We start from the raw sequence: 57533 nt of genomic DNA on the forward strand, positions 1-57533 counted from the left end.
CAATAAACTCAAGCAGTTTCGCGCTATCGCAACCCGCTACGATAAACTGAAATCGACCTTCCTCGCAGCCGTGCAGTTCGCCTCAATCATCATCCCGCTTAACTGACGACACGCCGTAATACATTTGCAACTTTCGGACCGAACATTGAGGGCGGATCCGTCGTCGCAACATGTCCTGCCGAAGTAAAGACAACACTCGCATTTTTCGATAGGAATAGATATCGTCTACTCGATTGCTGAAGAACAACGGACGGATTGATTACTGTATACAGCATGTTTTGTGGAGTAACTCCCCGGATGATAACATGATCTATGGTATGACCTGAGAAACTTGTTATATTGAGTTCAGGGTTTTCGACCACTATACCTAGCTTTCCAAAATTTTTCCTTTGAAGACTAGAACCAGTGACTCTGCCCCCGACGTGCTCTCAGTTTGAAGTTAGGGTCTGTGGGTTGTTGTATGCCTTGGTGGCGTGTTGAGCGAAAGCCTCCGGCGTCATGCCATTGAGGCTGGTGTGGGGTCTGACAGCGTTGTAGTCGGCCTCAGGTGTCGATGACTGTCCGAGCGTGGGCAAGGTTGCGGAACAGGTGCTCGTTGAGGCATTCTGACCTTGCCCCCTGAAATGCCCACGGATTTAAGTTAGGTCTGTCCACTGGAGACAGACGATGAAGAAAGCGCGATTTACGCAGGACCAGATTATCGGGGTCCTGAAAGAGCATCAGGCGGGCGTTACGGCTGCGGATCTGTGCCGCAAGCACGGGATCAGTGACGCGACCTTCTACACATGGCGGTCGAAATACGGCGGGATGGAGGTGTCGGAAGCGCGGCGCCTCAAGGCTCTTGAAGAAGAGAACGCGAAGCTGAAGCGACTTCTGGCGGAGAGCGTGTTGGACGTCTCGACGCTGAAAGAGCTCCTGGCAAAAAACTCGTGACGCCCGGTTTGCGGCGGGAAGCCGTGACCTGGGCGATCCGGGAGAAAGAGTATTCGCAGCGACGGGCCTGCCGGCTGATCGGCATGGACCCGAAGACCTGGCGCTATGCGTCACGCCGCCCGGATGATGCCGCAGGGCGCGGGCGGCTGCGCGAACTGGCTCAGGAGCGACGGCGATTTGGCTACCGGCGACTGCATATCCTGCTCGGCCGGGAAGGAATGGCGATGAACCACAAGAAGCTGTTCCGGCTGTATCGCGAAGAGGGGCTGTCGGTCCGCAAGCGTGGCGGCCGGAAACGGGCGATGGGCACATGCTCGCCGATGATGCTGCCCGACGGGCCGAACCAGCGCTGGAGCCTGGATTTCGTCTCGGATGCATTGAACAACGGGCGGCGGTTCCGGGTGCTGACGGTGGTCGACGACTACACGCGCGAATGTCTGGCGCTGGTGGCGGACACCTCGTTGTCAGGCGAACGCCTCGGTCGTGAACTCGACCGGATCGGGGAGCATCGCGGCTGGCCGCTGATGATCGTTAGCGACAATGGCACCGAGATGACGTCGAACGCGATCCTGGCCTGGCAGCAGAAGCGATCGGTGCTGTGGCACTATATCGCACTGGGCAAGCCGCAGCAGAACGGGTTCGTCGAGAGCTTCAACGGCCGGTTCCGCGACGAATGCCTCAATGAGCATCTGTTCCGCAATCTCGCTCACGCCCGTTCCGTCATCGAGAACTGGCGGGTCGACTATAACGCCGTCAGGTCACACACCAGCCTCAATGGCATGACGCCAGCGGCTTTCGCTCAACACGCCAAAAAGGCATACAACAACCCACAGACCCTAACTCAAAACTGAGGGCACGTTCGGGGCAGGGTCACAGCCAATACAGGTCACTCATCTTCAGTCTTCTCAAGGAGTCTGAATCACATCCTGACAATCATATCAATGGGTCCTGAGCCTAACATGGCGTGGCAGGCGACTTTTGTGATTCTGCGTCTTTTTTTTGAAAATGAATTACCAGTTTTGTGGTCAGATGAGTCAATCCTTTGTTCTGGCGCAGGATTTGTTGTTTTTAATTTGTTATAGGCGCTGTGATTACGGTTTCATCTTTATCAGTAAGCTTGTGCATCACAGCGCATAACTCTGGAAAATGCTACCTGAAAATATTAATTTTAAAACAGCAAATTGTAGATTTTTTCTCCCTGTAACGTTAATGCTGTAAAATCTTCATCACTGAGTGATATATTGCCAGAAGCAGCATTTTGTTCAAGGTGAAGCACTTGGGATGTGCCTGGAATTGGTAGTAGAATAGGACTACGCTTTAATATCCATGCTAATGCTATTTGGCTTAATGTCGCATTGTATTTGAGTGCAATATTCTCCAATGCTTCATCGGGACGAGTCAAAATGCCGCCAGATAATGGATACCATGGTATGAATCCTATATTATGAAATTCACAATAATTTAGAATTCCTTCATTAGTCCGGTCAATAAGGTTATACCTGTTTTGAACAGTACTAATCTTAAAGTATTTTGATGCCTTCTGAATTTCTGGTATCGAAACCTCGCTTAATCCTGCATATCGAATAAGCTGCTTATCAATTAAGAATTTTATCGTATCAAATTGTTCGTCAGCAGGGACTTTGGGGTCAATTCTATGTAACTGCCATAGATCAATTTGCTCTACATTGAGATTACGTAGACTTTTATAGACCTGTTGAATGAGATATTCTGGCCTACCAACAGGGCGCCATAAATCAGGCCCCTGTCGGGTTAGGCCTCCCTTTGTGGCAATAACAAGATTGTCAGCATAAGGATATAACGCTTCTTTTATTAAGACTTCGGATACGTCCGGTCCGTAGGAATCTGCCGTATCAATAAAATTAATACCCAGTTCGGGAATGCGCTTTAAAGTGCGAATGGCTTCATCATAATTATTTGGTAAACCCCATATGCCATGGCCAGTAACACGCATGGCGCCATAACCAAGACGGTAAATTCGTGTATTGGCGCTGATATCAAAAAAATTGCTTTGTGACGTATCAGATAAAAATGTAGTCATATTAATACCTTTCAAAAAAGGAAATAATGGATTTGAGTTATTGTTATTATAATAATTTCTTGGTTCTAATGTTCAGCATATAACTTGCAACATATATGCACGACACAAGGCCAATAGAAAGCACTGCATCAAACCGGGAATTTTTTGATGCCAGCATAAGAAGAAAAATTATCAGGACAGATAGAACAATAAAATAAGAAAGTGCTGTAAATTTTTTTTTCTGAGCGATCATGGAGTAAGAATGATTTTGTTTCGAAAAAATAAAAGATAATGCAATCATGAGGTAATTAATAATGATAATACCACCAGAGCTTCCGAGTAATATTGTGTAGACATGAGATGGAGACCACATGGCGGAAAAAAATATGAGAAACTCGACACATGATATCAAAACTACAGACCGAACAGGTATGGTGTTCTGCGTATCACTCATCAAAAAATGAGGAGTACATTCCAATGCGCTCATTTCCCGAATGATACGGGAAACCACGTATTTGGCAGAATTTAAGCAAGATAAAATTGCAATAAGAGTTACTAAAATAGCGATATCCTGAGCGACTGGTATTTTTAAATATTGCAAAATCTCTAAAAATGGAGACTGACCAGATGTAAGCTGTGTCCATGGGAAAATTGAAATTATGACGAAAACAGAGCCAAAATAGAATAATAAAATCATTAACGGAATACGGTTAACGGATTTTTTTATGTTATACAAAGAGTTATTGCTTTCTGATGCAGCAATAACGGCAATCTCGCATCCTGCAAAAGTTTGTACAATCATTGGGATAACAGTAAAGAGTGCACTCACACCCAATGGGAAGAAACTAGGTTCTTGGAAAATATTTTTCTTTATCATCAGGAGTGAACACGGCGTAGAAAAAAACCATTTAAAACCTAAAAGAATAAATAAACTAAGGAATATGATTTTTAAAATAGACAAGGCGGACTCTGCCCTTCCATAACTGCGAACCGGCATAAGATTTAAAATAAGTGAACACGCTATAAAAAGAGATGCGCCAATCCACAAAGGTAGACCGAACAAGTTGTGCATGAGCATTCCGCCCGCAACAACTTGGGCTCCAGCAGTGATAACCCAAAGAAATGCATAGCTCCACCCTGTCACAAAAGCAGAGCGCACCCCCAGTATTCGTGCAATATGTGAAACAAACGATCCCTTACCATTAGATTGTTGAGAAAGTTGTCCAATAATAATCATAACTGACCATACATATGCACCAGATATTAAATAAGAAATTAGAACAGATGGTCCCGCTGAGGAAATGGTGGCAGATGTGCCTACAAATAAACCTGCACCTATAATGCCTCCAACAGAAATCATCGTAACATGAGTTGTGCTGAGTAAATTTTTGTGGGGTAATTGGGTATCAAACACGATAGAACACTCAATTTAAAAAACAGAACTACAAATACCTCTATTAATTGCGTGGGCCTACTGGCTTATCCCCCATGATTGTCACACGCTGCATAATGCGTCTATGTGGTCTATAGTCATCCACGGCATAATGTTGAGTAGACCGGTTATCCCAAAAAGCGATATCGCCTGATTGCCAGGTCCAACGAATGGAAAATTCTGGCTTTTTAATGTGTTGGAAAATGAACTGAAGCAGAGCATTACTTTCTTCTGGTTCCAAGCCACAGATTTCGGTTGTAAACCCTTCATTTACAAATATAGAGCGCTCACCAGTGTCGGGATGAATTCTAATAACAGGATGTTCGACCGGAGGGTTTTCACTTCTAACATTCAACCACTTTTGTTTTTCTTTGTTGTCACGCCCAAAACGGGAGAGTGGAAATGAGCGTGTAAAGTCATGTAAAGCCGTTAGATTTTCAAGATGTGCTTTCATTTCGGGAGATAACGCATTATATGCGGCGGCTGTGCTGGTCCAAAGAGTATCTCCACCAGATGGAGGCAAATGTCTGGCTGCAAGCACAGCGCCCAGTGGTGGTGTTTCGGAGAATGTGACATCTGCATGCCATAAAGCATTATCTTTTAAGTCATTATGCAGCGTATCCAGCACAATGACTTCAGGAACGTTTTCAACTGTTGGGAAAACGGGGTGAATATGTAATTCCCCAAATTTCTGAGCAAAATTACGCTGCTCGATAGGACTGATATTTTGGTTCCTAAAGAAAATAACTTTGTCGCGGCAAAGAATATCTTTTAATTCTACTATTGTTTTATCAGGCAGAGATTGAGATAAATCAATATCATGCACAATAGCCCCTAAAGCAGGCGATAGGCGCGTTATCTCAAGCGACTCTTTTTCATGCAGCAAAGGTTGTGAGAGTAACGGTATTGCTGAGGATTGTCGGCTGTTAAGCTGCGGTTGGGCGTGCGTCATAATCGGAAAACCTTTTGAGACAAAACTTGCCGTATTGCGGCATCATATGCAGGCATATTCAACGATATTTAATAGTTGGTCAAATTATTTTTCATAAATTTTGAGTGTGATATAAGTGTATGTTTTTAAACGATAATATAGAAAAACATGATGCGTAGCGATGAATTATGAAAACAAAGTGAGGTGGTTTTTTTCAAATGAGTCCTATCAAAAAATATCACACGGTATAATATGACATATAGCATATTAACTATATATATTGGTGATTTATGTCACAGGTCATGTTGAAGCATTTGAAAGTGGTGAGTTTTTTTGCGCTCACTCTTCCAACAACAATCAGTTTTGCTGCTCCTGTTGCCCAGAAGTATGAAACCAAACATCGCATTAACTCCAAGCGGACGGCAAATGCCGCTGTGTTGGCGCAGGATGAAGAGATTTCCATTGCTGGTTTGCACCGTGCTCATGGATCGACGGTTGTCTTGTCATCCAAAATTCTGGAGCAGCAGGTTCCCGGCACTAATCCCCTTAAGGTTCTGGCGCAGTTGCCTGGCGTGCAGTTCCAATCAGATGATCCACAAGGAATAGATACATATTCGGTCCAGCTGTACATGCATGGGTTTGTGCAAAATGAAATAGGCATGACATTGGATGGGATCCCTTTGGGAGAACCGACATTCCGAAATTATAATGGCCTGAATCCCTTACAGGCTATTTCATCTGAAAATGTCGAAAGGTTGGATGTTACTCAAAGTGCGGGTGCAGAATCTTCCGCAAGTACGAATAATCTAGGCGGAACCATAAATTATGTGTCTTCTGCTCCCAAAGACAAAATGGGCGGGAAGGTTGTTCAGACTTTTGGTAGTAATGCTCTCTACCATTCATTTTTCCGATTTGATTCAGGCAAACTCAACAGTAGCGGTACCAAATTCTATGTTTCGTATATGCGTAATGATACGGAAAAATGGAAAGGTGGCGGCAGCCAGTTCATGCAACAGGTCAACACAAAATTTGTACAGCCTGTTGGAGAGCAGAGTAATGTAAGCGCATTTTTCAACTGGGACTCTTTGCAAATGGTCAATTATCAGGACTATAGTCCTAATTGGCTTCAGAATAATGGATATTATCTGGATAATTTTTATGGCCTGCCTAATGCGTGGCAAAATTCTTACAATTCCTCACAGGGTATTTATCCGTCATCATATAAGAATGTAAACGATCCTAAAGATGCATCGTATTACGACAGCACGGCTTCCTCTCATGATTATTTTGGTGGCATAACGTCAGACATTACTTTAACAAATCGTCTTCATTGGAAGACAACAGCCTATGGACACGAACAAATTCAGCCAGGAACATATGCAAACCCCTATGCATATCAACATGGTCAGGATACCATAGGTTTGAATGGCGGGCCGATTTTTGAACAAATGAGAAAGCCGACGATTCATCGATACGGGTTTTTATCATCTGTTGATTATAATATAGCACGCAATAGAATTTCTGCTGGCGTCTGGTATGAAAACAATCATTACTCGACATATGAATATGCCTATCAGCAGCCTGCGTCTGCAAGTGCTACGCCGTTAGATCCGTTTGGAAATTTTTCCGGTGTGCCGCGCCGTACATTGTGGGGGCAGCAATATAATACCAATACATTTACAGCGTTTGTCCAAGATACATATCGCCCTATTTCGCCCCTTGCACTGCATTTCGGGTTTAAATCTGTTCTGAGTACTACACACGTTGGCGATGCGGTGAACTGGTCGGAGCGGTTTCCTACTCTGACAAATGATGAAAGTCTGACAACAGCTAAAGCATTTTTGCCGCATGTGAGTATAGAATGGAACTTTCTCCCGCATCATGAAGTGTTTTTTGATGCTTCAGAGAACGTCCATACATATCCACAGTCTGGTTATAATTCCAGCAATGCTCCTATGGCTGTTTCTCAGGTTGCTTATGATGCCGTGCGTAATACTTTGAAACCAGAAACAGCGTGGACATTTGCAACGGGTTATCGGTACGATGGACGTTTTATTCAAGGCAGCCTTTATTTATACCGAACAAACTTCAAAAACCGCCTTCAGCAAATATTGGCGAATACCGGGGATGGTGGTGCATTCCTGACAAATAATACGGCTACTGTACAAAATGTTGGGGGAGTAACAATGAATGGTGTGGACGCAGGCATTACTCTTACGCCCGTAAAAGGATTTGAAATTTTTAATAGTGTTAGCTACAGCCATTCTACATATGATCAAAACATCACAAGTGGTGGTGTATCTTACGCAACAAAAAATAAGCAGGTTGTTGGGTATCCGAGCTTTATGTATAAATCACGGATATCTTATTCGTGGAGAGATTTCCAAGCATTTGTTGATGCTCAGTATTATGGGAAGCGCAGTTATGATTATACAGGTGATTACAAGATTCCACATTATTGGATGAGTAATGCAGGTGTATCATATACATTCAAAGATATTAGTCTATTTAACAGTGGTTCTGCATCAGTACATAACCTTGTTGTCGCATTTAATGTTTACAACATTGCCAATCAAAAATACGTCTCCACTATGGGGCAGAACGGCTACACTATGAATAATGAAAATGATAATGCCTATAATAATCAATCAATTCTCCTTGGTGCGCCGCGCCAGTTCTTTGGATCAGTGAAGGCAGAATTTTAAAAAATGCGTAATTTATATTTAAGATTGTATTATACGGGAAGAATGTTTTCTCGATGGTGGGGTGTGGGCGCATCACTATACTAGATAAATGCCGAAGATTCTGTTAAAAATAGGCTATCTACTTCCTTTAGGTCCTTCCTGGAGGAATATAGGTAGCCCTTTTGAGCAGAGAAGCTGATATCTGGTGTACTTTCAGATGAACTGGCCCCTAATTAGCCGGAGAGTAAAATTCTAGGAGGAGAAGCCCTATGGTAGAGAAGAAGAAAATATCGCGTTATTCGCCTGAATTTGGTGAGTGTGCCTTCTGGGCGAGCATCGATCGGATTACTTGAGCTTATCGGTGGCCTGTCGTGAGATTGGTGGCAAACGTGGCCGCTTAGACTCAGGACTCATAGCTAGAACATGACGGTTGCGGCGAGGCAGATGGCCAAGAAGAAGACGGTGGGGCATCAGTCATAGCGTGTTGTGACCCGTCTCCAGTCCTTGAGCCTCCCGAACATGATTTCGATACGGTTGTGTCGTTTGTATTTCCGTTTGTCGTATTTTGCCGGTTTCCGGCGGGATTTCCGTTCCGGAATGCAGAGTTTGATCCCTTTCTCCTCCAGGGCATGCACTGAACCAGAGATATTGCCCCGTGGAATGCCCTCGATTTGAAGTAACCGGCTCACTCGCTCCGTCATAGACACGGAAGGGCCTGTCTGCATTCAGCGTAGCCGCATGACAACGTATGCGAGGTGGACGCACTCCATGCAGGTCGTGAGTGTCTTTTCGTATCGCAGGGCGATTCTTCGGAAGCGTTTGAGTTTATTGAAGAAGCACTTGATCTGAGTGGTTGCACCGAGTTCATCAGCGATGAAGGCGTGCAGAGGATCAGCATCTTATGCGGCGTCGGCGATGACGTGGCCGACTCCCTGCACACCAGACAGAAGCGTCTCCGTCTGCGGTCGATCGCCGTATTATCCCGGCGTCGGGTGAATGCGTAGCGGCAGGCTGATCGCATCGACGATCGCGTGGGGTTTGGTCGTCAGCCTGTCACGCGAACGACCGATGAACGGTCTCACACCCCACGAATACATCTGCAAGATATGGACTTCAGAGCCGGAAAAATTCATCATCAATCCATCAAATCCCGGGTCTAAACACTTAACCCCACCGATGTTGCGTTCGTGCGCAGGCATCCGACGCCAAAACGGAGGAACCCCATGCCTATGTTTAAAGTTTTTGTATCTTCCTGTCTGTTTGCAATAATGCCTTTTGTCGTCACGGGCAGCATAGCCCCGGCACAGGCGCAGAGCGGCATTGTCCGGCATAATGAGGCCGCATATCCCATTGCCTCCGCCATTGAGGTGCCCGCAGGATATTCCACCGTTTACGTAAGCGGCATTGGTGCCCCGATCACCAACCCCGCAGCCCCGGCCAAAAGTGTGGAGGCATATGGCTCCATGGCAACACAGACGGAGGAAAGCCTGAAGCGGATTAAGGATATTCTCAGGGATATGGGGGTGGGCATGGGAGATGTGGTGCAGATGCATGTTTTTATGATCGCGGATGCACAGACCAAAAAGATGGATTTTGAGGGTATGATGCAAGGTTACACAAAATTTTTTGGCACAAGGGATCAGCCTAACCTGCCGGTCAGGTCAGCTTTTGGGGTGGCGCAACTGTCCAGACCCGGTTGGCTGGTGGAAATTGAGGTTGTGGCAGCCAAGCCCCCTCATCACTGATCCAGCCTGCGCACAGGCAGGGACCGTGCGTGCCCTTGCACTATTTTAATACTGGGTAATGGCAGGCTACCCTATGGTTGGGCGCAATTTGCGTTAAGGTCGGGGCTTCGTTCTGGCAGCGGGTTTGCACAGCCGGGCAACGGGTATGAAAGCGGCAGCCTGAAGGTTTGTTAACAGGGCTTGGAATTTCTCCACGCAAAGGCGCATGCCTTGCAGCCCCCACAATCGGGCGGGGCACGGCTTGCGTCAGGGCTATGGTGTAGGGGTGGGCCGGGTTGTGCAGAACGGTATCTGTCTCCCCCAGTTCCACAATCGCACCAAGATACATGACCGCCACTCGGGTGGATATCTGCCGGACCACGGCAAGGTCATGGGCAATAAAAACATAGGTCAGGCCGAGGCTTTTTTGTAAATCTGCAAACAGGTTGACAATCTGGGCCTGAACCGAAACATCCAGAGCCGAAACAGGTTCATCCGCCACCACAAGGCGGGGGGAGAGCACCAGAGCGCGGGCAATGTTAATGCGCTGGCGCTGCCCACCCGAAAATTCGTGCGGGTAGCGCTCCAGCGCCGCACGGGGCAGGCTGACCAGTTCCATCAGTTCTTCCAGCCTGTGTGCTATGGTCATGGGTGTATGTTTGCGCCCATCCGGTGTGCGGTGAACCCGCAGGGGTTCTGCCAGCAGGTCCCCGATCCGCCTGCGGGGATTAAGGGATGCGTAGGAGTCTTGAAACACCATCTGCATCTGCTGGCGCAGGGGGCGCAAAATACGCTCGGGCAGGCGCGTTATATCCTGACCATCAAAAACAATCTGACCGGCAGACACATCATTAAGCCGCAGCAGGCAGCGCCCCAGTGTGGACTTGCCGCAACCGGATTCCCCTACAAGACCCAGCACCTCGCCGGGCATAACGGTAAAGGAGACGCCATCTACCGCCCGGAGTGTTTGCCCGTGTCTGAGGCTGTAGGTCTTGTAAACATCCCTTACCGCCAGCAAAGGCTGCGTTGCATCTGAAGATGAGCGAAGAGGAGCCGCCTGCACGGTGGGGGAAGGGAACTGCATGGGGCTTCTCACAGAACAGGTGTTGTGCTGGAGCAAAAGCGCTTGGGGAGGGGATTCCCTTCCTTGGGCAGCACGCAGGCAACCTTATGCGCCGGGCCAACCGTGCAAAACGCGGGGGGGGTGCAGGCAGGCAGGAGGCATGGGTGTAAGTGCAGCGTGGTGCAAAGGCGCAGCCTGTCGGGCGCTCCAGAGGTTGGGGGGGCGCGCCGGGAATGGCTGGCAGTCTGGTCGGGCGTGGGCCGTTCATGGGCGGGATGGAGGCTAAAAGAGCTGCTGTGTAGGGGTGCTGAGGGTGAGCAAACAGGTCTTGCGTGGTACCTGTTTCCGCCGCCCGGCCGGAATACAGGACTAATGTGCTATCGCAAGTTTCGGCCACCACACCCATATCGTGCGTGATCAGCAGGACAGAGGAACCATAGGTAGTACGCAGCCTGCGCATGAGATCCAGAATCTGGGCCTGTACGGTTACGTCCAGTGCTGTGGTGGGTTCATCCGCGATCAGCAGGGACGGGTTGCAGGAGAGCGCCATGGCGATCATGGCGCGCTGGCGCAGCCCGCCAGAGAGCTGATGCGGGTATCTGTTGGCGGTATTGGCGGGGTCTGGCACCCCCATTTCCCCCAGTAGTTCTACCGTGCGGGTGCGGGCCTGCCTGCGGGAGAGGCTTTGGTGGGCACGTAACTGCTCATCAATCTGCCAGCCAATGGTGTAAACGGGGGTAAAGGCGGTCATCGGGTCCTGGAAAATCATGGCGATTTCCCGGCCACGCAGAGCACGCATCTGTTTGCCTGACAGGCCAAGCAGGTCCTGCCCCTTAAAGCGGGCGAAGCCGCTCACATGCACGCCGGGCGCATCAATCAGCCCCATAAGGGCCATGGCTGTAACGGATTTGCCTGACCCGGATTCCCCCACCAGCCCCAGTATTTCCTGCTCACCAATGCTGAAGGACAGGTTCTCCACAATAGGGATGACCTGCCCGCGTGAGGTAAAGCTCACGCACAGATCGTGCACATCCAGCAACGGGGGGGAGGGCGTGTTAGTGGGCATCGCGCACCCTTGGGTCAAGAAAAAGATAGGCCGCATCCACCAGAGCATTGGCCAGCACCACAAATACGGCCGAATACATGACCGTGGCCATGATCAGGGGCAGATCAAGGCTGTTGAGCGCCTGATAGGTCAGGCGGCCCACACCGGGCAGGCCAAAAACAACCTCTGTCAGCAATGCGCCCCCACCGACAAGCTGAGCAAAGTCCATGCCAAAGAGCGAAACAAAGGTTATAAGCGCTGTGCGCAGGCCATGGCGGAGCAGGATACGGGTAGGGGACAACCCTTTGGCACGGGCGGTGCGTATGAAGTCCTCCCCCATAATCGCTACCAGATCAGCCCGTAAAATCCGGCTGTAAATGCCAACAAACATGACTGCCAGCACGCACCACGGAATAACCAGCGCTAAAAACCAGCCGCATGGACTTTGGGTAAAAGGCACATATCCCAGCCCCGGCACCCAGGAAAACAGCCATGTATCGTGGTAACGGTTCTGGGTGATCAGGTTAACAACCTGCCCAAGCCAGAAAACGGGAATGGAAATGCCAACCAGCCCGGCCATCATGAGTGTGCGGTCAATCCATGACCCTTTGCACGCAGCGGCAACAACTCCCATGCCAATGGACAGCACCACCCAAATAACAGCGGCTCCGCTTACCAGCGAGAGGGTTACAGGGGCCGCCCGCATGATTTCGGGCACAACCAGTTCACCCCGGTTGGCGTAGCTTGCCAGATCACGGGTGATGAACAGTTTTTTCATCATAATGGCGTATTGTACGGGCAAGGGGCGGTCAAAACCGTATTCCTTACGGACTTTTTCCATGGTCTGGGGGGCGGCATTGCGCCCTGCAATACGGGCCGTGGGGTCTGCTCCGGGTGTTGCAAAAAAAACGGCAAACACCAGTGCGGAAATACCGAACAGAACAAAAACCGTCTGACCCAGACGGCGCAGGAGGGGCATGATCATGGTCTGTCCTTCCTCCTATTCCCGCCGGGAAGCATCGCGCACATCCAGCGCATCACGCAGGCCATCGCCCAGAATGTTCAGGGCAAGCACTACGGCCACAATGGCCAGACCGGGGGCAATGGCCACCATGGGGCGGGTGTAAATCAACCCCTCACCATCCAGAATGATGGTCCCCCAAGAAGCCGCCGGGGCCTGCACACCAATGGAGAGGAAAGACAGAGCACTTTCCGCCAGCAGCGCCATGGCCATAAGCAGTGGCCCCATAACCACAAGCGTTGTGCTGACATTGGGCAGAATGTCGCGCAGTACAATACGCCACCGGGGTACGCCAAGGCATCTGGCCGCAGTCACAAATTCGGCCTGACGCAGCGCAATAACGCGCCCGCGCACCGGGCGTGCGGCATAGGGTACATACACCAGTGCAATAATTACAATGGGAATAAGCAGGTTGTCGGCCTCTATAACAAAAGGTCCGATCCGTAGGCCCGAGGTAATTGTGACAATGGAGAGCGATATGGCGAACAGGTAAACAGGAACGGCCCACATAATATCCATCAACCGGGATAGGACCATATCTGTCACCCCGCCAAAAAAACCGGCGGCAATCCCAACAGTTCCGGCCATAACAAGGCAGAGTACCGCAGCACTGAAGGAAATAAGCAGGGAGTTCCGCCCCCCATAGAGCAGCCGGGCCATAATGTCGCGTCCCTGACTGTCTGCCCCTAACAGGTAAGCTGTGTGCCCGGTGGGGCCAATGGGGCTAAGCCCCAGATGCAGCGGGTTGTCGTTGGGCTGCATGATGTCCGTTTCCTGCCCGTTGAGCATAATGGTGCCTGCAACGTTGGATACAAACGGGTCAGTATGGGCAACGTGACGGGCATAAAACGGTGCACACAGGCTTGCCACCACAATAAAGGCAAGAACCGCAACCGAGGCAAGTGCCGCGCGGTTGCGCAGCAATGACCGCAGCGCGCTGGCCCATGGGCCAGCAGAAGGTCTGTGCGTGTTAGATGGCTTTGTCATCGTGCCTGCATTTATCAGGTCCTCAAGGGGTAAAGTCACCTTGTGGTGTTACGCGGGGAGCGCGGGCAGGGTCAGCTCTGCTCCGTCAGTAATGCTTCACGCTTCATTTCCAGTTCAAGCCACTGTTCTTCGCATTCAGCCAGTCTGGCCTCAATTTTCTGAAGCTCGGTGGAGTGCCGGTCAAACGCTTTGGGGTCTTTGCTATACAGATCGGGGTCCGCCATGCTGGTGCGGTGTGTCTGGGCCTTGGCTTCCAGTTTTTCCATTTCCAGCGGTAGGTTGTCCAGCGCATACTGGTCTTTGTAACTTAGTTTGCGGGTGGCTTGCCGGGCAGCCTGCTCACGCGGTTTTGCTGGTTCGGAAGTGGGGACAACGGGGGCTGTTTCCAACGGTTGCAGGTTCCGCTGCACCAGCATGTCGCTGTAGCCACCGGCATATTCCACCCATGCACCTCCGCCTTCGGCCACCAGCACGGATGTGGCAATACGGTCCAGAAAATCACGGTCATGGCTGACCAGCAGAACCGTGCCGGGGTAGGTGCTGAGCATATCTTGCAGGATATCCAGCGTTTCCAGGTCCAGATCGTTGGTTGGTTCGTCCAGAACCAGCAGGTTGGATGGCTTTGCCAGTGCGCAGGCCAGCATCAGGCGGCCCCGTTCCCCGCCAGACAGAGCGCTAACAGGGGTGCGCGCCTGCTCGGGGCGGAACAGGAAGTCCTTCATGTAGCCAATAACATGGCGCTTTTCATCCCCGATCTGCACCATATCTCCCCCCCCATCGGTCAGGGTTTCGGCCAGAGTACGTTCGGGGTTAAGGGAGCGGCGTTGCTGGTCCAGTGTGACCATGCTTAGGGACGGGCCAAGGTTAATGGTGCCACTATCTGGCTGGTCACCCCCGGTTAGCAGGCGCAGCAGGGTGGTTTTGCCCGCGCCGTTGGCCCCCACAACGCCCAACCTGTCCCCGCGCAGGACACGCAGGTTCAGGTTCTGGATTACGCATTTGTCCCCCCACGCCTTGTTCACGTCCTCCGCCACAGCCACAAGGCGGCTGGAGGTGGAGGCGGACTGGGCATTGAGAGTAACCGTGCCCGGAGCACGCACCGCATCGCGCCGGGCTGTGCGCAGGGCGGCCAGTTCGCGCACACGGCGCACGTTGCGTTTGCGGCGGGCTGTTACGCCGTAGCGCATCCAGTCCTCTTCCCGCGCAATCTGGCGGTCCAGCTTGTGAGCGTCGCGCTCTTCCTGTTCCAGCACGTCTTCGCGCCAGGATTCAAAGCGGTCAAACCCCTCATCCAGCCTGCGGGTTATGCCCCGGTCCAGCCAGACCACGGAGCGAGAAAGGGTGGAGAGTAGCCGCCGGTCATGGCTGATCATGATCATGGCCGAGCCAAGGCTGAGCAGTTCGCGCTCCAGCCACTCAATGGTTGGCATGTCCAGATGGTTGGTTGGCTCATCAAGCAGCAGCACATCAGGGGCTGCGGCCAGCACGCCCGCAATGGCGCAGCGGCGGACCTCCCCACCTGAAAGATGCGCCGTGTTTTCCGCCCCGGTCAGGCCAAGGGCATCCAGCATGGGGCCGGTACGCCATTCCATGTTGGGGTCTGCAATCTGGGCGGCAACATAGTCGGCTGTTGTTGCATATGCGCTCAGATCTGGTTCTTGGGGGAGGTAACGCAATGAGGCACCGGGCTGCAGAAAGACGCTACCGCCATCTGGCTGAATAAGACCCGCGGCGATTTTGAGCAAAGTGGATTTGCCCGAGCCGTTCCGCCCGACCAGGCAGACGCGCTCGCCCTTGCCAACGGCAAACCCTGCGCCATCAAGGAGCGGTTTGCCACCAAGGGTTAGGGTAATATCCTGCAAATGAAGTAGGGGGGGTAGCGCCATAACAGATTGCCAGCCGTTCCAGAATAAGGTCGATCAAGGTTTCTGGCAGCTTTTTACCCAACAAATCAGGTCTGAGCTACACCCATACTGCTTACGGCCTGATAGGTGGCAACGGCAAGGGTTAAGGGGTCAAACGGCTTGGTAATGACAAAACTGGGTTCCAGCTTTTCGCCCGTCAGCAGCCGCTCGGGGTAGGCCGTTACGTAAATGACGGGTACCTTAAAGCTAGCCGTAATTTCAGCCACCGCCGCCATGCCATCCCCTCCCGGACCAAGGTTGATGTCCGCCAGAATAAGGCCCGGCCGGGTTTGTGCGGCAAGTTGCACGGCATCGGCCTGCGTGTGGGCAATGCCTGCAACCTTGTGGCCACACTGCATGACCAGCAGTTCAATATCCATGGCAATAATGGGTTCGTCTTCAATAATCAGGACGGAGGTCTGCACCCCTTTGTGGAGCTGCTTCTGCGCGCTTTCCAGCTCTTGTGCGGCCTGATCGTGGGGCAGGCCGATAATTCTCGCCGCCGTTTCCACACTGATTTCTTCCAGCGTAGTCAGCAGCAGCAACTGCCGCTGTGTGGAGGAAAGTCCCGGCCCCTGGGTGCTTCTGTGTGTTTCATCCGTAGCATAAAGACGCGAGATGGCCTGATAAAGCTGGAGCAGGGGGGTAAACCCCTCCGCCGGGGGTTGGGAGGTCAGGCCCCTCAGGCTTTGTGCTACCAGCAGATCGCCCTCGGGCTGGTTGCCTGTCAGGGCGCGTGCATAACGTCTGCCATAAGGGAGAGCCCGGATCAGCCCGTCACGCAGTGACTCTGACATGACAAATCTCCTTATGATTAGGTCATGATGAAAACATACGATAAGGCAATGATGCCACGGAGCGGCGTTTGCCGAAAGGGGATGAATCCTGATTAACACACCAAATCCCGATCAGGGCGAGGCGCGTTCACCTTTTAGGGTAGAATTGCTGGCGCTTTTGCCATCCCTGCGCGGCTTTGCGCGTTTTTTGGCGCGCGACCCCGCTTTGGCAGATGATCTGGTGCAGGAAACCGTTTTGCGCGCGCTGGACCGTATGGCGCAGTATGAGGCCGGTACAAGCCTGAAGGCATGGTGTTTTACCATCCTGCGCAACCTTTTTCTGGAGCAGCGGCGGCGCGGTAAAAAAGAGCGTGAGGTGCTGGCCAATTACGGGCAGCATCCACAGCAACGGGCCGTGCCCTCAGCAGATGGGCGGCAGGAAGTGCACGAGCTTGAAGCCCTGCTCTGGCAGCTTACGCCGCTTTTGCGTGAGGCACTGGTGCTTATTGGTGCACAGGGCATGACCTATGCCGAGGCGGCAGAGATTTGCGCGGTGGATGTCGGGACCATCAAGGCCCGTGTGTCCCGCGCTCGAACCATGCTGCACAAACTTGCGCAGCCGCAGGCGGAATAGGGTCGCCGGGGCCTGTGAGGGTTACGTGCTCTCGGTTTCGTGATTACAAAAAATGCATCCGGATGTAACCTTGGCGGGGTCTTGTTCATTGCTCCCATAAAACGGAAGAAGAGCGGAGTAAAAACAATGACAGCCTCGTTATTCCACGATCAGGTTATTGGCATCCTGCCCAAGCTGCGCGTGCAGGCACTGGCGCTGACCCGCAACCGCAGCGCCGCAGAAGATCTGGTGCAGGATACTGTTTGCAACGCACTGGCCGCTCAGCAGAGTTTTATCCCCGGAACCAATTTTGCGGCATGGATGCACCGTATCCTGCGCAACCGCTTCATTTCCGACCTGCGCAAAAAGCGCGAAACCACGGATATTGATGATGCCCCCCAGTCCATGCTGGCTGTAGCCGCCCGGCATGATGACCGGCTGAGTCTGATGGAGTTGGATGCAGCGCTTGCACGGCTGCCAGATGACCAGCGGGAAGCTTTGGTGCTGGGGGTTCTCGAAGGAATGAGCTATCAGGAACTGGCAGAAGTGTCCGGCTGCGCTGTTGGTACAGCCAAAAGCAGGGTTTTCCGTGCCCGGCGTCAGCTTGAAGTCTGGTTAACTGGAGAAGAATCCGTGTCTGATGCAGGTGAGCGCAAAAAAGGCGAGCGTGTTCAGGCCGGGGTAGAAAAAAAGAATGGCGGCGCGCAGCGGGTTTCCTCTCGTATGAGCGTAGCAGTGGTCTGAAGATGGCGCATGCTGGGCTTATAAGTTGCAGGTCTGTCGGGGATGAGTTGCCTGCTCCGCACACAGTGGCATCAGGCAAACAACGGCAGGATCCAGAGTTCGGAATGGGAAAGAGTATGGACGGCGCTCCCCCCCGCAAAGGCAGGCAGTCTCGGGATCAGGCTTTTGATGTCTGGCTGAAGCGTGGCCTGCACCAGCTTTTTGATGATGTTGTGAATGAACCCGTGCCCGAAGAGCTGCTGAAGCTGATTGAGGAAGACCGGAGCAGGCAGGACTGAGCCTTTTGTCTGCCTTCTCCCTGCTTGGGCAGGCTGCCCGCCGTGTTGGCGCCCTGTTCATGTCCGGGTTGGGGCGGGTGTTTATTACCACCAGCGCGCGCATGCGTGTGCTGATCTGCCTGTCGGGCATTCCCGTGCTCAGTATTGGCGCTGTTCTGGCCCTGCGGAACTATCAGGAAGTCCGGGTAGGGAGCGCTCAGCGTGCTGTTGCCGCCATTATGCGGCTGGACCAGCAGTTCCGGCACGATACGGACCGTCTGCGCAGCGCGCTGGAAACAATCGGCAACATGGACCTTACGCATGACCAGCTCGTGCATGCGCTCAGGCTGGCCGAAACCATTAGTGGCCAGCGATACTGCTTTTTGGCCGTTCTGGATGAACGGGGCAGAAAGCTCGAATCTGTTTCGCCCTCGGGTCGCTCCTGTGCGGAGGTCGGAACCTTAACCCCACCCGCGCGGATGAACGCCACGGTTATGGAAGCCGTGCAAAAAAGTGGCAGTGGGGAGGATAACGGGGCATTCCTGCGGATTACGGTACCTGCCGTTTTTCTGGCGGAGCCGGAGGCGCATGGCTATCTGGTTGGTATCCTGCAGATTTCGCGCACACAGGCCTATCTGGGTGGTGCTTCGGGGTGGGAGGCTTTTTCGGATGATACCAATCCCGTTCAGGCGTGGCTGCTCATGCATGACGGGGAGCTTTTTCCCGTTTGCACCAACTGTAACTGGGAGGAGCCCCCGGCAGAGCTTGTGTTTTCCCTCAAGGAAAAGCTGGAAAAAAGTGACAGTTCGGTGGTGTCGCTTCCCTCCATGCAGGGGGGATATGCTCTTGGTGGTATTGCCGGTGGTGCGGATATTTTTGTCTCGACCCAGCGCACTTCCATAGAGGCGGACGCCCTGCGGGCTATGGTTTTCCAGATTGCGGCCCTGCTGTTCCTGCTGGCCGCAGGGCTGATTGGGGTCACGCTGGCAGCCAATATCGTGCTGGTCTGGCCTTTGCGGCGGCTCACATATTCCGTCCGTAAATGGCAGATGGAAGGGGTGTTTGACGGGCGCGTCACACGCACCATGCCGCTTGAGCTGCAAAGGTTGGGGCAGGCTTTTACGCGTGCAACACAGCGTCTCTCCCGGCATGAGGCACGGCTGAAGAAGGCCATGGCGCACCAGGAACTCCTGATGAAGGAGATTCACCACCGGGTTAAAAACAACCTCCAGATCGTGGCATCCCTGCTCAACCTTCAGGCCAACCAGATTGCCCACCCCGAGGTCCGGGCCGAGTTTGCTCTGGCGCGTGACCGAATCCGGGCACTGGCAACGCTGCACCGTACCCTTTATGCCGAGGATTCACTGACCAGCCTGAACATGGCCGTTTTTTTGAAAGACCTGTGCGAGCAGACCTTCCATATCGCGGGGGAAGCGGATGCGGGGCGTATTCGCCTGCAGGTGGATTCAGACAGTTTCTGGATGGACCCGGATCAGGCCGTGCCTCTGGCGCTGATCGTGACCGAAGTCGTGACGAACTCGATCAAATACGCATTCCCTGATGGCCGGATGGGTGTCATTCATGTGCGGCTGACAAAAAATGGCAATCTGGTCACGCTGAATGTTGGTGATAACGGAATTGGCTGTTCGTTCGACCCCGCATCCGGCACGCAGGGGATCGGGCTCAAGCTCATTCATGGTTTTGCCAGACAGCTCAAGGCATCTTTGAGCTATAGTGGCAAGGATGGCGTGCAGTTCACATTGCTCCTGCATCTGGAAAAAGCGGAAAACCCGTAAAACAGGGCAGCCCGCAGAGTGCTGGCATGCCTTATGCGCAGCAGGGAGTGGCGATCTAAACTGTTGCGTCCTTGGCAGAGCAGTATAAACGCTGTCTGTCATGAGGAACGAGAAAGCAGCAATACGTAACTGGACGCGCCTCCAGTCGCGTCTTGGTCGTCAGGCAGCGCGATCAGTGGTTGGGTCCGGGCTGCTCTCCAGTCTTGCCGGTATAGGGCAGGCATGGTGTGCGGCTGTTGTTCTTGGGCATGCCCTTGTGGCGTGGCAGGTGGGCGGGCAGGGGGCTGCTTTTCCAGCATGGCCCTTTATACTGTTCCCGGCTCTGGCCATGTTGCGGGCCCTGTGCATGATCCGGGCGGACGTTGCGGCTGCGCAAGCTGGTATTGTGGGGCGCAGGCGTTTGCGGGGTGAGGTCATGGCCTCCATTCTTGCCGGTGGCCCTGCGCTGCTGCGCCGCACGCATAGCGGTGTGCTGGCCTCTCTTGTCGTGGACCGGATAGAAGCGCTGGACGGCTTTTTTGGCCGTTGGGTGCCTGCTTCCGTGCTGTGGATGGCTGCCCCCGTGCTTATTCTGTTGCCCGTGGGCATCATGCAGCCGCGAGCGGCTGTGATTCTGGGCCTGTGCGGTCTGGCGGTCCCTGTCGGGCAGGCTGTGTTTGGCATTGGTGCGGCTGTAGCGTCTCGTAACCAGTTTTTGGCCATGACCCGCCTTCAGGCACGTTTTCTGGACCGTATCAAAGGTATCGCAACCATTGTTCTGGCCGGTCGGACGGAGGATGAAACCCGTCGTCTGGGCGATGCCGCCGAAGAACTGCGCGTGCGTACCATGAAGGTGCTGCGGGTGGCGTTCCTTTCCTCCGCATCCATTGACGGCGCCATGGTTGTTGCATTCATCCTGCTGGCTGTGCTCGACGGGCGGCAGGCACTGGCCATGCAGGCCAGTGGTTCATCCCCCGCATTGCAGCAGGCAGTGGTTGCCAGCCTGTTTGCCCTGCTGGCAGTGCCGGAGTTTTTTGCCCCTTTGCGTAGCTTTGCACTGGCGTATCAGGACCGTGCACATGCCCAGGGGGCGGCCACCGCCATACTGGACCTGCCCGAAGTGACGGAACGTCCGGCGCTGGACGGGGCCAGAACCGTTAACGCCAATGGCGTGATGGTGGCGTTTGATGATGTCGGCTTTACGTGGGACCCCGCTCGCGGGCCTGCGCTGGAGCATGTCAGCTTTACCGTGCCAGCGGGGGAAACGCTGGTGCTGGCTGGGCCATCTGGTGCTGGCAAGTCCACGATCATGGAACTGCTGCTGGGGTTTATTGCCCCCCAGAACGGGCGGGTTCTGTTTAATGGGGCTCCTTTGCAGAGCATAGTCCCCGATGCCCTGTCCCGCGTGGTGTCGTGGATCGGGCAGAAACCTGTGCTGTTTGCGGGTTCCCTGCGGGATAACATTCTGTTTGCCAAACCCGATGCAGATGAGCAGGAACTGGCAAATGCGCTGCGTTCCGCCGCGGTGGATGAGTTCCTGCCAACGTTGCCCAACGGGCTGGATACACAGATCGGCGAAGGCGGGTTTGGTCTGTCTGGCGGGCAGGCGCAACGTATTGCCATTGCGCGGGCTTACCTCAAGAACGCCCCGGTCCTGCTGCTGGACGAACCCACAGCGCATCTGGACCCTGCTACAGAAAAAAGTGTTTTTGAAAGCCTGCAACGGCTGGCTGTTGGCCGCACGGTTATTCTGGCCACGCACTCGGCCGCGGCTCATATGTTCAAGGGGCGGCGGATAGACCTGCAAAACGGACGTGTCATCAATCGGCAGGGGGCTGCATAATATGGCAATGCAAGATCAGACATCAGCCGTGCAGCCCCCAGCGCGGCTGCATACTATGCCTGTGCAGCCCACGGCCAGATTTACGGACTGGCAGGCTGTGTGCGTTATATTCGGCCTGTGGCGCAGGCAGGGAGTGCGGCTGGTTGCGGGTGCACTGCTGGCTCTGGCTGCACTGGCCTGTGGTCTTGCGCTTATGCAGGTGTCAGGCTTGCGGCTGGCGGGCTGCGTGCTGGGCGAAGTGGTGGTGACAACCGCATTGCTACGCTGGGTTGGTGTGGGGCGTGTAACACTGCGTTATGCGGAGCGCCTGTTTGCGCACGATGCCATGTTCCGTGCGCTGGCGGACCTGCGGGTCTGGTTTTTTCAGTCCCTTGCCCATGGTGCAGCGGCAGGGCTGGGGTTCCGCCGGGCGGGAGATATGCTGTCCCGTCTGGTATCCGATATTGGTGCGCTGGACGGGCTTTACCTGCGGATTGTTGTGCCGCTGGTTTGTGCGGGTCTGACTTTTCCAGCCCTGCTGGTGATCGTGGGGCGGCAGAGCCTTGTGCTGGGGGTGGCCGTTGGTGTGCTATTTGCCTGTTCGTCTTTTCTTGTGCCGTGGCTGATCGCTCGGTCGGGGCAGAAGGCGGCTGATCAGGCCGCCCATCTGCTGGCGCATCTGCGTATTTCCGTGCTGGATCTGGTCGGGGGCCTGCGCGAAATCCGGGCATTTGGTGCAGAAGGGCGGATGCTGGCCCGTGTGCAGGCAGCGGATGCCGCATTGTTGCAGGGGCAGATGGCTGTGGCCCGCCGTGCCGCATTTGCCAATGCTCTGGCCTTTTTGTTCGGCCAGTCTGCCGTGTTCATGGTGCTGCTGGCTATTGGCGGAATTCTGCTCCCCAGAATAGGCGCGCTTGAAGGGGTGAGCATACTCTTTTTGACCGTTGCCGCCTTTGAAAGTGCGGTAACCCTTACACGTGCAGGCTTGCAGGCCGGTATTATGGGGGTTTCCGCCCGCAGGGTGGTGGAAATGGCAGTACAGCCTGCTGCTGCAAACACGCAGGTCATGCATGAGAATGCTCCTGCGGATACCAGCATCCGCCTGAACAATGTGCGCTTCCGTTGGGCGGAAGACAGGCCGTGGGTTTTAAAAGGGCTTACGCTGGATATTCCCGCAGGGGCCAGAGTAGCCATTCTGGGGCCATCGGGCATAGGTAAATCCAGCCTTGCAGCTTTGCTGTTACGTGCGGCAAGTCCGCAGGAGGGCCATATCTATCTGGGCGGGGAGGATATTGCCACCATACGGCCCGATGCCGTGCGGAGCAAAATGGCGTGGCTTTCGCAGGCAACGCACCTGTTTGATGATACCATTCGTGCCAACCTGCTGCTTGGTCGGCCGGATGCTTCTGAAGACGACCTATGGAAGGCTCTCGATCAGGCTGCGGTGTCCGATGTTGTCCGCGCTCTGCCCGAAGGACTGGATACCTGGGTGGGTGAGGGGGGGATTCGTCTCTCCGGCGGGCAGGGGCGGCGTATTGCTCTGGCCCGCACGCTACTGGCGCCTGCGCCCATTCTTATTCTGGACGAACCTGCCACGGGTCTGGATGCGCAGACGGAGCAGGAGTTCCTCCGGACCCTGAACACCGTATCCGAGGGCCGCACGGTCATACTGATTGCCCACCGTCTGACCGGGGTGGAAAAGCTGGACCGCATCTGGCGTCTGTCCGAAGGTGTGGCAAAAGCTGCTGCGGCCTAGGTCCGCTGGAATCGTTGTTGACGCCAGCCGTCTGGAGGGGCACCAAATAAAACGGTTTTGTTTTGATAATTCAGGAATGATTATTATGCGCCGCTTATTTTCAGTTGCCTGCCTGAGCCTGCTGGCCGCCTGTGCCACCCAGACACCCCGCAAATATGTTGTCTTTTTTTCCCACCAGTCGGCCGAGCTTGATCAGGCTGGACAGGACGTGGTTGCGCAGGTCGCGCAGGAAGCGGACAGGCACCCCTCCCGCATTGTTCGGGTAGAAGGGTATGCCGGGGCAGGCAAGGACCTGTCGGCCGATGCGCTTGTCGCAATCCAGCGGGCCAAGGCCGTGACAGCCAGATTGCAGGCAGATGGCGTACGTGGCGACAGGATTGTGGAAACACCGCGTGCTCCTTCCAACATGGAAGGGATGGTTGTTGGCTCCCGCCGTGTAGAGATCGAACTGATAAGCCCCTGATCGCCATGGAGGAAAGAGAGCCTGCATACTCCGACATTCCGCCCTATGAGCCGCCATTAGGCTTGCCGGAGGAAAGGGTACCGGGAGTGCTTCCGCGTGACCGGTTCTGTAACCGGTCCGTGCAGGATGTGTTGCAGGCTGTCTTTGGGTTCCCCGGGTTCAGGAGCTTGCAGGCGCAGGCCGTAGAATGCGCCATGCAGGGGCAGGATGCCCTTGTGCTCATGCCCACGGGTGGGGGCAAAAGTGTCTGTTACCAGATTCCAGCCCTGTGCAGGCCCGGCATGGGACTGGTCATCTCTCCCCTTATCGCGCTTATGGACGATCAGGTGGCGGGGCTCAGGCAGCTTGGGGTTAATGCTGCTGCCCTGCATTCCGAACTGGACGAAAACGAATCAGCCCAGATCAGGTCCGATCTGGCCAATGGCCGTGTGGACCTGCTCTATATTTCGCCTGAACGCCTTTTGTCGTCAGGTACGCTGGACCGCCTGACGCGCATACCGCTGTCCATTATTGCCATAGACGAAGCACATTGCATTTCGGCCTGGGGGCATGAGTTCCGGCCCGAATACAGGGCTCTTACCGCGCTGCCGCGGCATTTTCCCAATGTGCCACGGCTTGCCCTGACCGCCACGGCGGACGAACGCACGCGGGATGATATTCTGGCGGCATTGGATATGCCGCACGCGCAGGTTCTGGTTTCAAGCTTTCATCGGCCCAACCTCAATATTGCCGTGCAGCCCAAAGGTTCAGAACTGAAACAACTGCTTGTAGCTCTTGAGCGCTACAGGGAAGATGCGTCCATTGTCTATTGTGGTAGCCGCGCCAGAACCGAGCGTATCGCGGCCTCTCTGCGGGAGCGCGGCTGGCCTGCGCTGGCGTATCATGCGGGGCTGTCTCCGGTGGAAAAGCGCGCGGCCCTGCTGCGTTTTCGTTCGGGGGAGCCGCTGGTTATTGTGGCCACGGTGGCTTTTGGCATGGGCATAGACCGCCCGGATGTGCGCGCAGTTGTGCATCTGGATATGCCCTCCTCGCCCGAGGCGTATTACCAGCAGATCGGCCGGGCCGGGCGCGATGGCCTGCCGTCTGATACCGTGCTGTTATACGGGGGGGAGGATATAGCCCGTGCCCGTTACTGGCTGGACCAGTCCGCGGCTCCGGATAACGAAAAACGCATCATGCGCAGCCGTCTGGAGGCCATGATCGCGTTTACTGAAACCACAGGGTGCCGCACGCAGGCGCTGCTGCACTGTTTTGGCGAGGAACTGGAAAAGCCTTGCGGGCATTGCGATAACTGCCGCCACCCGGTGCTGACATTTGATGGAACGGAAGCCGCCCGCAAGCTGCTCTCGGCTGTGTATCGCACGGGGGAAAGTTTTGGCGCGCTGCATGTTATCGCTGTTTTGCGGGCCAAGCAGACCGACGGCATAAGCCGTAACGGGCACGACAAGCTCTCGGTCTGGGGGATTGGTCAGGACAGAAGCGAGTCGTTCTGGCGTGGTGTGGTTCGCCAGCTTATTGCGCGCGGTGCCCTGCGGATAGAAGGGCAGTATGGTGGGTTGCGACTGAACCCCGATATCGCCCGCCCGATCCTGCGGGGGGAGGAAAACGTTGCCTTGCGGGCTGACCCGGTTGTGGAACACACCGGCAATGTGGGGGGCTCTCGGGGGCAGAGGCAATCTGCCGCTCTGGACCTGCCGGAAGACCGTCTGGCCCTGTTTGAAGCCTTGCGCAAATGGCGGCGGGAAGAAGCCAGGGAGCAGGAAATTCCGCCGTATGTCATTTTCCATGATTCGGTTCTGAAAGACATAGCGCTCGAAAAACCCGATGATCTGGATACGCTGGGAGAGATCAAGGGCGTAGGTCGCTCCAAGCTGGAACGTTATGGAGAAGCCGTATTGGCGGTTATTGAGGCAGAACCGGCATGAGCAATGCTCTGGAAAAACGACGCAGGCATATTCTGCGGCTGGTCAACCAGCACGGGTATGTTGCCAGCGAGGAACTGGCGCGCGAGTTGAGTGTAACCGTGCAGACCGTACGGCGGGATGTTAACATTATGGCCGGGCAGGGGTTGCTGGCCCGCCATCATGGTGGAGCCAGCAGCCTTTCCCCCGCCGAGAACATTGCCTATTCCGACCGGCAGATCCTGAACCTGCAGGCCAAGGACGCCATAGGCAGGGAAGCGGCAAAGGCCATACCGGACGGGGCCTCCCTGTTCATCAACATAGGCACCACAACCGAGGCTTTTGCCCGGTCGCTGCGAACCCACAGAACCCTGCGGGTCATTACCAACAATATCCATGTCGCAACCCTGCTGGCTCCAGCCCCTGAATGTAGCCTGATCATTACAGGTGGCAGCGTACGCCTGCGCGATGGCGGGATTGTTGGCCCGGCGGCTGCGGCCATGATCGAGCAGTATCGGGCGGATTTTGGTGTTATCGGTATTTCCGGCATTGATGCGGATGGCACGTTGCTGGACTTTGACGCGGACGAAATTAACGCGGCGCAGGCGATCATACGCAACGCCAGAACCGTGTTCCTGCTGGCCGACCACACCAAGTTTTTGCGCAGGCCGATGGCGCGGGTAGGGCATATTTCCCAGATCAATGCGTTTTTTACGGACCTGCCCCCACCACCGGGCATTCGTGCCATTTTGCGCGAACATGATGTGCAACTTCACGTTGTTGGTGCGCAGGAGTGTTCGTAAAGGAACATCATGGTTTAAAAAATATCTTCCATCGAGGATCGAGAGCATAGTTCTTGCGTTATGTTTTCGAAATCGAATAAAACGAACAAAGCCTTCGTGTAGATGGAACCGATAAAAACCATGTCAGCAGCAGAAACATCCGAGCGTATTTATGACCTTCTCGTTATCGGGGGGGGCGTTAACGGCACCGGCATTGCGCGTGACGCCTGCGGGCGTGGTGCATCCGTCCTGCTGGTGGAGCAGGATGATCTGGCAAGCTATACCTCGTCTTCCAGCACCAAGCTGATCCACGGTGGTCTGCGCTATCTGGAATATTATGAGTTCCGCCTTGTGCGTGAATCGCTGATGGAGCGTGAGCGCCTGCTGACCATGGCTCCCCATATCATGTGGCCGCTGCGCTTTGTGCTGCCGCATTCCAGGCTGGTACGCCCGGCGTGGATGCTCAGGGCCGGGCTGTTCCTGTACGACCATCTGGCATCCAACATGACGCTGCCCAAATCCATTGGCGTGGATTTTCGCAAGCATTCTTCGGGGCGTGCGCTCAAGTCTGAATATACCAAAGGCTTCATTTATTCCGATGGCTGGGTACAGGACAGCCGCCTTGTTGTGCTGAATGCCATGGACGCGGCCGAGCGGGGGGCAGATGTGCGCGTGCGCACCCGCCTGACTGCCGCGCAGCGCGTGGACGGGCAGTGGGTGGCGACACTGGAAGACTGCATAACCGGCCAGATCCAGACCGTGCGCGCCAAGGCCATGGTGAACGCTGCTGGCCCGTGGGTTGCTCGCCTGCTGGCCGATACGCTTAAAATCCCCAATTCCAAATCGGTGCGTCTGGTCAAGGGGAGCCACATTATTGTCCCGCGTGTATACGAGGGATCGCAGGCTTACATCTTCCAGAACCCTGACAAGCGGATTGTGTTCGCCATTCCGTACGAGCAGAAGTTTACCCTGATCGGCACCACGGATATTCCGTGGAAGGATGAGCCGGGCAAGGTGGGCATTGCACCTGATGAAGTAACGTATCTGTGCGAAAGTGTGAACCGCTACCTGAACGTGCAGGTCCGTGAGAGCGATGTGGTGTGGAGCTACGCAGGGCTGCGTCCGTTGTATGACGATGCCTCTGCGAATGCGTCTGCCGTTACGCGCGATTATGTTCTGGATCTGGACACGCAGGATGGTGCGCCCCTGCTTTCCATTTTTGGTGGCAAAATCACGACCTATCGTAAGCTGGCCGAACATGCGCTGGAAAAGCTTGCCCCCGTGCTGCCCGTAGTGGGTGGGCAGAGCTGGACCGCAGGCGAAGTGCTGCCCGGTGGGGATATTGGTGAAGGTGGCTTTGACGGTGCCCTTGCCCGGTTGCGCCGCGTAGCCCCCTGGTTGCCAGAAGAACTGGCCTGGCGTCTGATGCGTAATTACGGCAGCCGCACATACGAAATTATCGGACAGGCCAACAGCATGGACGATATGGGAGAACTGCTGGGTGGGGACCTGAGCACGCGTGAAGTTGACTACCTGATGGCGCGTGAATGGGCTCGTACGGCGGAAGATGTGCTCTGGCGGCGCAGCAAACTGGGCCTGCATCTGAATGACGCGGAAAAAGCCCGCGTTGAAACCTATGTTCAGAAGAAAGCTGTCTGATCTGTAAAATACCGCTTTCCGAACAAAAAAACAAAAAGAGGAAAGATATGGATAAGGTAAAAAACAGTCTCTGGGGTGAGCTGATAGCCGAATGTCTGGCGGTGCTGATCATTATTCTGATCGGTGATTCCGTTGCGGCCATGTACTCGCTGTACGACCCAAGCCCCTACCAGCTCTCCTATTGGGGAGTTGCCATTACGTGGGGGCTGGGTGTGACCCTTGCCATTTACGTGACCGGTGCTGTTTCTGGCACACATGCCAACCCCGCTGTTACGCTGGCCCTTGCCTGCTACCGTGGGTTCGCGTGGCGCAAGGTGCTGCCGTACTGGGTGGCGCAGGTGGTAGGCGGCTTTTTGGGTGCCTGTCTGGTTTATGCCCTGTATAGCTCGGTTATCGTGCATTATGCGGTGTCTCACCATCTGGATTTCGCCAATGATGGCGCCGCATCAGGCGTGTTCTTTACCCATCCGGGTGACTTTGTAACGCCCCTGCATGCCCTGCTGAACGAGACAATCCTGACGGCATTTCTGGTCCTTGGTATTTTTGCAGTGACCTGCCAGTACAATACGGCGGCCCCACAGGCGAACTCGGGCGCATTGATCATCGGCCTGCTGGTTGCCATTATTGGTGCATCTTCGGGGTATCTGGAAGGGTGGGCCATCAACCCTGCGCGCGATTTTGGGCCTCGCCTGTTCTGTTTTGTCGCCGGGTGGGGGCGTACGGCCCTTCCTTCTCCCCAGAATTACTGGTGGGTGCCTGTTGTAGGCCCACTTGTGGGCGGGCTTATCGGGGCCACGATCTACCAGACGCTGCTGCGTCCGTTCATGCCCGCACTGGGCCGTCACTCCACTCCTGCGGCAGACTGACTGCTCAGAATAAGAAGGGATATTCCCCATGACCAAACAAGATTGTGTTCTGGCGATTGATCAGGGAACAACATCAACCCGCAGCATCGTTTTTGATCGTGACGCCAACGAACTGGCTGCGGCCCGTCAGGAGTTCCCGCAGCATTACCCCAATGCCGGGTGGGTGGAGCATTGCCCCGAAGACATCTGGACCGATGTGCTCAACACAGCGCGTGCGGCACTGGAGCAGAGCGGGGCTGCGGACCGTATTGCAGGTATTGGCATTACCAACCAGCGCGAAACCATTGTGGTGTGGGAGCGTAGCACGGGTAAGCCGATCCATCGCGCCATTGTCTGGCAGGACCGCCGGACAGCCAGTGTCTGCCAGAAACTGCGTGACGAAGGGGCCGAGGCTCTGGTGCGTGAACGCACGGGCCTGCTGCTGGACCCTTATTTTTCCGCCACCAAACTGGCATGGCTGCTTGATAACGTGGCTGATGCCCGTGCCCGCGCCGAAAAAGGTGAGTTGGCATTTGGCACCATTGATTCGTTTATCCTGTGGCGGCTGACGGGCGGTAAGGTCCACGCAACCGATGCGACCAATGCCTCGCGCACCATGCTGTTTGATATTCACCGCCAGCAGTGGGATCAGGACCTTCTGAACCTGTTCCGTATTCCCGCCAGCCTGCTGCCCGAAGTCAAGGATAGCAGCACCCTGTACGGGGAAACGGACCCAGCCCTGTTTGGGCGGGCCATTCCCATTGCCGGGATAGCAGGCGACCAGCAGGCCGCCGTTGTGGGGCAGGCCTGCTTTACGCCGGGCATGGCCAAAGCCACCTATGGCACGGGGTGCTTTTTGCTGCTGAACACGGGGGACAAGCCCGTGGAATCACGCAACCGGATGTTGACCACGGTTGCTTACCGGCTCAATGGCAAACCAACATATGCTCTTGAAGGCTCCATTTTTGTGGCTGGTGCGGCCATCAAATGGCTGCGTGACGGGTTGCATCTGATCACCCACGCCTCCCAGACGGATGATATGGCAACCCGTGTACCGCACAGCCACGGCGTGTACATGGTGCCCGGCTTTGTCGGTCTGGGTGCCCCCCATTGGGACCCGGATGCACGCGGCCTGATCTGTGGGCTGACACTGGATGCCACTGCGGCTCATATTGCCCGGGCGGCTCTGGAATCCGTGGCGTATCAGACGCTGGATCTGGTGAGTGCTATGGTGCAGGACGGTGGTGGCACCACGGAGAGCATCCGTGTGGATGGTGGTATGTCCGCCAATGACTGGTACTGCCAGTTCCTTGCCGACATGCTGCAAGCCAAGGTTGAGCGCCCGCGCAATGTTGAAACAACGGCTCTGGGCGCTGGCTTCCTTGCCGGTATGGCAACCGGTGTCTGGGAAAATGAGGCAAACGTAGCGGCAGAATGGGCGCGGGGTTCGCTGTTTGAACCTCAAATGGACAGCACCCAGCGCCGTACCATGATTGCTGGCTGGCATCAGGCTGTTAAGCGTACGCTCAGCACCTATACCGGCGGTTAGGAGGAATGACGCCAAAAGTGGCCGGAACGTATTCCGGCTCTTCTGGCCGCTGTCCCTGCACTATTGGGTGGCGGATGTAACCGGTGCGGACACGGTTTTGCTGGATCCGCCCAGAAACTGGAATGTAACCGCCACATTGGGCTGGGTGAGCACCTGTGCAACAGGATTAACACAGAGCATGTGGTAGCCTGCGCCAGCAAATACCAGTGTTGTGGTTTCCGGTAGAGCCAGATGCTGGAACAGGCTGCGGGTGCCTGAAGTGTTTTCCTGATCGGTGTGGTAACCGACCAGTGTGCCGCAGGCTGGGGAGACAACACCCGTCAGCAGATGGGTTGTGTGGCTATTATTGGTCAGGCTAAAATAGAGTTCGGTCCGCCCGCCTCCCTGCGTGGAGGGAAGGTGGAGTGAAATATCGGTAATGGCGATGTCCTGCTGGGCATCAGCCTGTCCGGGAACGGATTGTCCGCTACCGTGTTCCTGGGCATGTGTTGTGCGGGGTGCCGTCAGGCTGATCAGGGCACAGGCCAGTATTGCTTGGTAAAGGGGTTTCATGGTGTCTCCGTGCGCCTTGGGGCATGAGCAGTATGGACGAACCCGGTTAAAACAAATATCTGAGTGTCACCTGGCGCTCTTTGAACAGCACAATGCCGTCGGATACGCGCCTGAGGGAAGGTTGGTACCATCATGCGTTGCCCTTTTTGCGGGAACCCGGATAGTCAGGTCAAGGACAGTCGCCCGAATGAAGAAGGGTCGGCCATTCGCCGCCGCAGGGCGTGCCTGTCCTGCGGGCAGCGCTTTACCACGGTAGAGCGTGTGCAGTTGCGCGAGTTGGTGGTGGTCAAGCAGGATGGGCGGCGTGCGCCGTTTGATCGGGATAAAATTTCCCGCTCCATCCGTATTGCCCTGCGCAAACGCCCGGTATCGGATGAGCAGATGGAGCAGATTGTAACCGGGGTGGTGCGCCAGCTTGAAGCATCGGGGGATACGGAAGTCGCCTCCGCGCGCATTGGTGAACTGACCATGGATGCGCTCAAGGAAGTGGACGGCGTGGGGTATGTGCGTTTTGCCAGCGTGTACCGGGATTTTACGGAAGCCCGCGATTTTTCCGAGATTCTGACGCTCATGGAAAGCAAAACCCAGCAGAGCGAACAAAAAGACTAGACCTTTATGCGTAAAAACGCCACAAAACGCGGCTTCGCATAAGAGCGGGGCAGGAGAGAACGATGACCGAACTACAGGACCAACCCAAGCTCAAAGCCGCACAACGCCCGCGTACAGCCGCGCGTGTTGCCGCCGTGCAGGCTCTGTTCCAGATTGAGCAGAATGGGGATCGTCCGGATTCCGTTATTGAGCAGTTTCTGGTCCATCGGTTTGGCACGACCCTGAGTGGTGAATCCTACGAGGATGGGCGTATTCCCGAAGCGGATGTGGCCCTGTTTACCGCCATTGTAAAAGGAGCTGTTTCCAACCGTACGGCCATTGAGGGCGATATTGTCCAGACCCTGCCCTCTACATGGCCGATCGAACGGCTGGACCCGGTCCTGCGTGCTCTTTTTGTGGCAGCCATTGCGGAGTTCCGCTATGCAGAAGTGCCTGCCGCAGTCCTGATCAATGAGTATATGGACGTGGCACATGGCTTCTTTTCCGGGGATGAGCCACGTCTGGTGAATGGTGTGCTGGATACGCTTTTCAAAACCCCCACACCGGTTGAAGATCATGACAGCACCGTCGTCCCCCCCGCCGAAGACTGATCTGCCGCCGGAGTTTGCGTTTATACGGCGGCATTTTTTAGCGCTTGCTGGCCCTGCCGCTCTGAACCTGCAGGATGACGCCGCAGTGTTCTCGCCCCCACAGGGGCGCGAAATGGTGATGGCGGTAGATGCCATGGTGGAAAATGTGCATTTTCTACCAACCGATCCCCCCGATACAATCGGCCGCAAGCTGTTGCGGTGCAACCTGTCTGACCTTGCCGCCATGGGGAGCAGGCCGGAAGGCTGGCTTCTGGCGTTTGCACGGCCCCCCCATATTACGGATGACTGGGTAGAGCAGTTCTGTCAGGGGCTGGCGCAGGATCAGGCCCGCTTCGGGCTGAGCCTGATGGGAGGCGATACAACCTCTACCTCCGGGCCGCTTGTTCTCTCGCTGACCATTGTTGGCTCGGTCCTGCCCGGTCAGGCTATCCGGCGGTGTGGTGCGCGTGCGGGAGATGGACTATGGGTTAGCGGCACCATAGGAGACGGCGCTCTGGGCCTGCGCGTGTTGCAGGGGGTAGAGCCTTCTCTGGCTGACCCTGCAGGCTATCTGGCGCAACGCTACCGCCTGCCACAGCCACGGATAGGGTTGCCTCTGCATGGTCTGGCATCTGCTGCTATGGATGTGTCCGATGGGCTCGTGCAGGATGCAGGCCATCTTGCGCGGGAAAACGCCCTGCATGTGCGTATTCTGGCCGACCATGTGCCGCTCTCGGCTGCGGCGCGCGCTTTGGAGCCCGCATGGCGGGAAGTCTGCCTGACTGGCGGGGATGATTACGAAATCCTGTTTGCCGTACCCGCTGAGCGGGAGCATCAGCTTCTGTCCTGCCCAAGTCTGCCCACTCCGTACGGGGCGGTGCCTGTGACCCGGATAGGCCAGTTTGAACCGGGTGAGCCGGGTGTGTCCGTGATTGATGGTGCAGGCCAGCCTATGCAGTTCAGAACCAAAGGCTGGAGCCACCTGTAAGCCGGGCTATGCGGTTCTGGTGTAAAGGCCTGTCACAAGATTGTGGCGTTTGCCTGTAATGGTGGTGGAGTCAGGCGTCTGGCTGAACCAGAATCTTCTCATACATACGATGTCGTTTGTACGGAGTAGGGGCAATACGCTCAATAAGGTTCCGCAGCCCTGTGTGTGTTTCCAGCACCCAGCCCAGTTCAATGGTCCGGTAGGGCAGGACATGCCCGCGCCGCATCAGTTCATCAATAATCAGAACAGGCAGCATGGCGCGCAGGGCGGTGCCCATATATTTCTGACGCACACCAAGAAGCACAACCCGGGCGGAATGGAAGTTATGCCTGAGAATGCGTGATCCCAGTTTAAGCCAGCCCAGAGGAGAGGGTGCGCCGCCAAGATCCCCACTGATGTCAAACATATTGGGAATTACCAGCGCTATGGCGGCGGGTTCGCCCTCAACTTCGGCCAGCACATACTGCTCGGGCCGCAGGATGGGTTTGAGCGCCTTGAGCAGGGATTCAACTTCGTGGGAAGTCAGGGGGACATTACCCCAAGTGTTGGCCCAGGCATCATTATAGATTTCGCGCAGGATTGTGGCGTCTTCTGTAATATGTTTAAGGCGCAGACCACGCATGGTAATCTTGCCAAGGCGCTGGCGCAGGTTGGGGGGAATCTGGTTGGCGCGTTCGGCCTGCGGTCCTGTTTCCATACGGTAGGAGAGCAGGTCCATCGCTTTTGCAAAGCCTGCTTCCTCAATGGCCGGGCCGAGGGTTGCGGGGTGCCATGGCGTGCCGATCATGGGCATTTCGTTCTGCCCTTCAATCATCACGCCGGACTGGCCGTTGCTGTTCAGTGTCCACGGACCACGGATGCGTTCTACGCCGCGTGTTTCAAGCCACTGGGTGGCGGCTTCAAGCAGCAGGGGAACGCAGGCGGGTTCTGCCGTGTCCAGCGCACCAAAAAAGCCGGTTCTGGGGCCGGGTTGCTTGAGCACAAGGGAATCTATCTGGGCAGATATGCGACCAATCGGTTTGCCATCCCGCCATGCCAGAAAGTAACACGCAAAGCCGTGGTCGTAAAAAGGCGCTTTTTTGGGGGAGAGCATATCGCGCTCTTCCATGTCCAAAGGGGCAACATATCCGGGCAGAGCATCGTAAAGTTTGCGCGGAAGCTTTATAAAGAGAGAAAGCTGACGTGAGCCCGAAACAGGGGAAACGGTAATCTGAGTCGGGAAAGACATTGCCCCTCCATGGAACGGAAGATGAAAAACTCCACGGGTGATGCCTCATTCTCTCTCAATGGGAAAGGAAAAAATGTGAAATCTGATGCATCGGGGAAGGGCGTTCTGCGTTCCGTGCTGATTACTGGGGCTACGGGCGGCATTGGTGCGGAGCTTGCGCACCATTATGCGGCACCGGGCCGGACCCTGATTTTGTGGGGCAGAAATGCCCAGCGGCTGAGCCATCTGGCCATGGAATGCTGCGCCAGTGGGGCTGTGGTGCATACACGCCAGATTGATCTGTGCGATGGAGCCGCAGCTCTGAAGGCCTTTGAGGAAGATGATGCAGCCCACAGGCCTGACTGCGTGGTGCTGGGTGCGGGGCTGTCTGATATCCAGTCTCTGGACGACAAAACGGAAGACCCGCAGAAGGTGCTCCAGCTTGGGCTGGTCAATTATGCAACGCCGGTTACGCTGGCCACGGCAGCAGCCAAGAGCATGGTGGAGCGGCGCAGTGGGCATATTGCGCTCATAGGCTCGGTTGCCGGGTTTTATGAAATGCCCTTTTCTGCCGCCTATAGCAGCTCCAAATCCGGACTGGCATTTTTTGCTAGGTCGGCCGGGCTTGCCTGGCGGCAATATGGCGTTCAGCTAACATTGATCGTGCCCGGTTTTGTGGACACGCCCATGAGCCAGCGGCTGGAAGGTCCGCGTCCTTTTCTGGTTCCAGCCAAAAAGGCAGCCCGCCTGATTGCCCGCGCCATTGCACAGGGGCGGCGGGAATATATTTTCCCGTGGCCGTTCCGCGTTCTGCGGGTGGTTGAACGCCTGCTCCCCCAGAAACTGCGCGAGTATATTCTGCTGCGTCTGGCTGTGGGGCAAACGGAGCGATAAATCAGAGGCAGGGTGATTACACAAAAGGCCCGGCAGGTTCTGCCGGGCCTTTTGCATGGCTGGGCCGTAAACCGCCGGTTAATGCGGCTTACGGTTCTGATCCGCTGTTCGATCAGAACGGTGCGTCAATATCCACCACGTCAATCAGCTTGTGGTTGACAAATTCCTTAATGCCGAGGCCGATCAGCTCGCGGCCAAAGCCGGAGCGGGCCACGCCACCAAACGGCAGGTCGGCTTTGACCATTGTCGGGTGGTTGATGTAGACCATGCCGGTGTAAATGCGGCGGGCCACTTCCACCCCAAGCTTGGTGTTCTGCGTAAAGACAGAACCGCCCAGACCGTAGGGAGAGTCATTGGCAATGCGAATGGCATCTTCGGTGTCTTTTGCGCGGTAAAGCTGGGTAACCGGGCCAAAGAACTCCCACAGGCGGGCGGGGTTGTTTTCCAGGTTGGTGAGCAGCACCGGGCGGAAAAAAGCGCCTTTTTCGGGCACAGGAGCGCCAATAACTTCGGCTTTGGCGCCCAGCTTGCAGGCTTCATCAACCTGTGTGCGCAGGTCGTCCGCTGCCTTCTGGGAGGAGAGCGGGGCCAGCGTGGTAGCCGGGTCCATCGGATCCCCTGCCTTCAGTTCAGCAACGCCTTTTTTGTAGAGTTCTACAAAGCGGTCATAAATGGCGTCAGCCACGATCAGCCGCTTGGAAGAAACGCAAACCTGCCCTGCATTCCAGTGGCGGCCAAAAACAGCCCATTTGACCGCTTTTTCCAGATCGGCGTCTTCGAGCACGATAAATGCGTCCGAACCACCAAGTTCCATGGTCGCTTTTTTGAGCGCCTTGCCTGCAACAGACGCCACAATGGCGCCAGCGCCTTCGGAGCCGGTCAGGGCCACGCCGCAGACGCGCGGGTCGTTCAGCACGGTTTCGGTGTGATGACGGGCAAGGTACAGGTTGCGGAATGCCCCTTCCGGCAGGCCAGCTTTGCGCATCAGGTCATCAAATGCCGCGGCACACTGCGGCACGTTGGAGGCGTGCTTGAGGATGACCGTGTTCCCGGCGGAAAGCTGGGGCGCGATGATGCGGGCGATCTGGTAGTAGGGGAAGTTCCACGGCTCAATGGCAAACACGATGCCCTGAGGTTCATGGACCAGCATGGCCTGACCCTCTTCGGGGTTTTTAACCGGCAGGGCTTCGGCGGCCAGCAGGCGCTCGGCGTGTTCGGCGTAGTATTCAAAAATTTCGGCCGAGAGCGTGACTTCGGCTTTGGCTTCGCCAAAAACCTTGCCCATTTCCAGCGTCAGCAGAGCGGCGTAATCGTCCATGTTGTCACGCAGGATCTGTGCTGCGGCAGACATAACCTTCGCGCGTTCGGCAAAGGAAGTACCACGCCAGGACTGGAATGCGGTATAGGCTGTGTCCAGTGCGGTCTGCACTTCCTGGTCGGTCGCATCGGCAAAAGTTTTGACGACTTCGCCCGTGTAGGGGTTTGTTGTGGCGTAAGCCATAAGCCTGTTCTTCCTTGGCTGTGTGATCAGTGGTGCCACAATGGGCCGGAAGAGGGCGAGGGAGATAGAGCAATTCTACCCACTTCTTGCCTGATTCTCTCTGTCAGGCTATTTGGTCGCTGTTTCAGGCAAGACATGGGTATGGCTGATTGCCTTATTCTGCTCTGTCTGGAATGGTTTGGGCTGCTCTGCCGTTCTGGACCGGAGGGAGTGGCTGCGTAACTAAAGAGGCATATATGGTCGGTAATCTGGCGGAATTGCAGAATCTGGTGCTCAGGCACTGTACCCATTCCACGGTGACAACCGCCATTCCCGAACTCACGCTCTACCGGGCCGAGGTCGTGAGCGAACCCATTCCCTTCGTGTTTGAACCCCGCGTGTACGTTATCGTGCAGGGCAAAAAGCAGGTCATGCTCCGGGACCGGGTGTTTGATTATGATGACAGCCACTACCTTGTTACGGCCGTGGACCTGCCAGTAGCGGGCTGCATTACACAGGCCACGCCAGAACGCCCCTATCTGGCCCTGTGTCTGGCACTGGACCCCGCCCTGATCGCGGAACTGCTGCTGGTGGTGAACGAGCAGCAGGTAGACCCCAATCAGGCGTGCATTATGGGTATGGGGCTAAGCCCGCTTAACTCGGCCATTACCGAGCCACTCTTGCGGTTGATGAAGCTGCTGGACCAGCCGGAGGATATTCCCATCCTCAAACCCCTGATCGTGCGTGAGCTGCTTTACCGGCTGTTACAGGGGGATCAGGGGTGCGCACTCAGGCAGATTGCAACGGCTGGGAGCAACCTCTCCCACATTAACAGAGCCATCCACTGGATTGCCCAGCATTATGCGGAACCGTTTGATATTGGTCGGGCGGCCCGTGTGGCGGGTATGGGGCTTTCCACCTTCCACCGGCATTTCCGCGCAGCGACCAACATGAGCCCCCTGCAATACCGGACCCAGTTGCGCCTGCAGGAAGCACGCAGGCGCATGGTCAGCGAGAATGTGGATGCCGCAGAAGCCGCCTTTGCCGTGGGGTATGAGAGTCCCTCCCAGTTCAGTCGGGAATACCGGCGCATGTTCGGGCGGCCCCCGGCAACGGATGCGCTGTGCGTAAGGGCGGACCAGCTTCTGGAGCGCAATGGTGCCAGAGCGCTATACGCCCATCAGGCCCATTGCAGCTAGAAAGAGTTATGTAATTTCTGGCATGATTGGTGCAGTATTGGTGCAGTGGAAATGTATGAATACTGCGCGCAAACCGTATCCTTCTGATATCAGCGATGAAGAATGGTCGTTGATTATTCCGTATCTTCTTCTGATGAAAGAAGACGCGGAACAACGGCATCATGATCTGGGGGAACTGTTCGACGGTCTTCGGTATGTGATCCGTTACGGTATTACCTGGCGGACGATGCCGAACGATCTTCCGCCGTGGACTCGGTGTATCAGCACTCTTGGCGCTGGATGGAAGCGGGCTGTTTCGAGGCTGTTGTCCACGATCTTCTGGCCCTACACGTCACCCCGGCAGACAGGGACGACCGGGCAGAATGCTGGGCTCCAAGGAAAGTAACGGGTGGCTTACCATCGGAAAAGAATATGTCGGAGTGAGCGTTTACGGGAGAGGAGACCGCCTCGACTACAGAATTGTGGGGGATGATGGATTTACTCCTGCATTGCAGTCTGCGTCTCCCACGACAATCGTGAGCCCGCTTACAATGGTGCCGTCAGAAAACTGCTGATGTCGATCATGAAGCTGCCATCGGCCTCAATCCCAAAATAGCGCGTGACATCATCGGGCGCGGCCTGTTGCAGGGAGCGGATGGCTGCGACCCGTTCAGGCGGTGTTTTCGTCCGCGCGATCCAGCTTTCGAAATCCATGCGCAGGCGATGTGTCCCGACGCTCTGAAGAATAAACCCCGCCTGTCCCACCATGGCCGTCCATTCGGCCACAGTATAATCCCGAACATGCGATATATCACGCAGCAACTCCATCGACTGCAACCAGCTGTCCAGTAGACCGGACGGAGGGGCTGTCACATCAATGAATAAAGCCATTCCTGATGGTGCCAGCACACGTCGTGCTTCCCGCAGCCCTGCCAGCGCATCAGACCAGTGATGGGTCGTAAAGCGACAGAAGACGGCGTCGAAGCTTCCATGTTCAAAAGGGAGCTTTTCTGCTGGAGCCTGCACGATCGTGACGTTGGATAGTCCCTGTCGTGCCGCTTCCTGCGCGACGGCATCCAGCATCGGACCCGTTACATCACAGGCGACAACCTCTCCGACATGGGGAGCGAGCCGATAGGTGACGTGACCTCCACCGCAGCCGATATCCAGAACACGTCGCAGTTCCTTGCCCGCTACCAGGCTTTCGACCCTGTCCAGATCGCTGCCCTGACTGTGGACCGTACTAGTCACATAATCCTGCGCCCGTAAGGCATAGTGCTTTGCCGTATAAGGTTCCGACACCTTTTCTGTCTCCACTGTTTTATGATTCGTTGCAGTTCAGGCTGTCAGATGCAAAAAACAGGGATAAGGTCTTTCTTTATACTGGTATAAAAACCACCATCATGAATCTTTCCTCCGAACAGCATCGTGCTCTCGGGACTTTCCTGCGCGCGCGTCGTGATACCCTCTCACCGGTGGATGTTGGTCTGCATCCGCTCCCAGGACGTCGTCGGGCAAAAGGGTTGCGGCGGGAAGAAGCCGCCCAGCTCTGCGGCATCAGCACGACCTGGTATACGTGGCTCGAACAGGGCCGGGATGTCTCCTGTTCGGCGGCGACGCTGGCACGCATAGCCACGGCCCTGCATCTGTCCTCTGCTGAACGACTGTACCTATTCGAACTCGCGCAGATGAAAGACCCCAATGCGTCGCGGCCTTCTATGGCATCAGGTCTTCCCGAGGAGGTCCGGATTTTTCCCGAGCAGATGGCAGTGCCCTGTTATGTGCTCGATCCCCTCTGGAATGCCTGCGCCGCCAATGGCGCGGCCCGGCATCTTTTTGCCGGTTGGCTGGACGGTAAAGAACGCAATCTGCTGCGCTATGTTTTTCTTGCATCAGACGCCCGTAGTTTTCTTGATAATTGGGAAAACAGCGCGCGACGGGTGCTGGCAGAATTCAGGGCTGTCAGCATTCGTGGTGACAAACCGCAAGTGAACGCGCTTGTGCAGGAGATGCGATCCCGAAGCTCCGATTTTGAGCGTCTCTGGCACAATCAGAGTGTTTTATTGCGGGAGGGTGGCCCGCGCAAGTTTCATCATCCCATTGATGGCCCCGTTGATTTTGACCAGACCACTCTGACTTTTACAACATGGTCGCAATATCAGTTGGTAGCATTGAAACCACGATAACTATTTTGAAGTCAGACTGGACATGTCGGTTTTTCAATAATTACCTAGCGTGGACAGGAATAACGACAGTTTGTGCTTCACGAACTGCGTATTCGCTTGATGGGGTAGTGATCCATTTGCCCATCTTCCGAAAGGAACGTGGCGTGTTCAGCTTGCGCCTGCGCCATCAGGAGATGGTCAAACGGATCACGATGATGCAGAGGCAAAGACATCAGGATCTGCAAGTGTTCGGGCTGTATCGGCAGCAGAGAGAAGCCTTCCTCAGGAATGGTTGCCAGAATATCGTTCATATCCGCATCCAGTTTTCCGATGCGGATTTTAACCGCAATCTCCCATAGTGACACGATACTCACCAAAATATCGTGGGCCGGATCTGCGATAATTTCCCTTGCACTCTCACCCAGTCAGTCGGAGTCCGAAAGCCACCACAGCAACGCATGCGTATCGAGCAGAACCTTCACAGGTCGCGTTCCATGCTTTCAAGAACATCCGGCGGTGTCATCATATCATGTACACAGAAGGAGGAAGTAGAGAATTCCTAAGGCATGTTCGATTTCAGAGATCCGTGGCTTCCAACAATACCAGAGCATCCTCGACGTCCACCCCAAGGTATCGAACCTTACTATCCAGTTTTGAATGACCCAACAGGATCGGCACGGCCCGGATATTACCGGTGCTGCGTCTGGCTGCTGGGAAGACGGCTGAGCCGACATACAGTCATCATTGACAGCCGGACACTGCGTTCGACCCCGGAGAGCGGATCGCGCAACTCCTCATGCAAAGTGCATAACACCCTCTAGCACGGCCGGGAGCCTTACGAGGGAGCGGATGACACAACCCGATGCTGGACAACCTGACCCACAATAATCAGGGCAGGGCTGGTTATGTGGTTGTCCGCAACCTGCTGGGGGAGTGTGCTGAGAGTGCCGCTTAATACCCGCTGGTGTGGCAGGGTGCCCCCTTCCACAATGGCTGCGGGCCAGTCTGCTGGCAGGCCATGCTCTACCAGCCGGGCACAGAGCTGCGCAACCAGCGTGAGGCCCATGTAAATAACAATGGTCTGGCTGCGCAGGGCGATGGTTTCCCACGCCAGATTCAGGGTGCCATCGGCCCGCGCATGGCCGGTAATAAACAGGCAGGCCTGTGCGCAGTCACGGTGTGTGAGCGGTATGCCCGCATAAGCAGCGCACCCGTTGGCGGCCGAAATGCCGGGGATAATGCGGAATGGCACGCCTGCGGCCATCAGTGCCTCTATTTCCTCCCCGCCACGGCCAAAAATAAATGGGTCGCCCCCTTTAAGCCGCAGTACACGTTCCCCCGCTTGGGCGCGGCGGATGAGTTCGGCATTAATGCCATCCTGAGGGAGTGTGTGGTTGTTGGTCTGCTTGCCAACAAACACCCGCTCGGCATCGCGGCGCACGTAGTTCAGAATATCCGGCCCAACCAGATTGTCGTATAAAACGCTATCTGCATCCTGCATGAGCCGCAGTGCCGCGAGCGTCAGCAGGTCCGGGTTGCCCGGGCCTGCGCCGACAAGCCACACTTCCCCTGTTCTGGCATGGCCCTGGTCCAGAATGCGGTCGAGTTCGTTCCGGGCGGCCTGCGTGTTGCCCGCCATGGCCAGAGCGCCACCTGCTCCATCCAGAAAATCTTCCCATACACGGCGGCGTATGGCGGAATCCGGTACGCGGGTGCGCAGGGCCAGACGGCTTTGCTGCATGAATGCCGCCAGCCTGTGCAGGCCTGCGGGCATAATTTCTTCAATTTTCGCGCGGAGCCTGCGGGCCAGCACAGGGGCGGCCCCACCGGTGGACACCGCAATCTGCACAGCGCCGCGTGTGGTCATGGCCGGGGTAATAAAGCTGGAAACCTCGGGAGCATCGACCGCGCATACGGGTATGTTCATGCTCTGGCACAGTGCGCTGAGTTCAGCATTGAGCGCACGGTTGCTGGTGGCCAGATAAACCATACGGCAGCCGGGCAGGCGGGCTGTCAGGCTTTCTACCGTGGCGTCCTGGCGTGTGACCTCCGCCTTGCCGTCCGCCACAAGGCGTTCGAGTTCGGGGCAGAGTGTGGGGGAGAGAATTTCCACCTGCGCACCTGTAGGCACAAGAAGCTGCACCTTGTTGGCCGCGACATTACCGCCGCCTGCCACAAGAACACGTGCTCCTTCCAGATGGAGCATGATGGGAAACCAGCTGGTTTGCTCAAATGAATCTTGCATGAGTCATGCTGCAAGCAGGGTTTTGCCCGCGATGCAAGAGGAAGCTGCGTCAAAAGGCATAAAAGTGGATGCCTGCCGTGCCATGGAGCGCTTTGACAAGATCCAGTCGGGCGGCCTAACACGAACGCGGGCCAGCCCCTGTATGATTGCGGGCAAAAGGTGGAACAGGGTTGAGTATCCGGCGTTCTGGCTGAATGGCTCAGTTCCGGCATGGGGGTGGATCTGGTGCCATGGACCATGTTGTTTTTTACAGGGTGTGGCGTACTGGCATGGTGGGGAGATATCTTCCCGGTTCAGGTGCTCAGGTGGCCGATCAGACGGGAGTAACCGGGGTGTATGGCGGTTTTGCTCAGCCGGAAGTCAAAGGGTGGTGCCCGGGTCTTTTTGCCCCCATGGAAGCTGCGGATGGCTGGCTTGTGCGCGTGCGGCCTACGCTGGGGCGGCTGGAGGCGGCACAGGCATTTTTGCTGGCGGATGTGGCCCAAAAGCAGGGGAATGGTCGCATAGGGCTCACCAACAGGGCCAGCCTGCAACTGCGTGGGTTTGGGGTTGATGCTGCGCGCCGGTTCCCAGAAATTGCCGTGGCTGCGGGGCTTGGCCTGTCCGATGCGGGTATGGAGCGGCGTCAGGCCATGCTTGTTTCCCCTCTGGCGGGGGATGACCCGACCTGCGCGGCGCAGACCGTGGCCTGTGCGGAGTCCCTGCGTACTGCGCTGATCGGTGCGGAAGAGCTAACGGCCCTGCCGGGCAAATTCGGTTTTGCAGTGGATGGTGGTGGGCTTTACCCCACAGGGCTGTTGCAGGCGGATATTACCCTGCGCGCCACGGAAGATGGGCTGTGGTCCGTTGTGTGCGGCACCATGTGTGCGGTTCCCACTACTTATACGCTCGCAGTTGGGCAGGCCGTTGCTTTGGCGCGTGCTTTTGTAACATCGCACCAAAGCGTGCGCCCCCAGCGGGACCGGGCGGTAGGGCAGGTGCTGTTCCAGATTCTGGGGCTGGCGGGGCAGGTGCTAGCACCCAAACCTGCTCAGGCCGAGGTTTGCTGTGGCCGTGTTGGGCCACTGGGGCACGGATTGTTTGCCCTGTCTGCCCCTATGGGGTGCATGAGTGCGACCATGCTGCATGATTGTGCAACGGTTGCTGCAACGCAGGGTGATGGCATTTTGCGCCTGACCCCATGGCTTACTCTGGTGCTGGGCGGCATGGAGCAGGCGCCAGCTGTTGCCGGTATGGTAACAGACCCCCATTCCTCCCTCCTGCGTATCTGGGCCTGTAGTGGGGCCAGTGCTTGTGCGCAGGCTGCCGGGGAGACGGAAAATCTGGCGCGTAATCTGGCTCCGCTGCTGCCTGCAGGGGCCAGCCTGCATGTTTCGGGTTGTCGCAAGGGATGCGCCCATCCGGGCTCTGCCGATTATACTCTGGTGGCAGGCGATCAGGGTTACGGGCTGGTGCGCAATGGTTCGGCTTCGGGGGATGTGGAAAGCCTGTTCGTAGGTGAACAGGCTGTTTATACAGCATTTGAATCATTCAAAAAGGAAGGAGCGGTGGATGTCGGCCTATGAGTATATTCGGGATGGGGCGGCCATCTACCAGCGTTCTTTTGCAACCATTCGGGCAGAGGCGGACCTGAGGGCCTTTACGCCGGAGCAGGCTACCGTAGTTGTGCGCATCATTCACGCCTGCGGTATGGTGGATGTGGCGCAATCGGTTGCCATGAGCGCGGACCTTGTGCCGCGCGCCCGGCAGGCTTTGCGTGATGGCTGTGCCATTCTGTGTGATGCGGAAATGGTGGCAAGGGGGGTAACCCGCACCCGTCTGCCAGCCGATAACGAGGTAATCTGCACATTGCGTGACCCGCGCACACCGCCGCAGGCCTTGGCCATTGGCAATACCCGCTCCGCCGCCGGGCTGGATTTTTGGGGGGACAGGCTTGCTGGGGCTGTTGTGGCCATAGGCAATGCCCCTACGGCCCTGTTCCACCTGCTGGAAATGCTGGATGCCGGTGCCCCCCGGCCTGCCGCGGTGCTGGGCGTGCCGGTGGGCTTTGTCGGGGCGGCTGAATCCAAGGAGGCGCTGACCAAAAGGCATGACGTGCCATGGCTTGTCGTGCACGGTCGGCTTGGGGGGAGCGCCATGGCTGCGGCCGCCCTTAACGCCCTTGCCTGCGAGGTTGAATAATGGCGGGCACACTCAGCATTGTTGGTGTAGGGCCGGGTGACCCGGAATTGATCACCCTGCGCGCCGCACGTCTGATTGGGTCTACCCCGGTGGTTGCGTATTTCTGTCGCGAAAAACACCCCAGTCAGGCACGGACCATTGCGCAGGCTCATATTGGCCCTGCCACGCGGGAAATGCGGCTGATTTACCCGTTTACAACCGAGGTTTCGGTCAACGACCCGGCATACCACCAGAACATGTCCGCCTTTTATGACCAGAGTGCTGAACGGCTGGCTGAAGAACTGGCAGCAGGTAACGATGTTACGCTCCTGTGTGAGGGCGACCCGTTTTTGTATGGCTCGGCCATGTATGTGTTTGATCGGCTGCGAACACGCTGCCAGACGCAGGTTGTGCCCGGCATTATGGCCATGAACGGCTGCTGGGCTCAGGCCCTTGCCCCCATGACCCATGGGGATGATGTGCTGTGCGTGTTGCCTGCAACCTTGCCCGAGGCCGAACTGGCAGACTGGCTGGAGCGTGCTGATGCCGCCGTGATCATGAAGATCGGGCGGAATATGCCCCATGTCCGTCAGGCCATAACCCGTAGCGGACGTATGGACGAAGCCGTGTATGTGGAGCGCGGTACGCAGGGAGCGCAGGTGATCGCCCCCATGGCGGAGCAGGATGGCAAAGCCCCGTATTTTTCCCTTGTGCTCCTGCCCGGAAGGAAGCGTGTACGATGAGCGGTGGTTCTCTGGTCATTGTGGGGCTTGGCCCCGGTAATCCGGAGCAGTTGACCCCGCAGGCACGCCATGCTCTGGCCCGCGCAACGGATTTGGTCGGCTACGCCCCCTACGTCAAACGGGTGGAGGCAGGGCCAGAGGTTGTGCGCCATATTTCAGACAACCGGGAGGAAATCTCCCGCGCCCGGCACGCGCTGGAAATGGCCCTGAGCGGGCGGCATGTAGCCGTGGTCTCAGGCGGGGATGCCGGCGTGTTCGGTATGGCAAGTGCTGTGTTTGAAGCGGTGGAAAATGGCCCCGTCATTTGGCGTAGCCTCCCTATTCAGGTCATTCCCGGAGTGAGTGCCGTGCTGGCTGCGGCCGCCCGGCTTGGGGCACCGCTGGGGGGAGATTTTTGCGTTATTTCCCTTTCCGATAACCTCAAGCCGTGGCCGGTTGTGCTGGAGCGTTTGCGTCTGGCGGCTCAGGCGGGGTTTGTTATTGCGCTGTACAATCCGCGCTCGCATGCGCGGCCGTGGCAGCTTGGGGCCGCGTTTGAGCATCTGCGGCAAAGCATGGGGGGGGATGAACCCGTTGCATTTGCCCGTGCCATCGGGCGGCCGGATGAGGCCGTTCGCCTGTCCACCATTGCGCAGGCCAATGCGGACTGGGCAGATATGAGTACACTGGTGCTGATTGGCTGCCCCGCAACACGGCTTGTCAGCCGCCCGGACGGGCAGGAACCTTGGCTTTATACAGCGCGCAAGGTTGAAGCAGCACATTGATGCAGCCAGGCCAGAGCAGTTGTCGCGTCTTTGGCATGCGGGGTATCCTGCGCAGGAGGGCGGGAGACCATCAGCACAGGTACATCCAGTATGCGCGCGGCTTCGAGTTTGGCACGGGTTGCAGTGCCACCGGAGTTTTTGGTGACCAGCACGGTAATCTGGTGTTCACGCATGAGTTTAAGCTCGGCCTCCAGATCAAACGGCCCGCGTGCACAGATCACACTGGTCTGTGGGGGCAGGTCAGCCGGGCAGGGTGGCTCAATGGAGCGGAACAGATAGTGGTGCTGGGGAGCTGCCAGAAAAGGCCGGGTTTCCTTGCGTCCGGTCGTCAGGAACACGGACTGCGGTTTGGCATTCCATCTGCTGGACCGGGCAAGTGCGCTGGCGGCTTCGGCAATACTGGGCACCATAAACCACGTGTCCTGCGGGGTGGCGGTCCAGCCCGGTCGTTCCAGCCGCAGGAGAGGCCGTTGTGTGGCGGCGCAGGCCATGGCGGCATGCTGGCTCATTTGTGCGGCAAATGGGTGGGTCGCATCCACAACGGCATCTATGGCATGCTCACGCAGCCAACTGGTCAGCCCCGCTACGCCGCCAAAGCCTCCGATGCGTGTGGTCATGTCCGGCAGGTGCGGCTGGCTGGTCGCTCCGGCAAGGGAGAGCACGGCATGGCAGGTCGGCCATGTTGTGCCCAGCATGCGGCACAGGCTACTGGCTTCCGTTGTGCCCCCCAGCACCAGCACACGCAGGCTGGGCGGTATGGTGTTCCCTGCGTTGGTGCAGGGGGGGGGAGGTGTTGGGAGCATGCAAAAACCTTGGCGGCGAATGATAGCAGTCGATCTATACCTGCTCCCTACAAGCGTGGGCAAGCACGGGTAGTTTTGGTGCGCTGTATGTTGGAAGGGGTAAGCAATGCCAGAACCGCATAACCCTGAGGCCACGCCGTGGCTGAGTGTAATCGGGGTGGGAGAAAATGGTCTGGACGGGCTAAGCAGCACGGCCAGAACCCTGATTGCGCAAGCCGAGTATGTTTTTGGTGGTGCGCGCCATTTGGGGCTGGTAGCTCCTCTGCCACAAGGCCGGTGTGTGGCATGGTCCCCCCCCTTTAGTGCTGGGGTGCAGCAGGTTCTGGCCTTGCGTGGGCACTCTGTTGTTGTATTGGCCTCGGGCGATCCGTTTTTTTACGGGGTGGGCGGTGTGCTGGCTCGCAGTCTGGAGGCGGGGGAAATGCTTTGCCTGCCTGCTCCATCGTCTGTGGCGCTGGCCTGTGCGCGGCTTGGCTGGGCGCAGGAGCAGTGCCATGTTGTGTCTGTCTGCGGTAGGCCCATGGCGCGACTACGGCCATTTTTGCAGCCACGGGCGCGCTTGATTGTCCTTTCCGCCGATGCGCAAACACCGCGCGAACTGGCTAAGTGGCTGGTGGAGCTGGGGCTGGGGACTGTCCGCTGCTCCGTTATGGAAGCACTCGGCGGACCTAACGAGCGGTGCCGTAGCTTTATGGCCAAAGATGGCCCACCGGATGATGTTGCCAGCCTTAACCTGCTGGCGCTGGATGTGCCCGCAGAGGTTACAGAGGCCTGCCTGCCCCGGTGCAGCGGCCTACCTGACACCTGTTTTGAGCATGATGGACAGCTAACACGGCAGGAAATAAGGGCTGTAACCCTTTCTGCTCTAGCCCCGCGTGCTGGGGAACTGCTGTGGGATATTGGAGGGGGGGCGGGCTCTGTTTCCATCGAATGGATGCTGTCAGCCCAAGGGTGCCGCGCCATAACGCTTGAAAGCGTGCCAGAGCGCGCAGCCCGCATTGTACGCAATGCGCAGGCACTGGGTGTGCCCGACCTGCACGTGGTGCAGGCCCGCGCCCCGGATGGTCTGGGCGGGCTGGACATGCCGGATGCCGTGTTTGTGGGTGGCGGTGCCAGCAGGCCGGGTGTGTTGGAGCAGGCCTGGGCGGCGCTGCGCCCGGGTGGGCGCATGGTGGTCAATGCCGTGGTGGTGGAAACAGAATCCCGGCTTGTGCAGGCCATGCAGGAGTGGGGGGGGCGGCTTACCCGCCTTTCCGTCGCCCGGCTGGACGGGGTAGGAGGCTTCCATGCTTTTCGGCCCGCCATGACTGTCACCCAATGGGTGGCCAGCAAGCCCCATAGCGCATGATCGTGGTGGGCATGGGCTGGCAGAGTGCCGCGCTGGCGGAGCATGCGCTGGAACTGGTTGCGCAAAGCCTGTGCATGGTCGGAGCCTGCGCGCCTGATTACATTGCGGTCCCTGATTTTAAAAACGCGGATACCCTGCCCCACAGTGTTGCGCGCAGATGGGGGGCTGGGGTGTTGTGGATTACACATACGCAACTCCAGCAGGTGCAAGCTGCCTGCCATACGGCGTCCCCCACGGTTATGCGGCATGTGGGGGTTGCATCTGTTGCGGAGGCATGTGCTCTTGCCGGTGCGGGGGATGGAGCGCGGCTGTGCCTGACCCGTCAGGTATTGCGTGGTGTAACCTGCGCGGTGGCAGAAGGAGATAGAAAGTGACTGTTCATTTTATTGGGGCTGGCCCGGGGGCTGCGGACCTGTTGACCATTCGGGGGCGGGATATTCTGGCGTCCTGCCCGGTCTGCCTGTACGCCGGGTCCATTGTGCCGCCTGATATGCTCCAGTATTGCCCCGACAATGCCCGGCTGGTGGATACGGCTCCCATGTCTCTGGATGAGATTGAGGCCGAATATGTGCGCGCCCATAAGGCGGGGCAGGATGTTGCGCGCCTGCATTCGGGTGACCTGTCCATTTACAGCGCGGTTGCCGAGCAGATCCGCAGGCTGGAGCACAACGCAATCCCATGGACCATGACCCCGGGTGTGCCAGCCTTTGCAGCTGCGGCATCTGTTCTGGGGCGGGAGTTGACGGTGCCGGGTGTGGCGCAAAGCCTTGTGCTGACCCGTGTTAATGGCCGTGCCTCGGCCATGCCCGAGCGTGAAAAACTGGAATCCTTTGCCGCAACAGGGGTCACGCTGGCCATACACCTTGCCGTGCATGCCTTGGGGCGTATTGTGGCCGAGTTAACGCCGTTTTATGGCCCGCAATGCCCTGTGGCCATTGTTGCCCGCGCATCATGGCCCGACCAGATTGTGCTGCATGGCACGCTGGAAAGCATTGAAAAAGAACTCGAACAGAACCCGATCGAGCGCACGGCACTCGTGCTGGTTGGCCCCGCCCTTGCTGGCATTGCCGGGCGGGAGAGTGCTTTGTATGACCCCGATTACCGCCGCCGGTTCCGCAGCTAGGGGGTAAAAGGCCCATCAGCCTTGCCGACAAGTGTGCCAGAGCGGTCAAATACCAGCACATCCAGAAGCACAGGGGCGGGGGTGAGGGTTTTGTGGGCAACTGCCCATGCCGTATGTGCAATGACCTCACCCAGTGGGAAGTTGTGGGTACGGGCCAGCAGAAAAGCTTCCGCTACCGTGGGGCTGGCGTGGATCAGCTCTGGCAGGGTGTCTGGAGCGCCATGTTGCGCGGCCAGTTGGGCCAGTGCAGGCATGTCTGCCCGGCTGCGGCTGGAGTGCAGGTCCAGACAGCCCTGACCAAGTTTGGTCATCTTGGCAATGCCGCCAGCAAGGCTCAGGCGGGGGATAGGGTGGTGGCGGATATATTTGAGCAGTCCGCCCGCAAAATCCCCCATTTCAATCAGGGCCATATCCGGTAGGCCGTACAGGGCCTGCCCAGCTTTTTCCGACACATTGCCCGTAGCCCCCAGCACATGGGGCAGGTTTTCTGCCCGTGCCACATCAACTCCGCGGTGAATGCTCTGTATCCATGCCGAGCATGAAAACGGCATGACAATGCCCGTTGTACCCAGAACGGACAGCCCCCCCACAATGCCCAGCCGTGCATTGAGTGTGCGCTTTGCCAGTTCCTGCCCGTGATCAATGCTGATTGTAACTTCCGCGTCCGGGAGTGTGCCGTTATTGGCCTGTGTCAGCGCTGTGCGGATCATGGCGCGGGGGACGGGGTTAATTGCGGGTTCACCCGGTGGCAGTGGCAAGCCGGGGCGTGTTATGGTGCCAACACCCGGCCCGGCCTTGAATACAAGACCCGCCCCGGCAGCCAGAGCGCGTACCGTGCAGCGGATCATGGCGCCATGTGTAATATCGGGGTCATCCCCTGCGTCTTTTATCACGGCAGCACAGGGCGCATCGGGCGTGCCACCATACTGGCACAGGCTGAAGGCAACTTCCTGCCCCGCTGGCAGGGTAATGGTCACGCTGGCAGGAGGTTCATGCCCCAGCAGTACCAGCCATGCGGCTTTGGCTGCAGCCGTTGCGCAACTGCCCGTGGTCCAGCCACGGCGGAGGGGAGGGGCACTCTGCTTCATGCCCTGTTCGTGTCTCATATTATGCGGGGGAGATGCAAATATGAATGGGGCAGGGGCGGAGCCGGGCAGGTATAACGCTGCCTAGCCCGTGCTGAGCAGGGTGGTTTTTGTCAAATGCTGTTCGCGCCATGCACGGGGGGACAGGCCACTCCATTTGCGGAACGCACGGCTGAAAGCACTTGTCTCGGTATAGCCAAGGGCGAGGGCGATTTCCCCCATATCCGGGCCAGCCTGACCGAGCTGGCGGCAGGCTTCGGCGTAGCGGACTTCTTCAAGCAATGTGCCGAAGGAAAGGTTGAACTGGGCCAGCCTGCGTTGCAGCGTCCATGCTGGCATGTTCATGCGCTGGGCAATGTCTGAGAGTGTGCAGCAGCGTTCCGCCAGTCCCGCGCGGATCATGGAGGCAATCTGCTCCTTGAGCGATGGGGCCGAGGTACTCTGCCCGGTGCTGTGGTGGTTGCGGGAGAGGGAAATCAGTGATGCCCGCATGATTTCGAGCATGTTTGCGTTGGCCTCGGGCATGGGGCGTTCCAGCCCGACCTTGCGGAATAGCAGGGCGTTTGTCACATGGCCAAAGTGAATATCTGCCTGAAACGCATCCCTGTGTTCATGAGTCTGTTCGGGTTGATGGTGTTCAAACAGAACGGCTTCGGGCACCCAGTCCTCCCCCATGGCGTGGCGGAGCACATTGCAGAACATGCCCATGGTCAGCTCTGCATCATGCCTGCGCTGGGTAATGCTGGGGTCCTGAATAGCGTATTCCAGCCGGAGTAGCCCGTTTTCCTGCTCGATCAGCTGCGTGTGTGTGTTGCACTGGTGGTAGCCAAAATGGCTGGCCAGATTGCGTACGGCATCCTCCGCCGTGGCGGACAGGAGCGCAATATACCCTACAAGGCCCAGCATTTCCGGCTGGAACTGCTGCCCGAACCAGAGGCCCAGATTGCCATCCTGTGTCTCACGCGCGGCTTCTTCAAACAGGCGGCAGTATGCCGTCAGGTCCAGCCTGTCCGTGGGCAGGGCAAACTGGCCGGTGGTCAGGCCCGAACGCCCGGCAATCCGGTCAATATCCCCCCCGCGGGAGGTAATGAAGTCTTCAACACCGGTTGCGGCGGCGGCCAGCACACCAGATGTCGGGCTTTGCATCGGGTCAGACATGGCAGGATACGTCTATGTAAGGGTGCAGTTTGTTTTGAATCATCAATAAATTGTTCCCTCCAGTCAAGTCTCAAGCGGATGATGCTGCTATTGTAACGGTATCGAACTAAACTGCGAGGTGCCCCGGGCTCCTTGCAGCAGGACTGTGCATGAGCAGGAGGCTGGCCATAATGGGATATCGTCATGGACTGGGGGGGGAAACTTACCACTTCTCCGATCTCAAATCCCTTCTGGCCATTGCCTCATCCGTGCGCTCGGGGGACCAGTTGGCCGGTTTGGCCGCCCAGTCCGATGCCCAGAGAATGGCCGCCCGTTATGCCTTGGCCGATGTTCCGTTGCGCAGTTTTATCCAGACCGTACTCGTTCCGTACGAAGAAGATGAAGTGACGCGCCTGATCGTGGATACCCATGATCATAAAGCCTTTGCTCCCATAGCGCATATGACGGTGGGAGAGTTCCGTGACTGGCTGCTCTCGCACGAGGCGGATACGGCAGCCCTTGCACGGATTGCGCCGGGCATTACGCCAGAAATGGCCGCCGCTGTAAGCAAACTCATGCGCAATCAGGACCTTATCAGCGTTGCGCGCAAAATCCGGGTCATTACCAGCTTCCGCAATACAATCGGCCTGCCCGGCTGCCTGTCTTCGCGCCTGCAGCCGAACCATCCGACAGATGACCTCAAGGGCATTGCAGCCTCTACGCTGGATGGCCTGCTTTACGGTATGGGGGACGCCGTTATTGGCATTAACCCGGCAACCGATAGTGTGGCCAATGGTCTGGCCCTGCTGGATATGCTCGATCAGGCCCGCCAGCTTTATGACATTCCAACCCAGACCTGCGTGCTGACCCACGTTACCAATACGCTGGAAATCATGAACCGTGGTGGCGCGGTGGACCTTGTGTTCCAGTCCGTGGCGGGCACGCAGAAAGCGAATGAGGGGTTTGGGGTCAACCTTGCCATTCTGCAGGAGGCGTATGATGCGGCTCTGGCACTCGGCCGTGGCACGGTCGGGCAGAATGTCATGTATTTTGAAACCGGGCAGGGGGCGGCCCTGTCCGCGGGCGCACATCACGGCATTGATCAGCAGACGGTAGAGGCCCGGGCCTATGCCGTGGCGCGGGCGTTTGATCCTTTGCTGGTGAACACGGTGGTCGGCTTTATTGGTCCCGAATATCTGTATGACGGCAAGCAGGTCATACGTGCAGGGCTGGAAGACCATTTTTGCGCCAAGCTTATGGGTGTGCCCATGGGGTGTGACGCCTGCTACACAAACCACGCCGAAGTTGATCAGGATGATATGGACAACCTGATGACCCTGCTGGGCGTGGCGGGCATTACCTTCCTGATCGGGGTGCCCGGTGCGGATGACATCATGCTCAATTACCAGAGCCTGTCCTTCCACGATATTCTGACCCTGCGGAACATGCTTGGCGCACGCCCGGCCCCCGAATTTGCTGCATGGCTGGAGCGTATGGGGCTGTATGACAGCCTGAGCAACCACATGCGCCCTCTGGAACTTGGGCAGACGCAACTGGCCAGGCTGGTGGGTGCAGCATGACGGAATACGGCAAACCCCAGAAGACCCAGCCCGGCGCGGCAGCAGATGCGTGGCAGCCCCTGCGGAGCCTTACCCGTGCGCGCATTGGTCTGGGCCGTAGTGGCAATGCACAGCGCACAATGGATGTTCTGGCTTTTCAGGCCGCTCACGCTCAGGCGCGCGATGCCGTACATGCACCGCTGAACGTGCAGGCCATGGAGCAGCAGTTGCGTGGCGCTCCCTGCCTGCATGTGCAAAGCCGGGCCACGGACCGCGCCACGTATCTGCGTCGCCCGGATCTGGGCCGCAGGCTTTCGGAAAACTCTTTGCATATGCTGCGCAAAGAGGCGTGGGACGTTGTTTTTGTTGCAGCGGATGGTCTTTCCTCCATTGCGACCCAGACAAACGCCATACCTGTTTTTCAGGCCATACAGCCTCTTTTGCAGGGGTGGCGGATAGCTCCTTTGGTGATTGCAACGCAAAGCCGCGTCGCCTTGGGGGATGAGATTGCACAGGCCATGGGGGCCAGCATGGTCGTCATGATGATTGGCGAGCGCCCCGGCCTGAGCGTTGCGGACAGCCTTGGCATTTACCTGACATACGCACCGTATGTGGGGTGCCCGGATTCCTCACGGAACTGCCTGTCCAACATCCATGCACACGGCATGACGATACCTGCTGGCGCAAGCAAGCTGGCATGGCTGATGCAGGAAGCCAGACGGCTTGGCCTGACTGGTGTCGGTTTGAAAGACGCTGCCCCGGATCAACTGGCAGGCAGCAACACACTATCTTTACATGATAAGGACACAGACGCATGAGTGAGAGCAGCGGGACAAAGCTCAGCCAGTCTCTCGGTGCCTTCCATTTGTGGGGGATTGCCGTCGGACTTGTCATTTCTGGCGAGTATTTTGGCTGGAGTTACGGGTGGGGAACGGCCGGAACGCTCGGATTTCTGGTGGCCACCGTTTTTGTGGCTTTGATGTACACGGCCTTTATCTTCAGTTTTACAGAACTGACGTGCTCCATCCCGCATGCAGGTGGCCCTTTTGCCTACAGCTTTCGGGCATTGGGGCGCTGGGGCGGGCTGATTGCTGGCCTTGCAACCCTGATCGAGTTTATTTTTGCGCCACCAGCCATTGCACTGGCTATTGGCGCTTACCTGAACGTCCAGTTCCCCGGGCTTTCTCCCAAGGTGGCAGCTCTGGGTGCGTATCTGGTGTTCATGACGCTCAACATCGTAGGCGTGCATATTGCAGCAACCTTTGAGCTGTTTATTACTATTGCCGCCATTGTTGAGCTTCTGGTGTTCATGGGGGTTGTGGCGCCAGCCTTTACATGGGACCATTTTCTGGCAGATGGCTGGGGTGGGGCTCCCCATTTTGGCTGGCAGGCGTTGGGCGGTATTTTTGCAGCCATGCCTTTTGCCATCTGGTTTTTTCTGGCCGTGGAAGGTGTCGCCATGGCTGCGGAAGAAGCGCGCGAACCCCGCCGCTCCATTCCCATTGCATATATTGCTGGTATTCTTACCCTTGTAATGCTTGCTTTTGGCGTCATGATTTTTGCTGGTGGTGTGGGTGACTGGCATACCCTGTCCAACCTGAATGATCCCTTGCCACAGGCCATGAAGCAGGTTGTGGGCGCGCATAGTGGCTGGCTGCACATGCTGGTCTGGCTGGGGCTGTTTGGGCTTGTGGCCTCCTTGCATGGGATTATCATGGGGTATGCACGCCAGATGTTTGCTCTTGCCCGTGCCGGGTTCCTGCCGGAAGTTCTGGGGCGGCTGCATCCGCATTTTAAAACCCCGTATGTGGCAACACTGGCGGGCGGTGCCATCGGAATTGCTGCTATTTTCTCCGATGATCTGATCCGCATTCAGGGGCAGTCACTGACCGCCACGCTGGTCACCATGTCCGTCTTTGGCGCGTTGACCATGTATATGCTGAGCATGATCAGCCTGTTCCGTCTGCGTCGGACCGAACCCACGCTGGTGCGTAGCTACAAGGCCCCACTTTATCCCGTTCTGCCGGGCTTTGCCCTTGTCGCGGCGTTGATTGCCCTCGCTGTCGTAATTTATTACAACATCGAAATATTTTTTATCTATTCAACTATGATGTTGGTTTGTACAGTATTCTTCATGAGTAAGTTCAAAAAAGAATGAGCCGTAGCCACAAGATATAGTTTCTTTATTGGATTAGGATTGTTGAGATGCGTAAAAACTTTGTTCAGGAAGTTCACTTCCTTCTTGCGGCATGTGTATCTGGTGGCTCGTTGCTTGCATCGTATGCCCATGCAGCAGAAACTACGGTTGCTCCCGTGTCCCTGAACTCCGCTCAGGTTGTTAACGCACCTATCAGCACACCGCCTGAAGCGGAAAAAGCCGCAGGCACGCCTTCTGATGGCGAGGAAGTTCCCGCTGGTGTGAGCAGCGAAGATGATGCGATGAAGCCCACCGTGGGCAATCTCTTTCATCCCAAAGCCGGGCAGACACCCACTTACTGGCAGGGGCTGGAGGCACATGTGTCGGTTGAAGGGGGTGTCACCGGTAACCCATGGACACGCTCGGGCCGCAACTTTGCGCAGTATTACACGGACCGCGCCAACACGGCGACCCTTAACCAGATCATGGGCTCCATCTCCCATCCTGTTACGTCTGTTGGCAAAGGTTATGGTCTGGGGTTTGTGTTTGAAGCCATGTATGGCTCGGATGCACGCTTTGACCCGACCCTTGGCATGGGCTCAGGCTCCTTGCATGGCCTGTACCAGTGGGCACCTACGCAGGCCCATATAGATGCCCATCTACCATGGATTTTCAAACGTGGGATTGATGTCCAGATCGGTCAGATGTACGGCATCATGGGGGCAGAGGGTACGCCGGCACAGGCTCGTCCGTTTTACACCTACAATTACGCGTCCGATTATATCGTGCCGTTTGAAACGGTTGGTGTTCTGGCCACCATGCATCTGACCCAGCACATGGACTGGATCCTTGGGGTGGATGCCGGGAACTCCACAACCTTTGGTTCTTCGGGGAACAACAACAAGCCTAAAGGGTATTTTGGTTTTGCATGGAACAAGCTGCTTGATGGCAAGCTGGATATGCACGCCATCGGTCATTTTGGCCCACAGGGCAACAATGGCCGCCAGATACAGTCCGCTGAAGGCTGGCTGAGCGCTGGTCTGGGCAAGTCCGCCAACAGCCTGATGCAGTATAACGGGGACTTCATGGCAACCTATCATGTGAATGATAAGATGACGGTTTCCGTCAACGGCACCTATCTGCATGATGATGCCTTGCGTGACGATGTTTATGGTGTCAGCACTTACTTTTCCTATGCCTTTCACCCGTGGCTGACCCTGAACGCCCGTGGCGAGATTTTTCGGGATAATGCGGGCATGGTTATTGCTGAATATTCCAGCTTTAACTCTTTTACGCAGTATCTGAGCAACAAGCCGTATCCCTACTACAGCGCCCCGGCCACAACTTATGGTGAACTCACGGTCGGCGTAACGTATAAGCCGGAGTTCATTAACAAAAAGCTGGCTCTGGGTGGTTTTATTATCCGGCCTGAAGTCCGTCTGGATAAATCGCTCAACGGCACACACCCTTTCAATCAGGCTGGCACTGTTGCTAACCCGGTCGTTAACAACGGCACAAACAATATGTTCTGGTTCAGTTGTGATGCAACCTGGGCGTTCTGAGGTTCATCCGCAGGATTGTTACTGGATAAGTCATCAGAAAGGCCTGCGGATATGTCCGCAGGCCCTTTTGTCGATAAAATAAATTTTATTCCGGGGCGTCGGGTCGTTTCAGGTGGCTGTGCCGAAGAGGCGTATCAAATCCAGTCTTCGTAGCCGTATTGTCTGCAACATGATGCCAGTAAGACGATTGCCTAAAACGAATCAATTTTGAAATAAAGACGTGAAATCTGACCGGAGAGATGGGCACCATGGGTGCTGCCGGAGAAAGACATATCAACCCCCTTGGCATTTTCCATCACAATCCCGGCAGGACCGGAGCCTACGGCAACGTCTCCGCCAACGGTCCAGTAAGTCCCCTCAAAGTCCTGCAGACGCGCAAGGTTGCTAACGCAGCCAGTGCCGGTAACCGTTGCGCTACCAAGGGCAAGGGCACCACCTCCCTTGACCGATATGGGGTAACGCTGCCCGCCATATGTCAGCGTTCCATGTCCCCACATGTAACCAATGGCCGCGCCTACTTC

The 57533-nt window shown here is 56.6% G+C and carries 50 protein-coding genes and 7 pseudogenes (1 of these 57 running past the window's edge); 35 read left to right on the forward strand and 22 right to left on the reverse strand.

The features are described 5' to 3' along the window. Nucleotides 1-106: pseudogene (locus HNR55_RS13970) on the forward strand (IS5/IS1182 family transposase); the annotation flags it as partial. Between the two features lie 322 nt (nt 107-428). Here the strand turns inward: HNR55_RS13970 and HNR55_RS13975 are convergent. Next, nucleotides 429-618, reverse strand: a pseudogene (locus HNR55_RS13975) (integrase core domain-containing protein); the annotation flags it as partial. 48 nt (nt 619-666) lie between these two features. On the opposite strand from HNR55_RS13975, the gene HNR55_RS13980 reads away from it, so the two are divergent. Next, nucleotides 667-1784, forward strand: a protein-coding gene (locus HNR55_RS13980; protein WP_166116367.1) for an IS3 family transposase whose coding sequence is annotated in 2 segments (ribosomal slippage) — nt 667-919 and nt 919-1784 — 1119 coding nt in all. Because the reading frame shifts where the segments join, the coding sequence is not laid out codon by codon here. A 317-nt stretch (nt 1785-2101) separates the two neighbouring features. Here HNR55_RS13980 and HNR55_RS13985 read toward each other — a convergent pair. Genes HNR55_RS13985 through tauD form a run of 3 tightly spaced genes read right to left on the reverse strand, consistent with a single transcriptional unit; the run spans nt 2102 to nt 5355 of the window. Continuing rightward, nucleotides 2102-2992, reverse strand: a complete 891-nt coding sequence (locus HNR55_RS13985; protein ID WP_166116369.1) for an aldo/keto reductase — start codon at nt 2990-2992, stop codon at nt 2102-2104. A gap of 46 nt (nt 2993-3038) precedes the next feature. Beyond that, the gene (locus HNR55_RS13990; RefSeq protein WP_166116371.1) at nt 3039-4385 is read right to left on the reverse strand and encodes an amino acid permease; all 1347 of its coding nucleotides are present in this window, start codon (nt 4383-4385) and stop codon (nt 3039-3041) included. A 43-nt stretch (nt 4386-4428) separates the two neighbouring features. After that, nucleotides 4429-5355, reverse strand: coding sequence for a taurine dioxygenase (tauD, locus tag HNR55_RS13995; RefSeq protein WP_166116373.1), 927 nt, complete (start codon nt 5353-5355; stop codon nt 4429-4431). 281 nt (nt 5356-5636) lie between these two features. Between tauD and HNR55_RS14000 the strand changes: the two genes are divergently transcribed. Next, entirely contained in the window at nt 5637-8039 is a 2403-nt protein-coding gene (locus HNR55_RS14000; protein ID WP_242005611.1) for a TonB-dependent receptor, read from the forward strand. Nucleotides 8040-8488: 449 nt separating this feature from the next. Here the strand turns inward: HNR55_RS14000 and HNR55_RS14005 are convergent. Further along, nucleotides 8489-8647 (reverse strand): annotated as a pseudogene (locus HNR55_RS14005) (IS5/IS1182 family transposase); the annotation flags it as partial. Between the two features lie 96 nt (nt 8648-8743). Continuing rightward, nucleotides 8744-9088, reverse strand: a pseudogene (locus HNR55_RS17315) (transposase); the annotation flags it as partial. A gap of 1 nt (nt 9089) precedes the next feature. On the opposite strand from HNR55_RS17315, the pseudogene HNR55_RS17075 reads away from it, so the two are divergent. Then, nucleotides 9090-9186, forward strand: a pseudogene (locus HNR55_RS17075) (IS481 family transposase); the annotation flags it as partial. 55 nt (nt 9187-9241) lie between these two features. Continuing rightward, nucleotides 9242-9763 carry a RidA family protein gene (locus HNR55_RS14020; protein ID WP_166116376.1) on the forward strand — a complete coding sequence of 174 codons (522 nt, stop codon included), beginning with the start codon at nt 9242-9244 and terminating at the stop codon, nt 9761-9763. 40 nt (nt 9764-9803) lie between these two features. On the opposite strand, the gene HNR55_RS14025 is transcribed toward HNR55_RS14020, so the two are convergent. The 6 genes and pseudogenes from HNR55_RS14025 to HNR55_RS14050 form a co-directional block, all read right to left on the reverse strand. Beyond that, nucleotides 9804-10673, reverse strand: a complete 870-nt coding sequence (locus tag HNR55_RS14025; protein ID WP_373318124.1) for an ABC transporter ATP-binding protein — start codon at nt 10671-10673, stop codon at nt 9804-9806. A 161-nt stretch (nt 10674-10834) separates the two neighbouring features. Continuing rightward, nucleotides 10835-11871 (reverse strand): annotated as a pseudogene (locus HNR55_RS14030) (ABC transporter ATP-binding protein). Then, a complete protein-coding gene (locus tag HNR55_RS14035) occupies nt 11861-12835 on the reverse strand; it encodes an ABC transporter permease (RefSeq protein ID WP_166116380.1) in 975 nt (324 codons plus the stop codon). Before HNR55_RS14035 ends, HNR55_RS14030 begins: the two are co-directional and overlap by 11 nt. Before the next feature lie 15 nt (nt 12836-12850). Beyond that, on the reverse strand, nt 12851-13858 hold the full coding sequence (locus HNR55_RS14040; protein WP_166116381.1) for an ABC transporter permease: 1008 nt from the start codon (nt 13856-13858) through the stop codon (nt 12851-12853). Nucleotides 13859-13929: 71 nt separating this feature from the next. Beyond that, nucleotides 13930-15744: an ABC-F family ATP-binding cassette domain-containing protein gene (locus HNR55_RS14045; protein ID WP_166116383.1), complete on the reverse strand. Its 1815-nt coding sequence runs from the start codon at nt 15742-15744 to the stop codon at nt 13930-13932. A 65-nt stretch (nt 15745-15809) separates the two neighbouring features. Further along, complete coding sequence (locus HNR55_RS14050; RefSeq protein WP_166116385.1) at nt 15810-16559, reverse strand: response regulator; 750 nt, start codon at nt 16557-16559, stop codon at nt 15810-15812. Nucleotides 16560-16725: 166 nt separating this feature from the next. Between HNR55_RS14050 and HNR55_RS14055 the strand changes: the two genes are divergently transcribed. The 12 genes from HNR55_RS14055 to glpK all read left to right on the forward strand — a co-directional run bounded on the left by HNR55_RS14055 (nt 16726) and on the right by glpK (nt 30704). Next, entirely contained in the window at nt 16726-17172 is a 447-nt protein-coding gene (locus HNR55_RS14055) for a sigma-70 family RNA polymerase sigma factor (protein WP_337250299.1), read from the forward strand. A 126-nt stretch (nt 17173-17298) separates the two neighbouring features. Beyond that, entirely contained in the window at nt 17299-17895 is a 597-nt protein-coding gene (locus tag HNR55_RS14060) for a sigma-70 family RNA polymerase sigma factor (protein WP_166116386.1), read from the forward strand. Nucleotides 17896-18011: 116 nt separating this feature from the next. Beyond that, nucleotides 18012-18173: a NepR family anti-sigma factor gene (locus HNR55_RS17080; RefSeq protein ID WP_242005619.1), complete on the forward strand. Its 162-nt coding sequence runs from the start codon at nt 18012-18014 to the stop codon at nt 18171-18173. 101 nt (nt 18174-18274) lie between these two features. Next, entirely contained in the window at nt 18275-19948 is a 1674-nt protein-coding gene (locus HNR55_RS14070) for a sensor histidine kinase (protein ID WP_166116451.1), read from the forward strand. A 100-nt stretch (nt 19949-20048) separates the two neighbouring features. Beyond that, nucleotides 20049-21770, forward strand: a complete 1722-nt coding sequence (locus HNR55_RS14075) for an ABC transporter ATP-binding protein/permease (RefSeq protein WP_166116388.1) — start codon at nt 20049-20051, stop codon at nt 21768-21770. A gap of 55 nt (nt 21771-21825) precedes the next feature. Next, the gene (cydC, locus tag HNR55_RS14080) at nt 21826-23505 is read left to right on the forward strand and encodes a thiol reductant ABC exporter subunit CydC (RefSeq protein WP_373318125.1); all 1680 of its coding nucleotides are present in this window, start codon (nt 21826-21828) and stop codon (nt 23503-23505) included. Between the two features lie 85 nt (nt 23506-23590). Continuing rightward, a complete protein-coding gene (locus tag HNR55_RS14085; protein ID WP_166116390.1) occupies nt 23591-23968 on the forward strand; it encodes an OmpA family protein in 378 nt (125 codons plus the stop codon). Between the two features lie 5 nt (nt 23969-23973). Continuing rightward, a complete protein-coding gene (recQ, locus tag HNR55_RS14090; RefSeq protein ID WP_166116391.1) occupies nt 23974-25893 on the forward strand; it encodes a DNA helicase RecQ in 1920 nt (639 codons plus the stop codon). Continuing rightward, the gene (locus tag HNR55_RS14095) at nt 25890-26672 is read left to right on the forward strand and encodes a DeoR/GlpR family DNA-binding transcription regulator (protein ID WP_166116393.1); all 783 of its coding nucleotides are present in this window, start codon (nt 25890-25892) and stop codon (nt 26670-26672) included. The genes recQ and HNR55_RS14095 overlap by 4 nt, the downstream gene beginning before the upstream one ends. Before the next feature lie 120 nt (nt 26673-26792). Next, nucleotides 26793-28310, forward strand: a complete 1518-nt coding sequence (gene glpD, locus HNR55_RS14100) for a glycerol-3-phosphate dehydrogenase (protein ID WP_166116395.1) — start codon at nt 26793-26795, stop codon at nt 28308-28310. Between the two features lie 47 nt (nt 28311-28357). Further along, nucleotides 28358-29176, forward strand: a complete 819-nt coding sequence (locus tag HNR55_RS14105) for an MIP/aquaporin family protein (protein WP_166116396.1) — start codon at nt 28358-28360, stop codon at nt 29174-29176. A gap of 28 nt (nt 29177-29204) precedes the next feature. Beyond that, nucleotides 29205-30704, forward strand: a complete 1500-nt coding sequence (gene glpK / locus HNR55_RS14110; protein WP_166116398.1) for a glycerol kinase GlpK — start codon at nt 29205-29207, stop codon at nt 30702-30704. Nucleotides 30705-30764: 60 nt separating this feature from the next. On the opposite strand, the gene HNR55_RS14115 is transcribed toward glpK, so the two are convergent. After that, a complete protein-coding gene (locus HNR55_RS14115) occupies nt 30765-31256 on the reverse strand; it encodes a copper chaperone PCu(A)C (RefSeq protein WP_166116400.1) in 492 nt (163 codons plus the stop codon). A gap of 132 nt (nt 31257-31388) precedes the next feature. Between HNR55_RS14115 and nrdR the strand changes: the two genes are divergently transcribed. From nrdR to thiL, 3 genes are all read left to right on the forward strand, one after another. Then, nucleotides 31389-31865 (forward strand): transcriptional regulator NrdR, encoded by a 477-nt coding sequence (gene nrdR, locus HNR55_RS14120; protein WP_166116402.1) that lies wholly within the window; start codon nt 31389-31391, stop codon nt 31863-31865. Between the two features lie 62 nt (nt 31866-31927). Continuing rightward, a complete protein-coding gene (gene nusB / locus HNR55_RS14125) occupies nt 31928-32455 on the forward strand; it encodes a transcription antitermination factor NusB (RefSeq protein WP_166116404.1) in 528 nt (175 codons plus the stop codon). Beyond that, nucleotides 32421-33422 (forward strand): thiamine-phosphate kinase, encoded by a 1002-nt coding sequence (thiL, locus tag HNR55_RS14130; protein WP_166116406.1) that lies wholly within the window; start codon nt 32421-32423, stop codon nt 33420-33422. Before nusB ends, thiL begins: the two co-directional genes overlap by 35 nt. A 70-nt stretch (nt 33423-33492) precedes the next feature. Here thiL and HNR55_RS14135 read toward each other — a convergent pair whose 3' ends face one another. Further along, a complete protein-coding gene (locus HNR55_RS14135; protein WP_166116408.1) occupies nt 33493-34650 on the reverse strand; it encodes a hypothetical protein in 1158 nt (385 codons plus the stop codon). A 21-nt stretch (nt 34651-34671) separates the two neighbouring features. On the opposite strand from HNR55_RS14135, the gene HNR55_RS14140 reads away from it, so the two are divergent. After that, the gene (locus tag HNR55_RS14140; protein WP_166116410.1) at nt 34672-35523 is read left to right on the forward strand and encodes an SDR family NAD(P)-dependent oxidoreductase; all 852 of its coding nucleotides are present in this window, start codon (nt 34672-34674) and stop codon (nt 35521-35523) included. A gap of 112 nt (nt 35524-35635) precedes the next feature. Here HNR55_RS14140 and HNR55_RS14145 read toward each other — a convergent pair whose 3' ends face one another. Beyond that, the gene (locus tag HNR55_RS14145; protein WP_166116412.1) at nt 35636-37024 is read right to left on the reverse strand and encodes an NAD-dependent succinate-semialdehyde dehydrogenase; all 1389 of its coding nucleotides are present in this window, start codon (nt 37022-37024) and stop codon (nt 35636-35638) included. 236 nt (nt 37025-37260) lie between these two features. On the opposite strand from HNR55_RS14145, the gene HNR55_RS14150 reads away from it, so the two are divergent. Both HNR55_RS14150 and HNR55_RS14155 read left to right on the forward strand, forming a co-directional pair. After that, entirely contained in the window at nt 37261-38202 is a 942-nt protein-coding gene (locus HNR55_RS14150) for an AraC family transcriptional regulator (RefSeq protein ID WP_166116414.1), read from the forward strand. A gap of 55 nt (nt 38203-38257) precedes the next feature. Next, a pseudogene (locus HNR55_RS14155) lies at nt 38258-38565 on the forward strand (transposase); the annotation flags it as partial. 162 nt (nt 38566-38727) lie between these two features. Here HNR55_RS14155 and HNR55_RS14160 read toward each other — a convergent pair. Beyond that, on the reverse strand, nt 38728-39483 hold the full coding sequence (locus tag HNR55_RS14160; protein ID WP_166116416.1) for a class I SAM-dependent methyltransferase: 756 nt from the start codon (nt 39481-39483) through the stop codon (nt 38728-38730). Nucleotides 39484-39584: 101 nt separating this feature from the next. Between HNR55_RS14160 and HNR55_RS14165 the strand changes: the two genes are divergently transcribed. After that, entirely contained in the window at nt 39585-40367 is a 783-nt protein-coding gene (locus tag HNR55_RS14165) for a helix-turn-helix transcriptional regulator (RefSeq protein ID WP_166116455.1), read from the forward strand. 77 nt (nt 40368-40444) lie between these two features. Here the strand turns inward: HNR55_RS14165 and HNR55_RS14170 are convergent, their stop codons facing one another. Together HNR55_RS14170 and cysG are read right to left on the reverse strand one after the other, a co-directional pair. Next, a complete protein-coding gene (locus tag HNR55_RS14170) occupies nt 40445-40771 on the reverse strand; it encodes a type II toxin-antitoxin system VapC family toxin (RefSeq protein ID WP_306309628.1) in 327 nt (108 codons plus the stop codon). A gap of 410 nt (nt 40772-41181) precedes the next feature. Further along, nucleotides 41182-42591, reverse strand: a complete 1410-nt coding sequence (gene cysG / locus HNR55_RS14175; protein ID WP_166116418.1) for a siroheme synthase CysG — start codon at nt 42589-42591, stop codon at nt 41182-41184. Between the two features lie 230 nt (nt 42592-42821). Between cysG and cobG the strand changes: the two genes are divergently transcribed. The 4 genes from cobG to cobJ are packed head-to-tail and all read left to right on the forward strand — an operon-like array spanning nt 42822 to nt 46258. After that, entirely contained in the window at nt 42822-44156 is a 1335-nt protein-coding gene (gene cobG / locus HNR55_RS14180) for a precorrin-3B synthase (protein ID WP_242005616.1), read from the forward strand. Further along, nucleotides 44143-44772 (forward strand): precorrin-8X methylmutase, encoded by a 630-nt coding sequence (locus HNR55_RS14185; protein WP_166116420.1) that lies wholly within the window; start codon nt 44143-44145, stop codon nt 44770-44772. The genes cobG and HNR55_RS14185 overlap by 14 nt, the downstream gene beginning before the upstream one ends. Then, a complete protein-coding gene (locus HNR55_RS14190; RefSeq protein ID WP_166116459.1) occupies nt 44769-45494 on the forward strand; it encodes a precorrin-2 C(20)-methyltransferase in 726 nt (241 codons plus the stop codon). The genes HNR55_RS14185 and HNR55_RS14190 overlap by 4 nt, the downstream gene beginning before the upstream one ends. Beyond that, nucleotides 45491-46258 carry a precorrin-3B C(17)-methyltransferase gene (gene cobJ, locus HNR55_RS14195; RefSeq protein WP_166116422.1) on the forward strand — a complete coding sequence of 256 codons (768 nt, stop codon included), beginning with the start codon at nt 45491-45493 and terminating at the stop codon, nt 46256-46258. Before HNR55_RS14190 ends, cobJ begins: the two co-directional genes overlap by 4 nt. Here the strand turns inward: cobJ and HNR55_RS14200 are convergent. Next, nucleotides 46225-47061 (reverse strand): cobalt-precorrin-6A reductase, encoded by an 837-nt coding sequence (locus tag HNR55_RS14200; protein ID WP_166116424.1) that lies wholly within the window; start codon nt 47059-47061, stop codon nt 46225-46227. The genes cobJ and HNR55_RS14200 overlap by 34 nt on opposite strands. A 106-nt stretch (nt 47062-47167) precedes the next feature. Between HNR55_RS14200 and cbiE the strand changes: the two genes are divergently transcribed. Genes cbiE through cobM form a run of 3 tightly spaced genes read left to right on the forward strand, consistent with a single transcriptional unit; the run spans nt 47168 to nt 49532 of the window. Further along, a complete protein-coding gene (gene cbiE, locus HNR55_RS14205; protein WP_166116426.1) occupies nt 47168-48409 on the forward strand; it encodes a precorrin-6y C5,15-methyltransferase (decarboxylating) subunit CbiE in 1242 nt (413 codons plus the stop codon). Then, nucleotides 48406-48783, forward strand: a complete 378-nt coding sequence (locus tag HNR55_RS14210) for a cobalamin biosynthesis protein (RefSeq protein ID WP_166116427.1) — start codon at nt 48406-48408, stop codon at nt 48781-48783. Before cbiE ends, HNR55_RS14210 begins: the two co-directional genes overlap by 4 nt. Further along, nucleotides 48780-49532 carry a precorrin-4 C(11)-methyltransferase gene (gene cobM, locus HNR55_RS14215; RefSeq protein ID WP_166116429.1) on the forward strand — a complete coding sequence of 251 codons (753 nt, stop codon included), beginning with the start codon at nt 48780-48782 and terminating at the stop codon, nt 49530-49532. The genes HNR55_RS14210 and cobM overlap by 4 nt, the downstream gene beginning before the upstream one ends. Here cobM and HNR55_RS14220 read toward each other — a convergent pair. Both HNR55_RS14220 and qhpR read right to left on the reverse strand, forming a co-directional pair. Then, on the reverse strand, nt 49529-50620 hold the full coding sequence (locus HNR55_RS14220; protein ID WP_166116431.1) for a cobalt-precorrin-5B (C(1))-methyltransferase: 1092 nt from the start codon (nt 50618-50620) through the stop codon (nt 49529-49531). The genes cobM and HNR55_RS14220 overlap by 4 nt on opposite strands. An 81-nt stretch (nt 50621-50701) precedes the next feature. Further along, nucleotides 50702-51775 carry an AraC-like transcriptional regulator QhpR gene (gene qhpR, locus HNR55_RS14225; protein WP_166116433.1) on the reverse strand — a complete coding sequence of 358 codons (1074 nt, stop codon included), beginning with the start codon at nt 51773-51775 and terminating at the stop codon, nt 50702-50704. Between the two features lie 170 nt (nt 51776-51945). Here qhpR and HNR55_RS14230 point away from each other — a divergent pair, with 170 nt between their 5' ends. From HNR55_RS14230 to HNR55_RS14245, 4 genes are read left to right on the forward strand one after another with little or no spacing between them, the layout of a single operon-like run. After that, a complete protein-coding gene (locus tag HNR55_RS14230; protein WP_166116435.1) occupies nt 51946-53334 on the forward strand; it encodes an ethanolamine ammonia-lyase subunit EutB in 1389 nt (462 codons plus the stop codon). Beyond that, nucleotides 53331-54131 carry an ethanolamine ammonia-lyase subunit EutC gene (gene eutC / locus HNR55_RS14235; protein ID WP_166116437.1) on the forward strand — a complete coding sequence of 267 codons (801 nt, stop codon included), beginning with the start codon at nt 53331-53333 and terminating at the stop codon, nt 54129-54131. The genes HNR55_RS14230 and eutC overlap by 4 nt, the downstream gene beginning before the upstream one ends. Further along, the gene (eat, locus tag HNR55_RS14240; RefSeq protein ID WP_166116439.1) at nt 54128-55471 is read left to right on the forward strand and encodes an ethanolamine permease; all 1344 of its coding nucleotides are present in this window, start codon (nt 54128-54130) and stop codon (nt 55469-55471) included. The genes eutC and eat overlap by 4 nt, the downstream gene beginning before the upstream one ends. A 47-nt stretch (nt 55472-55518) precedes the next feature. Beyond that, on the forward strand, nt 55519-57012 hold the full coding sequence (locus HNR55_RS14245) for an outer membrane beta-barrel protein (protein ID WP_166116441.1): 1494 nt from the start codon (nt 55519-55521) through the stop codon (nt 57010-57012). Between the two features lie 191 nt (nt 57013-57203). Here HNR55_RS14245 and HNR55_RS14250 read toward each other — a convergent pair whose 3' ends face one another. Continuing rightward, nucleotides 57204-57533, reverse strand: the 3' portion of a protein-coding gene (locus HNR55_RS14250) for a hypothetical protein (RefSeq protein ID WP_166116443.1). The gene runs 162 nt beyond the window's last position; only the last 330 of its 492 coding nucleotides appear in the window; the start codon falls outside the window, past its right edge; the stop codon is at nt 57204-57206.

Source organism: Acetobacter lovaniensis, from assembly GCF_014207635.1.
Taxonomy (GTDB): domain Bacteria; phylum Pseudomonadota; class Alphaproteobacteria; order Acetobacterales; family Acetobacteraceae; genus Acetobacter; species Acetobacter lovaniensis.

Coding starts and splice junctions, on each gene's coding strand:
- HNR55_RS13985 (WP_166116369.1), bottom strand. CDS start 2,992: ATGACTACATTTTTATCTGATACGTCACAAAGCAATTTTTTTGATATC.
- tauD (WP_166116373.1), bottom strand. CDS start 5,355: ATGACGCACGCCCAACCGCAGCTTAACAGCCGACAATCCTCAGCAATA.
- HNR55_RS14000 (WP_242005611.1), top strand. CDS start 5,637: ATGTTGAAGCATTTGAAAGTGGTGAGTTTTTTTGCGCTCACTCTTCCA.
- HNR55_RS14020 (WP_166116376.1), top strand. CDS start 9,242: ATGCCTATGTTTAAAGTTTTTGTATCTTCCTGTCTGTTTGCAATAATG.
- HNR55_RS14025 (WP_373318124.1), bottom strand. CDS start 10,673: ATGCCCGGCGAGGTGCTGGGTCTTGTAGGGGAATCCGGTTGCGGCAAG.
- HNR55_RS14035 (WP_166116380.1), bottom strand. CDS start 12,835: ATGATCATGCCCCTCCTGCGCCGTCTGGGTCAGACGGTTTTTGTTCTG.
- HNR55_RS14040 (WP_166116381.1), bottom strand. CDS start 13,858: ATGACAAAGCCATCTAACACGCACAGACCTTCTGCTGGCCCATGGGCC.
- HNR55_RS14045 (WP_166116383.1), bottom strand. CDS start 15,744: ATGGCGCTACCCCCCCTACTTCATTTGCAGGATATTACCCTAACCCTT.
- HNR55_RS14050 (WP_166116385.1), bottom strand. CDS start 16,559: ATGTCAGAGTCACTGCGTGACGGGCTGATCCGGGCTCTCCCTTATGGC.
- HNR55_RS14060 (WP_166116386.1), top strand. CDS start 17,299: ATGACAGCCTCGTTATTCCACGATCAGGTTATTGGCATCCTGCCCAAG.
- HNR55_RS17080 (WP_242005619.1), top strand. CDS start 18,012: ATGGACGGCGCTCCCCCCCGCAAAGGCAGGCAGTCTCGGGATCAGGCT.
- HNR55_RS14070 (WP_166116451.1), top strand. CDS start 18,275: ATGCGTGTGCTGATCTGCCTGTCGGGCATTCCCGTGCTCAGTATTGGC.
- HNR55_RS14075 (WP_166116388.1), top strand. CDS start 20,049: ATGAGGAACGAGAAAGCAGCAATACGTAACTGGACGCGCCTCCAGTCG.
- cydC (WP_373318125.1), top strand. CDS start 21,826: ATGCCTGTGCAGCCCACGGCCAGATTTACGGACTGGCAGGCTGTGTGC.
- HNR55_RS14085 (WP_166116390.1), top strand. CDS start 23,591: ATGCGCCGCTTATTTTCAGTTGCCTGCCTGAGCCTGCTGGCCGCCTGT.
- recQ (WP_166116391.1), top strand. CDS start 23,974: ATGGAGGAAAGAGAGCCTGCATACTCCGACATTCCGCCCTATGAGCCG.
- HNR55_RS14095 (WP_166116393.1), top strand. CDS start 25,890: ATGAGCAATGCTCTGGAAAAACGACGCAGGCATATTCTGCGGCTGGTC.
- glpD (WP_166116395.1), top strand. CDS start 26,793: ATGTCAGCAGCAGAAACATCCGAGCGTATTTATGACCTTCTCGTTATC.
- HNR55_RS14105 (WP_166116396.1), top strand. CDS start 28,358: ATGGATAAGGTAAAAAACAGTCTCTGGGGTGAGCTGATAGCCGAATGT.
- glpK (WP_166116398.1), top strand. CDS start 29,205: ATGACCAAACAAGATTGTGTTCTGGCGATTGATCAGGGAACAACATCA.
- HNR55_RS14115 (WP_166116400.1), bottom strand. CDS start 31,256: ATGAAACCCCTTTACCAAGCAATACTGGCCTGTGCCCTGATCAGCCTG.
- nrdR (WP_166116402.1), top strand. CDS start 31,389: ATGCGTTGCCCTTTTTGCGGGAACCCGGATAGTCAGGTCAAGGACAGT.
- nusB (WP_166116404.1), top strand. CDS start 31,928: ATGACCGAACTACAGGACCAACCCAAGCTCAAAGCCGCACAACGCCCG.
- thiL (WP_166116406.1), top strand. CDS start 32,421: ATGACAGCACCGTCGTCCCCCCCGCCGAAGACTGATCTGCCGCCGGAG.
- HNR55_RS14135 (WP_166116408.1), bottom strand. CDS start 34,650: ATGTCTTTCCCGACTCAGATTACCGTTTCCCCTGTTTCGGGCTCACGT.
- HNR55_RS14140 (WP_166116410.1), top strand. CDS start 34,672: ATGAAAAACTCCACGGGTGATGCCTCATTCTCTCTCAATGGGAAAGGA.
- HNR55_RS14145 (WP_166116412.1), bottom strand. CDS start 37,024: ATGGCTTACGCCACAACAAACCCCTACACGGGCGAAGTCGTCAAAACT.
- HNR55_RS14150 (WP_166116414.1), top strand. CDS start 37,261: ATGGTCGGTAATCTGGCGGAATTGCAGAATCTGGTGCTCAGGCACTGT.
- HNR55_RS14165 (WP_166116455.1), top strand. CDS start 39,585: ATGAATCTTTCCTCCGAACAGCATCGTGCTCTCGGGACTTTCCTGCGC.
- cysG (WP_166116418.1), bottom strand. CDS start 42,591: ATGCAAGATTCATTTGAGCAAACCAGCTGGTTTCCCATCATGCTCCAT.
- cobG (WP_242005616.1), top strand. CDS start 42,822: ATGGACCATGTTGTTTTTTACAGGGTGTGGCGTACTGGCATGGTGGGG.
- HNR55_RS14185 (WP_166116420.1), top strand. CDS start 44,143: ATGTCGGCCTATGAGTATATTCGGGATGGGGCGGCCATCTACCAGCGT.
- cobJ (WP_166116422.1), top strand. CDS start 45,491: ATGAGCGGTGGTTCTCTGGTCATTGTGGGGCTTGGCCCCGGTAATCCG.
- HNR55_RS14200 (WP_166116424.1), bottom strand. CDS start 47,061: ATGCTCCCAACACCTCCCCCCCCCTGCACCAACGCAGGGAACACCATA.
- cbiE (WP_166116426.1), top strand. CDS start 47,168: ATGCCAGAACCGCATAACCCTGAGGCCACGCCGTGGCTGAGTGTAATC.
- HNR55_RS14210 (WP_166116427.1), top strand. CDS start 48,406: ATGATCGTGGTGGGCATGGGCTGGCAGAGTGCCGCGCTGGCGGAGCAT.
- HNR55_RS14220 (WP_166116431.1), bottom strand. CDS start 50,620: ATGAAGCAGAGTGCCCCTCCCCTCCGCCGTGGCTGGACCACGGGCAGT.
- qhpR (WP_166116433.1), bottom strand. CDS start 51,775: ATGTCTGACCCGATGCAAAGCCCGACATCTGGTGTGCTGGCCGCCGCC.
- HNR55_RS14230 (WP_166116435.1), top strand. CDS start 51,946: ATGGGATATCGTCATGGACTGGGGGGGGAAACTTACCACTTCTCCGAT.
- eutC (WP_166116437.1), top strand. CDS start 53,331: ATGACGGAATACGGCAAACCCCAGAAGACCCAGCCCGGCGCGGCAGCA.
- eat (WP_166116439.1), top strand. CDS start 54,128: ATGAGTGAGAGCAGCGGGACAAAGCTCAGCCAGTCTCTCGGTGCCTTC.
- HNR55_RS14245 (WP_166116441.1), top strand. CDS start 55,519: ATGCGTAAAAACTTTGTTCAGGAAGTTCACTTCCTTCTTGCGGCATGT.